The sequence below is a fragment of the Methylobacterium segetis genome, from assembly GCF_004348265.1.
In the GTDB taxonomy this organism is placed as follows: domain Bacteria; phylum Pseudomonadota; class Alphaproteobacteria; order Rhizobiales; family Beijerinckiaceae; genus Methylobacterium; species Methylobacterium segetis.
In genome coordinates this window covers 1-45078 of the sequence record NZ_SMNT01000031.1, presented here as the reverse complement: position 1 = coordinate 45078, position 45078 = coordinate 1, and the positions used below count along the sequence as shown (strand labels likewise).

The following is a 45078-nucleotide window of genomic DNA, read 5'->3' as shown; positions in this document are numbered from 1 at the left end:
TCGGCCCGGGGCGGCGTCCGCGAGACGCGCCCTAGAACGGGTAGCGGATGCCGCCGTTGATCGAGTAGCCGTCCAGCCGCTCGCCGAACCGCACGTCGCCGCGCACGTAGCCCAGAAGGTCCGTGCCCAGAAGCTGGCCCGTGATGCCTACCCCCACCTGGCCGAACGTCCCGATCCGGTTCGTCAGGATCGGCACGAAGAACGCCGAACTGCCCTGCTGAACCGCCGCCAGGCTCGCCGTCGGGATGAAGCGCGAGGCCGCGTTGCCCGCAAACTCGTTCCACACGCTCGCCGTCGCAAACGGCTGCAGCGCCAGCGCCTCGCCCGCCACCAGCGTCGTGCCCACCCGGAACCCGACCCGGCCCAGGATGCTCTCGATCGGCTGGAAGCCCAGCACGCCCCCCGTCACCGCCAGGCTCCCCACCCGCGTCTCGGTGTAGCTGATCGAGCCCGACGGCTCCAGGAAGTAGGCCTGCTCGCCCCCGAACAGGCCCGGCAGGTCGAACCGGTAGCCCGCCGAGGCCGCGATCGTGTCCGACCCGATCGGCAGGCGCCCCTGCGGCGCCGTCACCGCCACGTCGCTGATCCGCGCCTCGTAGAAGTCGTGCCGCCACGACACGTCCGAGGTGAACGGGCCGCTCGTCACCGCCGCGTAGGCCCCGAAGAACGGCACCCGGAACTGGCCCGAGGCCTGCGAGGACACCAGCTCGCGCCCGTCCGCGTAGACTTCGCCGCCCGTCAGGCCCAGATGCAGGTTGTAGCCGCTGTTGGCGATGTTGAAGACCGCCACGTCGCCCCCGAGCTGGAACCCGGCAAACCCGATCCGGGTCCGGTTCTGCCCCGTCAGCGTCGCCCCGCCGCCGAAATCCGCCGTGCTGGCGCTGCGGATCGTGGTCTCGCCGCCCGAGCCGCGCGCCCACAGGCCGAGCCCGTAGGTGTCGGGCAGGATGCCCGAGACCTCCGCCTCCGCCGCCACCGGCGCGGCCGCCGCCTGCCGGTTGAGCTGCGCCCAGCTCTTGTCGCTGCTCGTCACCCCGACGCTGCCGGTGGCCTGCTGCTCGCACAGCTTGGCCTCCCGGAACGCCTCCGTGCAGATCCGGTGCTCGGCCGGGCCGCTGATGAAGGCGCTGATCGACTGGAAGAAGCCCACGTTCAGCGAGGTGATCATCCCGGTGATGCCCGAGACCGAGGCCGCCGCCTGGCCCGGGTTGATCCGCGAGACGATCTCGTAGGAGCCGGCCGAGCCGGGGCTCGCCTGCAGGGCGTAGGTGATGAACCCGCTCGTCGGCAGCGGCGTGGCCGGGTCGACCTGCAGCTGGCCCGCCCCGCCGCCCGCCTGCACCACCGGGATCGGCGTGGTGAAGAAGGCCAGCCGCGGGCTGACGTAGTTCAGGCTGAGCAGGCTGGCGCCGCCGTTCGCGCCCGCGATCGCCAGCACGTCGCCGCGCTGGCCGGCATCGGTGCGCGACAGGTCGACGTCGATGGCGATCCGCGAGCCGGCGCTGCCGGCATAGCTTCCCGTCAGCGCCAGCCGGTCCGTGGTCAGCCCGTTCTGAAGGCTGATCCGGCCCGTCCCCAGGTTGTTGAAGGTGGAGGCCCCGAGCGAGCCGTTGAAGCCGCCCGTGCCCGGGATGCCCACCGTCCCGGCGTTGTTGAAGCTGCTGATCGGGCCGCCGAGGCTGGCGTTGAGCAGCACCGAGCCGCCGGCCTGGTTGTTGAACGCCTCGAGCCCGTTCAGCGTGCCGCCGGCCGCGCTCACCTCGAACAGGCCGGCATTGTTGATCGTGTCGGTGCCCAGGAGGTTGCCGGTGCCCTGGTAGGTCCAGCGCCCGGTCGCGGTGTTGTTGAAGGTCGCCGTCGTGCCCGCCGCGGAGGAGACGTAGCCGTTGAAGGTCCGGCCCGAGGTGTTGTTGGCGGTGAGGCTGCCCGCGGCGACGTCGATGACGAGGCCGCCGGAGCCGATCGTGCCGGCATTGTCGAGGGTGGCGCCGCCCGCCGCCGTGCGCAGGCTGACGCCGTCGCGCAGGACGGCGCCGGCGGTGTTGGTGATCTGCGCCACGCCCGCGAGGGTGAGCAGGCCGGTGACGGTGCCGGTGTTGACGAAGGTCGGCGTGGTCAGCGTGCCCGTGGCCGTGAGCGCCGCGTTGTTGGTGAAGGAGGTCGTCGCCGCGACCGGGCCGGCCGCGGTGAAGCTGCCGTTGTTCACCGTGGTCGCGGTGTTCAGCGCGCCGGCGCTCTGCGTGAAGGTGGCGGTGGCCGCGTTGGTGAAGGTCCCGGCGCCGATCGTGCCGCCGGTCTGGGTGAGCGTCGCGGCGGCCGCGTTGGTCAGGCTCGGCGTGTTGAGCGTGCCGTCCGAGACCGTGAAGCGGCCGTTGTTGGTGATGGCGCTGGAGGCGGTGAGCGCCCCGGCGCTGGTGAGGCTGGCGTTGTTGGTCAGGGTCGCGGTGGTCACCTGGCCGCCGGCCGCGATCTGGAAGCCGGCGTCGTTGAGGATCGCCGACGAGCCGTTGATGAGGCCGGTTGCCGAGACCGCGAGCGTGCCGGCCTGGATCTGCGTGGCGCCGCCGTAGGTGTTGTTGCCCGACAGCGTGAAGGTGCCGGCGCCCTGCTTCGTCAGGGCGGTGCCGCCGCCGGCGATCTGGCCGGCATAGTCCGAGCTCGTGCCGTCGCCGCCGGTGCTCAGGGTTCTGCCGTTGCGGATCAGGGCCGCGGCGGTGCTGCCGGCGAGCGAGCCGATCGTCAGGCTGTTGGTGCCCAGATCGACGGTGCCGTCGTTGGTGAGCCGGGTGAGGCCGGTGAGCCCGCCGGTGAGGGTGAGGGTGCCGGTATTGGCGAAGCTGCCGTTGGCCTGGCCGCGGGCGTTGACGGTGCCGGCATTGCTGATGCCGCCGTCGATGCGGCTGTTGGTGGTCAGGGTGCTGCCGGCCGCGACCGTGGCGCCGCCGACGATCAGGCCGTCGTTCGTGGTGGTGCCGGCATTGTTGATCAGGCCGCCGGCGACGGTGCCGGCAGCGGTGTTGGCGAAGGTGCCGGTGTTCGTCACGCCGCCGTTGATGGCGCCATTGTTGGTGGCGCCGCCGGCATTGGTGAGCCGCCCGGCCACGCTGCCGGTGTTGGTGAAGGTGCCGGTGTTGCCGACGTTGCCGTTGATGGCGCCATTGTTGGTCGAGGTGCCGGCGTTGGCGTGGTCGGCGTTCACCGTGCCGTTGTTGAGGAAGGTCGCGCCCGCATTGTTGGTGACGCCCGAGGCGAGGCTTCCACCCGCGGCCAGGACGAGGGTGCCGGCTTGGTTGAGGGTGCCGCCGGTGAAGGTGTTGGCGGCGCTGAGGGTGAAGGTGCCGGTGCCGGTCTTGGCGAGGCCGCCCGCGCCGCCGATGACGCCGGCGAAGGTGGTGCTGGAATTGTCGGCGCCGGTGGTCAGGACCTGACCGGCCGCGATCGCCACCGTGCCGCCCGCCGCGCCGCCCCCGGCCAGCGAGCCGATCGTCTCGGAATTCGTGACGAGCAGACGCGCGCCGGCGACGTTGTCGAGCAGGACGGCGCTCTGATTGGCGATGGCTTGCCCGCCCTGCACCTCAAGCGTGCCGGCGCTGATGCGGGTCTGCCCGGTGAAGGTGTTGTTGCCCGCGAGCACGAGCGTGCCCGCCCCGATCTTGCGCAGGCCGATCGTCGCGGCGGTGCCGCCGAGCTGCGTCTCGATCCGGGAGCTCACGCCGCCATCGACGTTGATGAAGCTCTGGGTCGGCGTCGAGACGGGATCGCCGGCGAGGTTGATCGTGCCGCCGGTCAGCCTGTAGCCGTCGACGGTGAATTGCAGGCCCTGGACGTTCTGCGTGCCCGCCACGGTGACGGTGCCGGCCGTGCCGCCGAAGATGCCGACGCCCGAGCGCCACTGGTCGTTGATCTGCCCGCCCGGCAGCGTCGTCCAGTTGGTGTTGGTCGCGTTCCAGGTGCCGGTGCCGCCCTGGCCGCCGGCGGCCGCGCCGGTGGTGTCGGCGCCGTCCCAGAACTGCACGGACTGGCCGCCATTGCTGAGGAGCACGTTCACCTGGGTCGGGATGGTCGTGTAGACGAGGGCCGTCGAGCCCGGGGCGGCGTTCACCGTGGCGAAGCTGCCGCTCACCGTGCCGGCCGGATTGACCTGCGCGTAGTTGAACAGGCGGTAGGAGCCGGAGACGAGGGGGTTGGCCGGCGTGCTGGTATCGACGAGGGTGAGGGTGCCGCCGAGGGTGAGGTTGCCGCCCACGTTGATGAGGTCGTTGCTGGCGCCGCCGACGACACCACTGGCGCCGAGCTCGAACAGCGAGGTCGATCCGGCGTTGAGGGTGTAGTTGCCGGCGACCGTGAGCGTGCCGGGCGAGTTGCCGGCCGAGACGGTGCCGCCGTTGTTGACGACGACCGAGCCGGCAACGGTGCCCGAGCCGTGCAGGGTGCCGCCGGTGTTGACGGTGACGGTGGCGCTGTTCGTCGCCGTGTCGCCGAACACGCCGTTGATGGCGAGCGTGCCGCCATTCACGTTGGCCGTCATGCCGGCAAGCGGCGCCACCGTCTGCCCGGTGAGCGTCCAGGTGCCGGTGTCGAGCTTGTTGAACGTGCCCGCGCCGCTCACCGTCCCGAGAGCCAGCGTGCCGGCCACGCCGTTGGCCGCCGTGCCGTCACCGGTGCCGCGCAGGGACAGCGTGTTGCTGCCACCGCCGAGGCTGATCGCGCCGAAGCTCGCCGCGCCGAAGGTTCCGGCCGCGCGCAGGGTGATCGTGTTCGCCCCGCCGAGGACCGGGTCGGCCAAAGTCACCGCGTTCGTGTTGGCCGTGCCCGTGCCGGTGTAGAGCGCGACGGTGTCGTTGCCGCCGCCGAGCGCGATGCCGCCCGTCACCGTCGACCCGGCGTAGAGGTTGATCGTTGAGGCGTTGTTCGTGCTGTTGATGGCGTTCGGCGTGCCGGAGCCGGCCGCGATCGTCCCGTAATTGTCGACCGTCGAACCGGCGGCCCCGTTGAGCTGGATGCCCTGCGCGAAGGCAGTGTTGCCGCCGCCCTGGATCGTCGCGCCGTTGGCGTTGACGATGGTGAACAGGCCCGAGCCTCCGGCGCCGCCCACGCCGACGCCGCTCGTCGCGGAGATCGAGCCGGCATTGACGAGGCTGATCGTGTTCCCCTGGTTGGCGCCGGTGCCGGCATAGAGGCCGGCACCGCCACCCGTCACCGATCCACCCGCGCGGTTGACGAGAGTCGTGGCGATCCCCGTCCCGACCGACTGACTGCCGTTCGTGCCGCCCGCGATCGTTCCCGCATTGTCGACCGTCAGCGTGCCGCTGGTGACCTGGACGCCGCCGAGCCCGCTCCGGATCACGCCGCCGGCCTGGTTGGTCACCGCGCCGCCGGCCCTGAGCTGGATGCCCGCGACGCCGCCCGGCGTGACCACGCCGGTCGCTTCATCGTAGGAGCCCGAGGCGATCGTGCCCGCGTTGGTGATCCGGTCGCCCGCATTCGAGCCCACCGCGCCGTACTGGCCGACGATCTTGCCGCCCGCGGCGTTGGTCAGGGTCAGCACGCCGCCGCCGTCGCTGCCGACGCCGTAGCCGTTGCCGGAATTGAGGGCGTTCTGCCCGTAGATGACGCCGGTTCCGGCATTCGTGACGGTGAGCGCGCCCGTGCCGTGCTGGGTCACGCCATCGAAATTGTCGCCCTTGATCAGGCCGGCATTGTCGACCGTGAGCGCCCCTGCGACTCCGCTGGTGTTCTGGATGACGGCGCTGCCGAGACCCTCGATCCTCGCTCCCGCGGCGTTGACGACCGTCGTGGCCACATTCGTGCTGGTCAGGATGGCGTTGGAACCCGGGCCGCCGGTGACGGTGACGGTGCCCTGGTTGGTGAACCGGCCGCCGTTCAGGAGGATGCCGTCGCCTGCGACGGCGGCGACGTAGCTGCCGCTGAGCGTCACGTTCGAGGCGTCCGCGACGGTGAATCCGCCGGTCTGCCGCAGCGCGCCCGACAGCGTGATCAGGTCGTTGGCGCCGGTTGCGCCGCGCACGGTGAGCGCGCCAGCGCCCGAGACGGCGTTGCCGAAGGTGAGCGTGCCGGAGCGGTTGAGCTCCAGGGTGGCGCCGCCCGCAACGCTCACAGGCGAGGCCGCGGCGAGCGCGCCGGTGGTGCCGCCATTGCCGATCCGAAGCGTGCCGGCCGAGATCGTGGTCGCGCCGGTGTAGGTGCTGGCGCCGGTCAGCGTCAGCGTGCCCGCCCCGAGCTTGGTGAGGCTGCCCCCCGGCGAAGTCAGGCCGGTGGCGTAGGTGACGGCCTGCCCGTTCGTGTCGATCCGGTAGGCTTGGTTGGCCGCCGTCGAGAAGCGGGCGGAATAGTCGGTGGTGTTGACCGCGCTGTATTGCAGCGTGCCGCCCGTGAAGGCGAGCGGACCGGTCGTGCCGATCGCGTTGGCGCTGCCGACGTTGAGCGTGCCGGCGGAGAAGACGGTGCCGCCGCTGTAGCCGTTGTTGCCGGTGAGAACCAGCGTACCGTCCCCGAGCTTGGTCAGCCCCACCGTCGCGGAGCCCACCAACGTGCTGGCGATAGTCGTGCTCACGCCCGCGTCGACGGTGATGAAGCTGTTGGGGTCCGAAGCGTTGAAGGGGTTGCCCGTCAGGTTGAGCGAGCCGCCGGCGACCTGATAGCCGGTCGTGCCGAATTGCAGGCCCTCAACGCTCTGCGTGCCCGTCACGGTGACGGTGCCGGCCGTGCCGCCAAAGATGCCGACGCCCGAGCGCCACTGGTCGTTGATCTCCCCGCCCGGCCGCGTCGTCCAGTTGGTAGCGTTGGAGGTCCAGGTGCCGGTGCCGCCCCCGTCACCGGTGGTCCCGCCGGTGGCGTCGCCGCCGTCCCAGAATTGCGTGACCTGAGTGCCGTTGCGCACCAGCACGTTCACTTGATTCGGGATCGTCGCGTAGACCTCCGCGTTCGAGCCGCTGGCCACCGTGACGGTGTCGAAGGCACCGGTGAGGGTGCCGCCGGCATTGTTCTGGTTGTAGTTGAACAGTCGGTAATAGCCCGTGACGATGGGCGTGGCGGGGCTGGCGGTGTTGACGAGTTGCAGCGTGCCGCCGAGCGTGAGGTTGCCGCCGACATTGATCAGGTCGTTGCTGGTCGAGGCACCGTTCGGGCCGCCGACCACGCCCGACGAGCCCATCTCGAACAGCGAGGTCGAATTCATACCGAGCGTGTAGTTGCCGGCAACGTTCATGGTGCCGGGCGAGTTGCCGGCCGAGACGATGCCGCCGCTGCCGACGACCACTGACCCGGCGATGGTGCCCGAGCCGTGCAGGGTGCCGGCCGTATTGACATTGATGGTGGCGGTGCGGCCGACGGTGTCGCCGAACACGCCGTTCACGGCGAGCGTGCCGGCGGTGACGTTGGCGGTGCCCGTGAACTGGCCGTTGCCGGCGCTGTTCGTGCCCGTCAGCGTCGTGGTGCCGGTGCCGATCTGGTTGACGATGCCCGAACCGGTGATCGTGCCGCCGAAGGTGTAATTGGCCGCAATGGTCCGGTTGAAGGCGAGCGTCCCGCCCGTCGTCGCGACGGTGCTGAAGACGGTGCCGGCCGCGTCCTGGCCGATCCGGCCGGCATCGCCACCGGCCGTGCCGTCGCCGATCTGGAGGGTGCCGCCCGAGATCGTGGTCGCGCCCGTGTAGGTGTTGGCGCCCGTCAGCGTCAGCGTGCCAACCCCGGTCTTCGTCAGCGCGGTGGTGCCGGCGCCGTTCCGGATGATGCCGGAGAAGGTCGGCGACTGATTCAAGCCGCCGGTGCTCAGCGTGGCGGCGGCGCCCGAGTTGGTCACCGTGCCCGCGCCCGCGAGCGATCCGATCGCCTCGTTGAACCCGCCCAGATCGAGCGTCCCGTTGGTGTTCACCGTCACGGCGCTATTCGCGCTGAAGCTGTTGGGGGCTCCGCCCCGCAGCGTGCCCCCGCTGATCGTGGTGGCGCCCGAGTAGGTGCTCGTGCCGGAGAGCGTCTGCGTGCCGGTTCCGAGCTTGGTCAATGCCAGGACGCCGACCTGATTGTCGTCGCTTGAGCGGGAGGCGAGCGGCGCGTTCTGGATGATGCCGCCGAACGAGGCGTCGCTGTTGCCGGTGCCGATCGTCGTGGTGCGCGCGACGCCACCGAAGCCGCCCTGCAGGGTGCCGTTGCCGGTCAGCCCGTCGACGAAGATGGCCCCCTCGATGCCGTCGAAGATGGCGCCCGTGGCGATGTTCAGGCTGCCTTGGTTGTTGGTCCAGATGCCGTTGCCGCTGCTGCTGCCGCGGAGCAGGCCGGCCTGCACATCGATCACGCCACCGACCGACTGCTGGATGACGGTCTGGCCAGCCCCGCTGCCGAACCGGACCTCGCCCGCGCCGGTCTTCTCGATCCGGCCCGCGCCGGTGAAGGTGTTGACACCCTGAAGGAAGCCGCCGTTGAGCTCGACCACCGCGCCCGAGGCGATGTCGACCGTGCCGGTGCCGAACACCGTGCTGGTGACGCCGCCGGTGACCCGCTCGATCAACCGGCCGGCGAGGACGTTGGTGGTGAGCGCGCCGCCGTAGCCGCCCGTCAGCACGAAGGTGCCGGAATCCTGCTTGTTGAGTGTCGTGGCGCTCGCCACTGCCGACATGTTCAGCGCGCCCGCCGCGCCGTTGGCGGAGGTGTTGTCGCCGGTGCCACGCAGGGCGATGACGCCGCCAGCGCCAAGCGAGATCCCGCCCACCGTGGCCGCCGGATTCGCGCCGGCGTTCTGCAGGATGACGGTCGCGCCGGTCACCGGATCGGTGGTCGTGACCCCCGCCACGTTGGTCGTGCCGGTGCCCGTGTAGAGCGACAGCGTCGAACCGGCGCCGAGCAGCACCGTGCCGGTGCTGGAGCCCGCATAGAGGTTGGCCGTGATGCCGGTGCTGCCGCTGAGCGTGCCACCGCCGCCCGCCAGCGTGGCGCCGCCGGAGATCGTACCGTAATTGTCGATCGTTCCGCCGGCACCGAGATTGGCGCCGATGCCATATTGCGTACTGGAGCCGCCGGTCAGGCTTCCGCCCTGCGCATTGACGATACGGCTGCCCGCGCCGTTGGCGTTAGCGGCGACGAATGCGGTGTTCGTGACCGCTCCCGTGTTCAGGAGCGTCACCCGGGCGCCGGTGTTGATCACGTCGGAGCCGTCGCCGGTGTTGCGGATCGTGCCGGCATTCACGATCGTGAAGGCGCCGCTGCCGTTGATCGTGATACCGGACGTGTTGGTGATGAGGCCGCCCGGAGCGACCCGCAGGATCGTCCCGTTGGAGGCTGAAACGGCCACGCCGGAAGTCGAGAGCGTGCCCGCCACGTTGAGCGCCCCGCCCTGAATGTCCCAGCGGACGTTCGACGGGTTGATGCCGGTCAGCGTCAGCGTGCCCGATTGCTGCGCATAGCTCTCGAAATTCGTCAGATTGGCTTGGTTGAGCGTCGCCATGCCACCGGCGCCGAGCGCGCTGACGAACGCATCGGTGCCAGTGCCCGCATCGACCACGCCGCCGACGGTGCCGCCCTGATAAGTGAAGGTGTCGTTCGCATCGCCGAAGGTTGCGCGCTGCATGGCGCCGGCGGCGCCGAGGGTGAAGTTGACGACGCCGGTGCCGGTGCCGCCGTTGAAGTCGCCGTTCAGCGCGCCGGCGACCGTCACCGTCCGTGCGCCCGCCCCCGATGACGCGATCACGCCGTTCGTGGCGGAACCGGCATTCAGAGCAATGGTCGCGGCATTGGCAGAGGAAACGTCGATCGCCGTCGCGCCATTGATCACCGAAGCCGCGTTCTGCGCGGCGCTGAACGCGGCCGAGCCATTGGTGATCGTGCCGCCGTTGGACAGGACGATCGCGGTACCGGTGCCGCTGCTCGTGTAGGTCTGTCCGTCGGCCGAGAGCGTGCCGGTGCCGATCGTGCCGAGGTTGGTGATCGTCGCCGCACCGGTGCCGCCTGCGTTGATGGCGTTCGACGTGCCGACGAGGTTGCCGGCGTTCGTGACGGCCAGCGCCGTGCCCGCGCCCGTCGTGCGGACGCCCGTGGCGCCGGAAATTCCCGCACCCGCGTTGTTGTCGACGGTCGCCGTCCCGCTCGATGCGCTGACACCGCCCTGGGTTCCGGTGATCACGCCGCCGCCCTGGTTGGTGATCGTCCCGCCGACGAAGGCGACGCCGTATCCGAAGCTCGGGCTGGTGCCGCCCTGGATCACGCCGCTGTTGGTGATGCTGCTGCCCGCCCCGGTGATCGCGATGCCGCTGGCATTCGCTGCCTGGATGAGACCCCCGGTCAGGGTGCCGGCGTTGCGCGTCCCGGTATTGGTGATGGTGGCGGTTCCGAGCACGGTCACGCCGTCGCTCGCTCCGGTGCTCGTCGTGGTGATGAAGCCGCCGTTGGTCAGCGTCAGGTTGCCGATGGAGTAGACCGCGGCGTCGTTGCCGACACCGTTGTCCGCTGTACCGGTGTGGCGGATCGTGCCGCCGAGCTGGTTGTCGATCGTGCCGCCGGCTCCGAGGCTGACGCCCCGCCCGTCAACCGAACTGATCAGGCCACCGTTCTGGTTCGTGAAGGTGCCGCCCGTGACGGCGATCGTGACGGCGTTACCGGTGGCCGGGTCGATCTGACCGCTCAACGCCACGTTCGCCGCGTTGGCGACGGTGAATCCGCCGGTCTGCGTCAGAGCACCGGACAGAGTGATCAGGTCGCCCATGGCCGTGCCGCCGAGTACGGTCACCGCGCCCGCGCCGGACACGTTGTTGCCGAAGGCGAGCGTACCGGTGCGGGCGAGCGCCAGGGTAGCGCCGCCCGCCACGCTGACGTTCGAGCCCGCGGCGAGCGAGCCCGTGGCGCCCCCGACCGTCCCACCCACCGTGCCGCCGACCTGAAGCGTGCCGCCCGAGACGGTGGTACCGCCGCCATAGGTGTTGTCGCCGGTCAGAACCAGCGTGCCGACGCCGACCTTGGTCAGGCCGGCCGTGGCCGCCCCGGCGCCCGTGCCGATCACGCCGGAATAGACGGTGCTCAGATTCAGGCCGCCTACCGACAAGGTCTGATTGCCCGATTCGAACCGGACGGTTCCGGAGCCCGCGAGCGACCCGACATTCAGCGTCGTACTCGCGCCGGTGTTGACGGTCAGGGGACCGCCTTCAGCGAAACGGATCTGCGCCTGCCCGGCCTGCCCGTTCGTGTCGAACCGGAAGCCACCGCCGGGCGTCCCGACGACACTGGTGCCGCCAGGCGTACTGGTCGAGATCAGCGTGATGTTGCCGGCATTGGCCGAGAAGGCGACGTCCACGCCACCCTTGTTGGAGTAGATGAACTGCTCGCCGGAATTGCTGACGATGTCCGACGTGAACGTGACGGCGAAACCGTTGTTCGAGATGAAGTACTGGCTTCCCCCGGCGGCGAAGGTGATGCCGTCGACGGTCGTGGCCCGGGTGAAGAACGGACTCCGGTTGCCGGCCGATCCGAAGATGGCCTGCTCGCCGGCCGTATCCGGCACGTCGCCCCCGATCCAATTGGCGGGCTCGTTCCAGTCGTTGCCCGCATTGCCTGACCAAGAGATGCTCTGGGCCGCGGCGCCCGACGCGCCGCCGATCAAGGCCGCGGTCGCGAGCAGCACACGCTGCCACTTCCTGCGCCCGATCCGCGCCGCGGGCCGCACCCCGCTCCTGCGCGGCGGGGCCAGGGCGCCCAGCCGGGCGAGAAGCGAGCCGGGCGCCTCGACGGCCAGCGTCAGGAGGCGGGCCATCCGCGCGCGAAGCATCCCGGGCGACGCGGCGGCGTGAAGGACGGTCGGTCCCTGCAAGGGCTGAACAATGATCCCGACGAGCGCCGTGGACGCATCGAGCGCGCGCCGCAGGGGGCGCAGCGCAGGACGAACCTGCGGACGATCAGTACGGCTGGCCACGATCATAAATCCCCCGACTGCCTGCGCGCACGGAGCGCGGCGGCCTCCTTTTTTAAACCCGGAGGCCGGCAAGACTGATTAGGTCCCGGAGGATAAGGCGGCAACAACAGCTCTGAGCCTTCAACAGGCAATCTGTGATTGAAATTCGCCCGGAAAGCCGTCGGAAAAATGGCCGAAATGTCCAATCTTTCAGATAGATGGGCTGTTATATCAGAGTCCGGCTTTCGGTCATATCCGGATTGAATCCAGCGATCACAACATTCGAATCCGGATGAGTGTAGCAGTCCGGCAACAGATCTGATGAAGAATGAAGGAATTCAATCTACTTAAGTATTCAACGCAGCAAAGACGAAGCAACGTATCGCGACGGGTGTGGGGAGCTCGGCGAGCGATCGCAAACCCGGGCACCGCGCGAGATCGACCGAAGCATGCGATCCGAATACTGGCCCTCGGCAGGGATGAGGCCGCGGCGTTACTGGAACGCCGCGGCGCGCAACCTCGTCCGCCGCTCGGCGGGTGTCGCGGAGGGTCGATGCGCCGGAGAGGCGCGCTACTCGCGCGCCAGCGCGTCCAGCGCCTGCGCGAGGCCGCGGAAGGAGAGCGGGATCGCGACGTCGTGGTTGCCCGCGTCCTTGAACGTGATCCGGCCCGACTCGGGGGCCGAGCGCCAGCGCTTCAGCGTGTCGTCGCGGACCGTCGCGTCGGCGACGCAGCGGCCCGGCAGGCAGCGCCGCCAGGGCAGGTCGAAGCCCTGGCTGTCCTTCTCGTCCAGCGTCGCGCGGACGCTGCTCGGGAAGGCGACGTTGTTCGGCAGGATCGCCGTCATGGTGAGCGGGTCGCCCGGCGCGACGCGGCCGATCGCGACCTGGGCGATCGGCGCGGACTGGCCCTGCACCTGCATCGACTGCGCGATCTCGCAGACCTTGCGGGATTTCTCGGCCTCCGCCGTGCGCTGGCAGCGCAGGACCCAGTCGCCGAAGGTCGCGGTGGTGAGGCCGGGCTCGGTGGGGACGGCCGGGGCTGCGGGCTGCGGCGCGGCCTTGGCGGCGCCCCCCTGCTGCGCGGCGGCGGGGCCGGCCAGAAGAACGGTGCCGAGCAGCAGCGCCGCCAGCGAATGTTGATGTTTCCACCGATGGATACGTGCGCGTCGCATTCGCCGAGGTCTCCGTGGGGGCGATGATCTGACCAAGCGCCGTCTCTAGACCACGTTCGGGGGATCCGACACCGGGCGCCGCCCCTTCCGCACGCGCGAAAACTGGTTTGCCCAGGCCTGACGCAAGCGGGAGACACTTGAGGCCGCCTTTCGGCCGCGGCGGATCAGAATCCGACGCCCATCAGCGGTCGTTGCATCGGCCGGGCGGCCGTCGAGACCGGGGCCTGGGGCGGCGCCGGGCGCGGGGCGGCGACGGGCGCCGGCCGGGGCTTCGGCTGGGCGATCTCCCGCGCCGGCTTCGGCCGCTCCTGCACCACCGGCTTCGGCTCAGGCTTCGGCTTGCGCGCGACGGGCTTCGGCTCAGGCTCGGGCTTCGGCTTGCGGGCCACCGGCTTCGGCTCCGGCTCGGGCTTCGCCTTCTCCGGCTTGGCCACGGCGACGCATCGGTCGCCCTCCGCCTTCTGCCCCGCGCCGCACGCGATCGGGCAGAAATGCTCCGGGCGCCTGCGCATCTCCTCCAAGAGGGCGGCGTTCGGCTCCGTCGGCACGGGCTTCAGCTTCGCCTGCTTGGCATAGCGGGCGAGCGCGCGCCGGGAGGCATCGTTCCAATCCGTGTCCGCGCCCTCGACGGCGCAGCCGATCCGGCCGAGTTCGGCCTCGGCGTCGCGGTGCAGCCGGTCGCGCAGGATCGCCTCGCTCGGGAACGGCTCGGCGGGCTTCACCGAGGGCAGAGCGGCCTGCGGATCGTTGTAGGCCATCCGGGACTCGCCGAGCGCGGGGCGCGACGGGCCGCCCGAAGCCTCGGGCGCCGCGCCCGGCGCATCGAGGTAGGCGAGGCGGCCGATCGGGCGGTCCGGTTCGGGCGCAGCACCCGGGGCGAGGGCCACCGCGGCACCGGTGACGGGCTCCGCCGCCCGGCGCTCCTCGCGGGCGCGGCTCTCGACCTCGGCAAGGCGGGCCTGCTCGGCCAAGCGAGCCTGCTCGGCCAAGCGGGCCTGCTCGGCGAGCCGCGCCTCCTCCGCCACGCGGGCTTCCTCGACCCGGCGGGCGGCCTCGGCCCGCTCCTCGGCAAGACGCTGCTGACGCGCCTCCTCGGCGGCCCGTTCGGCGACGCGACGCGCTTCCGCGGCCTGCTCGTCCGCGCGCTTCCGGCGGCTCTTCTCGTCGGCCGCCGCCTCCGCCTGGCGCCGCTCCTCGGCGGCCCTGCGCTCCTCAACCAGCCGGCGCTCCTCCGCCAGCCGGCGCTCCTCGGCGATCCGCTTCTCCGCGGCGTTGCGGCGTTCCTCGGCCGCCCGCTCCTCCGCGAGCTTCCGGCGCTGCGCCTCCTCGGCGTGACGGGTCTCCTCGGCGACACGCCGGGCCTCGGCGGCACGTTCCTCGGCGAGCTTCTTCTGCCGCGCCTCCTCGGCGAGGCGCGCCTGCTCCGCGGCGCGGCGGGCCTCCGCCTCGCGCTGCTCCGAGAGCTTCCTCTGGCGCGCCTCCTCGGCGGCGCGGGCGAGGTCGGCGACCCGGCGCGCTTCCGCCTCCCGCTCCTCCGCGAGCCTGCGCTGGCGCAGCTCCTCCGCGACGCGTCTGGCCTCCGCCGCCCGCTCCTCGGCGGCCTTCTCCTCCGCGACCTTCCGGGCCCGCGCCTCCTCGTCCGCGCGCTCCTGCTCCTCCCGGCGGCGCCGGGCCGCGTCCGCGCGGCGGGCCTGCTGCTCCTTCAGGGCGCTCCAATCGTCGAGCTTGGCCAGCCGCGCATTGGCCGCGTCGGCGAGGTCGCTCTGCGGATATTTCTGCACGAAGCCGCGGAACGCGGCCGGGTCGTTGCTGTCCCGGATCTTGCGCCAGGCGTCGCGGTCGGTCTCGCTGCGATTGAAGTAGAACTGGCCGGGATAGGAGAGCGACAATTCGGGCGTCTGCCGCCCGCCGCTCTGCCGGTCCACCGCGATGCTCACCCGCTGGAAGAATTGCGGCAGGTCGAGGCCCGGTTCGTCGATCGCCTTCAGGAAGGCGTCCGTGAAGATGCTGTTGCGGCCGACGCCGTCGAAGGCCAGCGCGTTCGCCTGCGTCGCGTAGGCGACCACGAGGCCGCGGCCGCTGATCTTGGCGAGGCCGGTCTCCGTGAAGGGGTTGCGGTCGCTCTTCTCCTTGAGCGGCAGGTTGCGGCAGGCGTCGAGGATGAGGATGCGGGCGCCGTCCGCCCGGTTCAGCTCGCCGACCACGTCGTCGATGCGGACGGTCTCGTATTCCAGGTCGAACTCGTCCTGCAGCTTGGCATCCACGGGAACGATGTAGTTGCGGCCTTTGTACTGGAGACCGTGGCCCGCGTAATAGGCGAGCGCAGCGTCCGCGCCCTGGGCGGCGCGGGCGAACTGGCGCAGATGATCGCGGATCGTCTCCCGCCGCAGGTCGGTGCCGCCGAACACCTCGAAGCCCGCCCGCTTCAGCGCGGCCGTCACGTCGTCCGCGTCGTTGCGGGGGTTCGGCAGCGAGGGAAACTTCTGGTAGGCGGCGTTGCCGATCACCAGCGCGACGCGGCGCTCCGCCGCGAGCGCGCACTCCGCCGCGAGCGTCAGCGCGAGACCGAGGATGAGGGCGAGGAGCGCGCGCACGGCCTAGCCCGCCCCGCCCGGCTGGTGGATCCGATCCGGCACGGTCCGACGGGCCGGCATCAATCCTCCGAGGTCTCGTCAGCGGGAGGCGCGCCGCTCCCGATCTCGGCGGAGTGTGCCCTGTCGAACAGCTCGGCGCCAGCCTTCAGGAATCGCAGCGGATCGACTGCGGCGCTGTGGACACGGGTCTCGTAATGGAGGTGCGGCCCGGTGGAGCGCCCGGTCGAGCCGACGAGGCCGACGACGGTCTCCGCCTGGACCACCTGCCCGACCGAGGCGACGTAGGCGGAAAGATGCCCGTAGCGCGTGACCACCCCGTTGCCGTGGTCGATCTCGATCAGGTTGCCGTAGCCGCCCGTCACGCCCGCGGTGATCACCCGCCCGGCCGCGGCGGCGCGCACCTCGGTGCCCACGGGGGCGCGGAAATCCATGCCCGCATGCATCGTGGCCGCCCCGGTGAACGGGTCCTTGCGCAGGCCGAAATTGCTGGTCAGGTTGCGCTCCGCGGCCGCGATGGGGCGGCGGAGGGGCACGGCGTCGGCCGCGCTGCGCCAGCGGCGGCTCTCGTCGAAGGCGGCTTCGAGATTGCGGACCCCGTCCTCGAACGGGTCGCGCAGGGCAGCGGGCCGCCCGGCCGGTTGAGCCGGTGCCGGAACCGCCAGCGCCACGCCAAGGCTTCCAAGGACGGCGCGGAGCGCCCCGATCCCGCCGCGCACACCGCGCGCGAGACCGTCGAGGATGCTGCCCTGACGACGCTCGGCGCCCGCGAGGGAGGCTTCGAGCGCGTCGAACTGGACCCGGGTCGGCTGGGCGAGGATGGCCCGGACCCGCCCATCCCTGTCGGTACCCTGTGGCGGCTCCAGGTCCGGGCGCGGCTCCAGGACCGAGCGCGGCGCGAGGTTCGGCGCGGGCGGGGGCGTGTCGGCCGCGCGGGGGCCGCCGAGCCGCAGCACGTTCGGCTCCGCCGCGGGCCTTCCGCGAGCGGGCGCAGGCTCGCGGGGCGCGGCCTCCTCGACCGGGCGCGCTGCCGCCTCCTGCGTCGGCGCGGGCGCCCCGCCCCGGGCCGGATCGGCGACGCGTTCGGCATAGGCGGACAGGGTGGCGACGCGGTTCTCCAGCTCGACCTGCCGGGTGACGATGTCGGCCATGCGACCGGCGAGCCCGTCCTGCTCCAGCATCTGGTGGCTCGCCACGCCGACGAGGCGCCGGGTCAGGGCCTTCACCTTGTCCTCGTAGGCCGCCTTCTGCGCGACCTGCTCGGCGGCGAGGCGCTTGGCCTCCTCGCTGCCGGAATAGGCGAACCAGGACGCCACCCCCGCCCAGAGCAGTACAGGCCAGATCAGCAGGGCCGCCACGCGACGGCGCGGGCGGCGCGGGGCGGCGCGGTGCGCCCCGACCGATGTCCGCCCGATTCTCGTCGACGACTGCTTCACGAACGACCTTCTTCCGGCGAACACAATCGAACGAACGGGCCCGCTGCCGGAAACACAGAGTTTAGCCGAACGGGGCCCTCCTGTGGATGGCGATCATGGCATTTCCGCGCCGCTATGGCCGCCAGAGCACGGTCGACGCCCGGACGCCTCGCACGATCCACAGTCCCGTCCCAGCTCATCCGAGGCGCGGAAGCGTGGGCGGGCCGGACCGATACTCGCGGAAACGGCCATCATCGTGTATTCGCAATGTTGGCCGTTGCCCGGCCGGGCGGGCGATCCACCCGCTTCGGCAGGCGTGGTCAGGGGCTTGAGGGGGAGACATGGGTCAGCCGGCCGCGCGCATCACCGACATGCACACCTGCCCGATGGTGACCGGCGTCGTCCCGCATGTGGGCGGACCGATCCTGCCGCCCTGCTGCCCGACGGTCCTGATCGGCTCGATCCCGGCCGCGCGCGTCGGCGACATGGCCCTGTGCACCGGCCCGACCGACGTGATCGTCAAGGGCTCGGCGACCGTGCTGATCGGCGGAAAGCCCGCGGCGCGCATCGGGGACACCACCGCGCATGGCGGGGTGATCGTCTCGGGACTGCCGACGGTGCTGATCGGGGGGTAGCGCGACCCGTCCTCGACACAGGCGGGCCGGCCTCGCCCTACGAAGCCGAAAGCTCGGCGTCGTCCTCGTCGTCGCGGTAGAGCGTGCCCCATTCCGGCTGCCAGAGCCCGTCCGGATCCACGACGACCATCGGGACCTTGAAGTCGTTCGCGAACTTGATGGCGGCTCGGAACGCTTCCTTGAGCGGCATCTCCGCGCTGCGGAAATCCTTCGGCAGGCGTCCGCCGCTGGCGGAGGCGGGGCAGAAGCTCTGGCCCGACAGCCTGTCGCCGTCGCGCCGGAGCATCAGGCTCAGAGCGTCCGGCGGCGGCTCGTCGACCTGCTCGAATTGGTTGGCCATGACCACTCCCTGCATGTGGACCCGAGGCCGATGCCCCGGGCTTCGTCGTTCGAACCCGCGGGCGCGCTAATCCTCGTCCCCGCTCTCCCGGTCGGGCAGGCTTCTCGTCAGATTGGGAAAGCGCAACGGGTCGGCGATGAACTGCTTCGCCTCCTGCAGGCGTGGCACCCACGCTTTCACATCCTTGCGCGGCTCGATGCCGATCCGGATGACGGGAGAGGAATCGACCTTCTCGATGTAGAGGTGGCCGTCGCTCTCGTAGAACAGCCACGGCTCGTTGAGATTGAAGGAGAAGTAGAACTCCTCCCCCAACTCGCATTGTTCGGCGACCGCTGCCGATGCTGCCTTGGAGATGTCCTGACGCAGATCGCCGTTGCCGAAGGTTCGCCTGGCGAGGAGCATGGCGCCGTCGAAGAAGCCGATGGTCACGACGGTCTTTCCTGCACTTGCGCCCATCTCGCTTCCCCCTTCGATCGATGACGATGTTGCCGCCGGGACGGCCCGTCGCGCCGCCCGCGCGGCACCGCGGGCGTCCGAGACCGCGTGGAGAGCCTTGCCCAGGGCCGGCGGTCAGGCCGGATTGCCCGCCGCGTCGAAGGCGTAGGTGAAGGCGCCGGATTCGGAGCCGACCCGGACGGCCGTGACGACCTGCTTGTTGACGATGCGCCTCAGGAATTCGCGCGAGAGTTCCGGCAGCAGCGTGTTGGTGATCACGTTGTCGATCATGCGGCCGCCCGAATCCGGATCGTTGCAGAGCGAGACGATGTGCTCGACCACCGCGTCCTCGTACGAGAAGGCGGCGTCGTGGTTCTCGCGGATGCGGCGGCCGATCCGGTCGAGCTGGAGGCGCACGATACCGCCGAGCATGGCGGGCGAGAGCGGGAAGTAGGGGATCGTCACGATCCGCCCGAGGAGTGCGGCCGGGAAGACCTTAAGGAGTTGCGGGCGCAGCGCGACCGCCAGCGCCTCCGGGTCGCTCGCGTAGGACGGGTCCTGCGAGAGCTGCATGATCAGGTCCGTCCCGACGTTCGAGGTCAGGATGATGAGCGTGTTCTTGAAGTCGATCCGGCGGCCGGTGCCGTCCTCCATCACGCCCTTGTCGAAGACCTGGAAGAAGATCTCGTGCACGTCCCCGTGCGCCTTCTCGACCTCATCGAGGAGGATCACGCTGTAGGGCCGCCGCCGCACCGCCTCCGTCAGCCGCCCGCCCTCGCCGTAGCCGACATAGCCGGGGGGCGCGCCCTTGAGCGTGGAGACGGTGTGCGCCTCCTGGAACTCGCTCATGTTGATCGTGATCATGTTCTGCTCGCCCCCGTAGAGGGACTCGGCCAGGGCCAGCGCCGTCTCGGTCTTGCCGACGCCGGAGGGGCCGCAGAGCATGAACACGCCGATCGGCTTGTTCGGATTCTCGAGCTTCGCGCGGTTCGTCTCGATGCGTTTGGCGATCATCGCGAGGCCGTGCGACTGGCCCACCACCCGCCGGTTCAGGATCTCGGGCAGGCGCAGCACGGTCTCGATCTCGTCGCGGACCATCCGACCGACCGGGATGCCGGTCCAGTCGGACACGACGGAGGCCACCGCCTGCTCGTCCACGTGGGCGTAGATCATGCGCCCCTCGGCATCGATCGCGTCGAGGGCGCCAGACCGCTCGCGCAGGGTTGCGCGCTGGCTCTCCGGGTCCGATCCGGGCTCGGAACGGCCGAGGCTCTCGCGAAGCGCCCGGATCTCGTCGACGAGGGCGCGCTCGGAGGACCATTCCGCCTCGAGGCGTGCGAGCCGGTCCCGGAGATCCGCGAGTTCGGCGTCGATCTCGACGACGCGCTCCTCGTCGGGCGCGCCGAGGTCGCGGTCGGAGACGAGGGCGGCGCGCTCCGATTCCCGCGAGGCGATGGCGACCCGCGTGTCCTCGATCGCCGCGGGCGTCGCGCTCTGGCTGATCGCGACGCGCGCGCAGGCCGTGTCGAGCAGGCTCACCGCCTTGTCCGGAAGCTGACGGGCCGGGATGTAGCGGTGCGAGAACTCGACCGCCGCGACGACGGCCCGGTCCGAGATGCGCACGCCGTGATGCTTCTCCATCGGCCCGAGCAGGCCCCGCAGCATGTCGCAGGCGCGCGCCACGTCCGGCTCGCCGATCTGGATTGGCTGGAAGCGGCGGGTGAGAGCGGGGTCCTTCTCGAAATATTGCCGGTACTCGGCCCAGGTCGTGGCCGCGATCGTCTTGAGGGTGCCGCGGGCAAGCGCCGGCTTGAGGAGGTTGGCCGCGTCGCCCGTCCCCGCCTGCCCGCCGGCGCCGATGAGGGTGTGGGCCTCGTCGATGAAGAGGATGATGGGCTTGGGCGAGGATTGCACCTCGTCGATCACCGAGCGCAGCCGCTGCTCGAACTCGCCCTTCATCGAGGCGCCGGCCTGCATAAGGCCGATATCGAGGGCGCAGAGGCGCACGCCCTTGAGCGGGGGCGGCACGTCGCCCGAAGCGATGCGCTGAGCGAAGCCCTCCACCACCGCGGTCTTGCCGACGCCGGCCTCGCCGGTCAGGATCGGGTTGTTCTGGCGCCGGCGCATCAGCACGTCGATGAGCTGGCGGATCTCGTCGTCGCGCCCGCGGATCGGGTCCATCTCGCCGCCCGCCGCCTTGGCGGTGAGATCCTGCGAGAACCGGTCGAGGGCGGTCTGGCCCTTCGGCGCGGCCTCGGCCCCGGGCGTCCCGGCGGCGATGGCGCCGGACCCGTCCATCGGACGCAGGCTCTCCTCCTCGGACCGGCCCCAGAGGGTGCGGTGCTCGGTCGAGAGCGCCTCGACGGGGATCTTGGCGAATTCCTGGGACAGGCTGAGGAAGGCGCGCCGCAACTCGCCCCCCTTCAGCCCGGCGAGCAGGACGTGACCGGTGCGGATCTGGGTCTCCCCGAAGAACAGCGTCGCGTAGTGCCAGCCGCGGTCGAGCAGGTCGACGATCGTGTTCGAGACGCCGGGCATCTCGGTCTCGTTGCGCCGGAAGCCCGAGATCGCGCGCTCGAGATCCATCAGGAGCTTGGCGCGGTCGAGTTTGTAGGCGTCGGCCGAGAGCGCAATGTCGGTCGCGTTGCGCTGGAGGAGGTGGGACAGCCAGTGCGCGAGCTCGACGTTGCGGTTGCCCGCGCCCTTCGCTTGGCGCAGCGCCTGGAAGAAGCCCTCGTAGCCGACCCGGTTGAGCTTGCCCGTGACGGTCTCAAGACTGATGTCGGCCATGATTCTCCCCCTGTCGCCCTTCGCTCTTCGGCGCCTGACGGCGGGCGCGCTCCGCCGGATTGAGCCGGGCGTCGAAGCGGTACCCCTTCGCCGCCGGATCCTGCGACTTCACCATCCAGGTCGTGTAGCCGAGCGCGCAGCCCGCCTCGCCGAGGCGGAGCGGGCGCACGGACCGGCGCGGCAGCGCGATCTCGACTTCGCAATCGAGCTCGCTGCCGAGATAGAAGAACAGCAGGTCGGCGAGCGGCGTGCAGAGCGAGCCGTTCGGCAGGAACCGGCCGAACTCCTCGAGATCGCGCGCGAACAGGCGCAGGCGGATCTTGTCCTCGACGCTGAACACGCTCGCGCCGATCAGGCAGTCGACGCCGAGCCCGCAATAGCTGCGCCCGAGCCGGCTCTGCTCTCCCTTCTCGAAGGGCAGGAAGGTGCCGACGAATTCCTCGACCTCGCACCGGATCCCGAACAGGCCCTCGACGGCTTGGCAGAGCCGCGAACCGGAGCGGGCCTTGTCCCCGAGCAGGCCGGCATAGACGAGGCGACCGGCATCCGAGACGGTGTCGCGCTTCTGGTAGGGCGCGCTCCCGAGGCCGATCGTGCTGCCGATATAGGCGACGAACCGGTCCTGCCCCGGCCGGTCGGCCTGGGCGGCGGGCCGCGCATCCGCCCAGGCGCGGAAGTAGAGCTGCAGGAACCGGTGGTTCAGCAGGTCGAGGAAACGGGAGAAGCCCTCGTGACCGTTGCTCCACCAGCCGTAGACCTCGTCCGTGGTCTGCAGGGGCAGCGGCCCCTGCGGGCCGAGCAACCCGAGGAAGCGCACGAACAGGCGCAGGCGCTTGCGCGCGTCCTCGTCCGCCGCCTCGATGCTCGAGGCCGGGAATTCGAGGAAGGGGTTCTCGCCGAGCGCGACGTAATCGTCGGCCCGGCTGGCGCTGTCGCCGATCCGCGGCTGCGTGTCGTGGCTGCGCTCGATCAGCCGCAGGGTCCACAGGAGGTCGAACTCCCAGGGCCGCTCGCGCAGGTCGTCGATCGTGCTCATGCCGGCACCCTGTGCCGGGTGCCCGCATGCGGGCGGAGGGGCGCGTCGTCGAGGCGGGCGCTCGCCCGCAGCGGGCCGGTCACAACGGCCTCCGCGCGCCCGAGCGGGGCGGCCATCGCATGATGTCGCCGCGCTCCACCGTCCGGATCACGGTCTGGGTGAAGTGGTTGAGGCCGGCATATTCGGCGAAGAAGCGGTCGAGCACGGCGCCGAGCAGGAACACGCCCGTCCCCTCGAAGGCCTTCTCCTCCAGGAGCACCGTGATCTCGGTGCCCCGCGCCGTTCCGGTGCCGGTCCGGCGGCGCAGGCGGCGCACGACGGGCCGGCTGCCGATCGACCGGACGCCGCGGATCCGCCGCTCGATCGAGCCCTGGCTGAGATCGGCGAAGAGCATCAGGACCTCGCGCAGCGCCTCCGCGCCGCTCGGCGTGCCGCGCAGGGTGCGATCGACGAGCCCGAGATGATTGAGGCTCAGGATGTTGAGGAGCCGCCACGCGACCGAACCGGTGAAAGCCGTCTCGGTCCGGCTGCGCAGGGCCGAGACGACCGCCTCGCGCGGGCGCGTGGGTCCGTGGAGGCAGACGATCTGCAACTCGCTGTCGTCGAGGAAATGGAAGTCGACGGAGCGCTCGCCCACGGGCAGCTGCTCCGGCAGGTGCCGGTTCGAGCAGAGGGCGCGGATGCTCAGCTCGGACAGGCCCCGCTCCTCGTCGATCCGCGTCGGCTCGACAAGGGTGAGGAACACGTCCGTGCCGACATAGTCCGAGACGGTGCCGTAGGTCCGCTCGGAGCTCGTCCGGCGGCGCGGCAGGCGCCGGACCGTGTAGGCGAGCGCCGGCTGCCGGGTGGCCTCGCCGCGCGCCGAGTAGAGGGGCGGCACCGCGACCTTGTTCGCGCTGCCGGCCTCGTGCGCGTTGACCTCCAGCACCTGATGCACCTCGAAGTCGAGGGTCCGGCTGCGGTCCGGGACGAGGTGGAACTCGTGCTGGCGGTGGCTCACCGGGACGCGGTCGAGGGACCTCCGGAAGAGGTTGACGGCGGGCACCGCGTAGAGGGCGAAGGCGTCCGGCTTCACGGCGGCGGGCAGGCGCGCGCTCGCCTCGTCGAAGGTGAAGACGATGTCGAAGGCGCGCGCCTCGAGCCGTCCGACGAGCGCGTCGAGGCCGGTCAGCGCGAAGCCGACGAACTTGCGCGGGAAAAGGAAGTAGTCGCGCAGGAGGTTGAAGCCCTCGAACACCCTCAGGTCGTTCGGGATCAGGGCATCCTCCGGCTCGAAGCCGAGGGGGGCGATGCAATCGTCCCCGGCGCGGCGGACGATCGCCTCGCCCTGTTTGTCGAGGTGGCGGATGTAGGTGGCCGTGCGGTCGGCGAAGATCTGCTCCAGGATCGCCACCGCGTCGGCCTCCGGCCCGACGAGGTGGATCGGCAACTCGCGCACGGCGCAGCCGGCGATCCAGGAGGCGGGGCTGCGCGCGATCTCCGCGTGATCGGTGATCTCGTCGCCGCGCTCCTTCGCCGTGCGGTGGAGGACCTCGATGCGAAGGCCCGCGACGTCCTCCCGCCCGGTCGGGATGCCGAGCGCCTGGATCGGGCCCGGCGACGCGAAATACTCGACGCGCCCGATCTCGAAGGGCCAGATCGTGAGGTCGGACGTCGTCCGGAACCGGCAGGAGATCTGCCGCTGCATCTCCTTGTAGGTCGAATCGAGGAGGGCGCCGCGCGGAATGCGGCGGCCCTCGCGCAGGGCGGGATCGCCGTAGACGGGCACCACCTTCGCCAGCAGGGCGGAGGGCGTCGGGGCGAGGTAGTTCGGAACGAGCTGCTCGAGCAGGCTCGCGGTGAATTCGGGAAATTCGTGCTTGAGCTTCAGCTGGACGCGGGCGGCGAGGAAGGCCGCGCCCTCCAGCATCCCGAGGATCATCGGGTCCGAGCGCTCCTCCAGGAGGCCCCCGAGCCGCTCCGCGAGGCTCGGGAACTCCTCGGCGAACTCCTTCGCCTGGTCTCGCAGGACCGCGAGCTCCCGATTGTAGAGATCGAGGAATTCCTGGTTCATCGGCGCTGGATCACGATCCGGCCGGTATCGCGCTCGAGATCGGCGAAGAACTGCACCGGCAGGCTGAGCGGCTCGATGTCGAGGGCGGCGGAGACGACGAAGCGGATGCGCAGCGTTTCGGTGCCGATGAAGCGGTCGCGGTCGACGCGGACGGAGCCCGGAACGAGCCTCGGCTCGAAGTTCGAGAGCGCCCAGACGATCTCGTCGGCGATGTCGTTGACCGAGTGCTCGTCGATCGAGCGGTGCATCGTGTCGGGGAAGCCGAAATTCAGGATCGAGCGGCGCACCTCCGGATGGTCCGAGAGGTCGGTGCCCGCGGCGAAGTTCACGGTGTTGAGGAGCGATCCGAGATCGAACTGGACGATCTCCTGCAGCTCGTTCTCCGAGATCGACCCTGCGACGACGGAGCGGCGGCCGACGATCGCGCGCGGCTGTTGGGCGCCTTCCGGCGCCGTGTCGGCAGGGCGCCCCTGCCCACGGTCACGCTGCCGGGCCGCAAGACGAAACGCCTCCGTGATCGGAGTCCGGACCCGCTTGGTCATCTGAGGGCTTCGCTTCTGCGACAGGCTGATCCTGCGGAATGCGGCGGAGGCGATGCGGCGGCCCGCGGGGCGCGGCCCCGATCGGCCTCAAGCCGTCGGGGCCGCGAGAGCCGTATCGGAGCGCTCTCAGGACGAGACGTTCTTCGCGATGTCCCAGGAGATATCGACCGCTTGACCAGGAGCGCCATTCTTCTCCTGGGGCGTGTAGACGTATTTGATCTTGCTGAAATTGAGCGTCACGTTCTCGGTGAGGCGATCCTCGCCGCCCGACCCGCCCAGCGACACGTTGGCAACGATGATGTTTTCGAGATCGATCTTGATGTACTCGAGCGGATTCTCGCCGGCCTTGCGGACGACGAGCTGGCCCTTCGCGATATGCTTACCGTTGCAGCAGAACTGAAACAGCGTCGGCGAAGATTTGTCGATGTACTTCGTGAGGCTGAGATCCTGAACCGCGACTTTGCCCGAGCCCGAGCCCGAGCCCATATGCGTGGTTCCCGATTGCGAGGCACCCCAGGACCAAGCCAGGATGTCGATCTCGTTGCTGTGCTTCGCGTCCTGGGCCTCGCCCTTCACGCCATCAAGCTTGAGGAAAATATCGACGGCCATCGTCACACTACTCCATCTGCCCGCAGAGATGCGCGGGTCCGTTCGGGATGTCCGCTCGATCTGACCTCAGCCGATGCTGAAGAGGACGCCGCGCCCCGCGAGCGTCGGTTCGGGGCGCGGGCGGAGGGGCTATTTCGCCGGTGCGGGCAGGCGTGACACCAAGCTCATCCCAATATCCATGCCCTCGAGCTGGTAATGCGGCCGAAGGTAGAAGCGGGCTGAGTAGTATCCAGGATTTTCTTCATTCTCGAACACGTCGACGCGCGCATCGGCGAGGGGTCGGCGGGCTTTCGTCTGCTCGGAGGAATTGACCGGATCACCGTCCACGTACTGGTTGATCCATTCCTGCAGCCATCGCGTCAGCTGATCCTTCTCCTTGGTGGAGCCGACCTTGTCGCGGACCATGCACTTCAGGTAGTGCGCGAACCGGGAGACCGCGAACATGTAGGGAAGTCGGGAGGAGAGATTGTCGGACGCCGTCTGCTCGACGCCCTTCTCACCGAAATAGGTCTTCGGCTTGTAGAGCGACTGGGCGCCGATGAAGGCGGCCTTGTCCGTGTTCTTGCGGTGGATCAGCGGGATCAGGCCGGCCTTGGCGAGCTCCGCCTCGCGCCGGTCGCTGATCGCGATCTCGGTCGGGCACTTGAGGTCGACGCCGCCGTCATCGGTCGGGAAGGTGTGGCTCGGCAGGTTGACGACCTCGCCGCCCGACTGGACGCCGCGGATGCGCACCGTCCAGCCGCATTCCTTGTAGGCGCGGTTGATGTTCACGGCCATCGCGTAGGCCGCGTTCATCCAGGCGTACTTGTCGCCCGTATGGCCGTCGGTCTCCTCCTCGAAGGCGAATTCCTCCACCGGCTCCGTCCGTGCGCCGTAGGGCACGCGGGCCAGGACGCGGGGCAGGCACAGGCCCATGTAGCGGGAATCGATCGAGTCCCGCAGCGACTTCCAGGCCGCGTAGTCGGGCGTGTCGAAGATCTTGCCGATGTCGCGCGGGTTCGACAGCTCGGTGTAGCTGTCCATGCCGAGGAGCGTCGGGTCGGCGGCGGCGAAGAACGGGGCGTGGGCGGCGCTCGCCACCTTGCTCAGGTCGCGCATCAGCGCCACGTCGGTCGGCTGGTGGCTGAAATAGTAGTCGCCGATCAGGCAGCCGAACGGCTCGCCGCCGAGCTGGCCGAACTCCGCCTCGTAGACCTGCTTGAACAGCGGGCTCTGGTCCCAGCGGGCGCCGGGATATTGTCGCAGCTCGCGGTACAGTTCTGTCTTCGAGGCGTTCAGCACCCGGATCTTCAGCGTCGCGTCCGTCTCCGAGTTGAAGACGAGGTAGTTCAGGCCCCGCCACGCGCTCTCGATCTGCTGGAACGGCTCCGCGTGGAGGATCGCGTTGACCTGATCGGTCAGCTTCCGGTCGAGCTGCGCGATCATCGCCTCGATCGTGTCGAGGACGTCCGTCTTCACGACGTCGCCATGCGCGAGCGCCTGGTTGATGAGCGTGACGACCGCGCTCTCGACCTCGGTCTGCGCGTCCTTGCTGCGCGGCTTGAAGCTCTGCTTCAGGAGATCCGCGAACTCGCCGAGCTCGCTGGTTTGTACAGCGGCGTCGTCCCGCTGCGGCTCGAAGCCTGCCATTCCTGCCGACATGGTCGCCCCTCGAAACCCCTCACCGCCGCGGCGTCGAGGGGCCGCCTCCCGGCCCCGCGCCCGCCACGCGCCTCACCCCGTCACCGAACCCGCCCGGCTCGCCGGGCGGGCTCTCTCGCCCCGCCTCAGGCCCCGTCCGCCGGGGCGGCCCCGTTCTCCTGCGCCCCGCCTTCGGCCTTGGCCGCGCGGGTGCGCTCCACGAGCTCCTTGAGCGCCGCCATCTGGTCGCGATTGCCGAGGAGAGCCTGGATCTGGTCGCTGGCCGCAGCCTTGCCGTCCATGTAGCGGAGCAGGTTGGCGAGCTGCTCGCGCGCCTTCAGGATCTCGGCGAGCGGCTCGACCTGGCGCGCGACGGCGGCGGGACTGAAATCCTCCATCCGCTCGAAGCGCAGGTTCACCGAGAGCTTCTCGTCGGGATTGTCCGACAGGCGGTTCGCCACGCGGAACGCCACGCCCGGATTGATCGCCTTCATCCGGCGATCGAAATTGTCCATGTCGAACTCGGTGAACTTGCGGTCCCCGACCTTCTCCTTGGCGGTGCCGGGATCGTTGCCCGAGAGATCGGCCATCACCCCCATCACGAACGGAAGCTCGACGTTCTTCTCCGCGTCGTAGGGATCTTCGTAAGTGATGTGCACGCGCGGCGGGCGATTCCGCTTGATGAATTTCTGACTCGAGTCGGACATCCGGGACTCCTGCAGGTGCGACGACTGCCGAGCGCGAAAAAGGGGAGCATCATTCGTGCGAGGAATGCTTCGGATGGAATCCGCCGCGACTCTTCCTCAGATTCTGACCCACGATTGCATAGACGATAAAATCCACACGCCGGCCAATGTCAAGCTTCCAGTCTCACCATCAAGCTTTAATCCGTATCGCGTGAGAGACGAATACCCGGTAGAACGTCGGTCAGGATGCTGAGGAAGTCCTGGTTGACGAGGCTACACGCACGATCGGTGAAGAGGGGTATCGGACTCGAGGGTTCGTAGGTCCGGTAATAGGCGGCGACCTCCCGGAGGAGAGCGACGGCCGCGGCGCGGGAGGCCACGTCGAAGACGGGCACCGGCGCGTCCTCGAGATCGAGGAAGAGCTCGTCCTCGCCGATGAGCTCGGCGATCCGGTCGATGCGCAGCTCGAACGAGGATCCGGGCTTGGGGCCGATATAGAGGCTCGCCTCGCCCGCGTGGTTCGGCACCAGCGCGCGCAGCATCTCGTGGAAGGGCAGGCCGATGAGCCTTTGGGCCTGACGCACGAGCAGCGCGGCAGGGCTCGACCGTTCGTGCCGCTGGAAATAGTCGCTCACCGCCGCAAGGGCGGCAGCCGCGGCGGCACGCCCCGTGATGGCGCCCGTGGGCAGGGCCGCCGCGGGAGCCGGACCGACTGACGGCGCGGCCGCCCCCTCCTCTGCCGGAGCCGGCATCGCCGGGGCCGGGGCCGGAGAGACATCCGCGAAGGCGCGCAGCATCCCTTCGGCCAACTCGACCAGCCGGTCGAGCCGGGCCGCTCCCGAGCCGCCGGCCCGCTCGGCGCTGATGCGCCCGATCTCCGCGGCGGTCTCGCCGAGACGCCGCGCGCTCTCCCGGGCGGCCGCAACATCGTCCGGATCGGCCTCGCGGAGGGCGCGTTCCAGGTCGGAGCGATCGAGGGTCGCCTCGTCCTCGCGCGCCGACGCGGCGGCGGTGGCCACCATCATCGTCCGGCCGCTGATCCCGCCGAAGCGCCGGTGCGAGACGAGCGGCAGGTATTGGAGCGGCAGGACCATCGTCGGCATGTCGTCGAGAGCCTGCAGGACCGCCATCCGATAGCCGAAATCCCCTTCCTCGCCCCGCGGATGCACGGTGTCCCACTGGTCGCGGAGCAGGGTCGCGATCAGGTCGAGGCAGCGCACGCAATCGGCGAGGTTCCGGTCGAGGGCGAGGAGGCGGCCCGCGAAGGTCAGCAGGCGCAGGTCGCGCGTGCGCTTGAGGAGCCCGTTCAGGGCAGCGAACTCGGCCTTGAAATCGATGCTGGAGCGGTCGAATTGCTCGACCATGCCCTCCTCGTTCCGTTTCAGGAACGCGGCCGGCAGGACGTACTCCACGCGCGCCATCAGCTGCATGAAATCCGCGTCGCCCTCGAGGTCGAGGTCCGGCCCGCAGGGCGCGTCGGCCGAGAGCGGTCGCTCGAACTCGGCGAAGTTCAGGGAAGCCATGGCAGGGGTGCCGGATCAGACTCGCGCTCGGTCGAGAGGTCGCGCCGACGGACGGTGGCTGCCATCGGCCGTTCGCCGCAGGGCGGCCGAACGGCCCGGACGTGCGTTCCGGCCTAGTCCTCGCGGATGCGCGCCTCGACCCGGCGATTGACGGGATCCGAGGGGTCGGACGCGCGGGGCTTGGACTTACCGAAGGCCTTGGCCTCGAGCCGCCCGGCATCGACGCCGCGCTCGGCGAGGTAGCGCGTCACGGCCTGCGCCCGGCGGGACGACAGGTCCATGTTGAAGGCCTCGCCGCCCTTGGCGTCGGTATGGCCCTCGATCATGAAGCCGGAATGGCCGAGCTGCGCGCCGCGCAGAGCCTTGGCGAACTCGTCGAGATTGGCTCGCGCGCCCGGCGTCAGCGTATCCGAGTTGTAGTCGAAGTTGACGATCAGGTCGAAGCCGCTGCTGATCTTCGGGCGGGAGGGCGCCGACTTCGCGCACTCGCTGTCGGCACCGATGCAGAGCGCCCGCGACGGGCCGAGATCCTTCGCTTCGGAGAAATGCCGCTCGATGTCGGAGGCGCTGTAGGCCGGCTTAGTCTGTGCAGACGCAACAGATGCGAGAACGCAGCAGGCGAAGCCAAGACTCCAGCCCAATCCAGAAACCAGCCGCGACATCGTCATTCCCCATAGCAGCGAGTCGACTATGCGGCCCGGTTCCGGTACTGTCAAGTCTGCGTGATCGCCTGTTCATCGAAAACCGGAAAACGCTCGAATGCAATCAACGCCGTCACAGGAAACGCGGATCGCGCGCCTGAAGACTCCGGTATCCGGTGACAAACTTGTCTTGTCGCGGATGGAAGCGGACGAGGGCCTGAGCGAGGCGTTCGAGTACAGGATCGAGGCTCTCAGCCCACAGCGAAATATTGACTTCTCGCAATCCATTGGAAAACTCTGTACCGCCAGCCTGCAAAGCTACGAAGGCGCCGTCCGGCACTTCAACGGCGTTCTCGTCGAGGCGCAGTGGATCGGCGTGCAGCAGGACCTGTTCGCCTACCGTCTCGTGCTGCGGCCCTGGTTCTGGCTGCTCGGGCGCAAGGCGAATTGCCGGATCTTCAACGAGAAGAACGTCCTCGACATCATCGAGGAAGTCTTCGCCGATTGCAGCTTCAGCAAATACAAGATCAAGGCCAATCGCGGCGATTACCCCAAGATCGAATATTGCGTGCAATACCGCGAAACCGATCTCGCCTTCGTCTCACGCCTGATGGAAGAGTTCGGCCTCTACACCTTCTACATGCATTCGGAGAGCCAGCACCTGCTCGTCATCGCCGATTCGAAATCGTGCCACGAGAAGGTGGCGGCCGCGGGCGGCAGGCTCCCCTTCATCGCCCATCACGGGCAGAACCAGCGCAGCGGGGAGCACATCTACCACTGGGTCTCGGAGCGGCGGTTCCGCACCGGCAAGTACACGCTCAACGACTTCGACTACATGAAGCCGACCGCCGACCTCAAGGCGGATGCGCAGGGTTCGGAGGCGTACGCCGAAGCGAGCCTCGAATCCTACGATTACCCCGGCCGCTACACCGAGCGCGGGCGCGGCAAGAGCTTCGCGCAGGTGCGGCTCGAGGCGGAGCAGGCCCTGGACCATCGCCGCCACGCCGCGGGCGACGCCGTCAGCCTCTATCCGGGGGGCCTGTTCAGTCTGAACCAGCATCCGACCGACGACGACGAGTATCTCGTCGTGCGCGCCACGCACGCCTTCGTCGCCGAGCAGTTCAGTTCGACGGGCGCGGCCTCGCCCGAAGAGGTCTATCACGGCCATTACGAGCTTCTGAAGAGTTCACGCCCCTTCCGCGCGCCGATCGTCACCCCCAAGCCCCATATCCGCGGCCCGCAGACCGCGATCGTCGTGGCGCGCGAGAAGTTCAAGAGCGAGGAGATCGACGTCGACGAGGAGGGCCGGATCTTCGTCCAGTTCCACTGGAACCGGGACAAGAAGCGCATCTCGCGCCCGGTCCGGGTGGCGCAGATGTGGGCGGGCAAGGCCTGGGGCTGGCAGTTCATACCCCGCGTCGGCCAGGAGGTCGTCGTGGAGTTCCTCGAGGGCGACCCGGACCAGCCGCTCGTCGTCGGCACGGTCTACAACAAGGACTACGCGTTCCCCTACGCGCTGCCGGCCAACAAGACGATCTCCGGCGTGAAGTCGGACTCGACCAAGGGCCACAACGGCTACAACGAGTTCCTGTTCGAGGACAAGAAGGGCCAGGAGAACGTCAAGTTCCGGGCCGAGAAAGACCACGACTCGGTCGTCCGGCACGCCGAGACGCGGGTGATCGGCGAGACCTTCGAGACCCCGGTGGGCTCGCCCGCCCGCGCGACCACCCTGAAGAACGGTGACGAGAAGCTGAAGGTCGAGAGCGGCAACTGGAACGCCGACATCGCCCAGAAGATCCACTTCAAGGCCGGCCTGCAGATCACCTTCGAAGTCGGCGCGAGCAAGATCACCATGACGCCCGCCACGATCAAGATCGAGTCCGGCGAGATCAAGCTCGAGGGCGCGGCCGACATCGTTCAGACCGCCCCGCTGATCAAGATCAATTGAGGGGTCCATGACGAGGCTGCGCTTCAGCACCGCCCAGGAAGTCTTCGACGCGCTCCCGACCCTTCGGGACGACATGGAGGCGGCTCCGACGAGCGAGCCGCCCCACACCTACCTGCGTGCCCTCGGCACCAGCGAGACGCCCGAGGACGGCGTCGCCTTCTGCGCCTACGTGCTCGGGCGCCGCGAGGCGGTCTGGTGGGCCTGCCAATGCGTCCGGCTGCTGATCCCCGGGCCGGAAACCTCGGATGCGGCCCTGCAGGCCGCGGAGGCCTGGGTGCACGAGCCGGAGGAGGAGCGCCGCCTCGCCGCCCTCACCCTCGGCGCCGAGGCGGACCGGCGCCTGCCGACGACCTGGCTCGCCCTGGCGGCCGGGTGGTCCGGGGGCAACATCGCGCGGCCCGGCCAGGCCGCCGTGCTCGCCGCGCCGCACTACACCGCCAAGGCGGTCCGGGTGGCGATCCTGAGCGCTCTCGCGCGCGTCACGGCCCGGGAGCGCGCCGACCGGCTGCGGCGCTGCCTCGAGGGCGGCCTCCGCCTGATGCAGGTGCCCCAGGAGGCCTGAATGCGGCGCGCCGGATCACGCCCGGCCGCGCGGCGCCGGTGGGTGCGCCGCGCGACGTCTTCCTGTAGCGCTGACACGAGTTCCGGAGCAGGTTCGGCCCGATGCCGCTGAGTCTCATCATCGAGAATGTCACGAGCCTGCCCGACGGCGGTCCCCTTGCCTACACGGTGAACGGGACGCGGGGCATCGACATCGGCCGCGACCAGTATCTCGACTGGCCCCTGCCCGACCCGGGCCGGGCGATCTCGGGCAAGCATTGCGAGGTGCGGTGGCGCGAGGGCGCCTACTGGCTGCACGACGTGTCGCGCAACGGCACCTTCGTGAACCAGACCGCCCAGCGCCTGCAGGAGCCCTACCGCCTGAGGGGCGGCGACCGCCTCTATATCGGGCATTACATCATCCGCGTGGAGATCGACGGCGAGAGTGGCCTGTCCTCGGCGCCCGCCCCGGTCCCGGTCGCTCACCCGACCGATCATCGAACGGGCGATCTCTGGGGCGGCGCGGGCGATGCCGCCCCGGGTGAGGACCCGCGCAAGTTCATGCCGAAGGAGCGCAACGGGCCGGCCCAGGTCGATTTCGCCGAATGGTCCGTCCATATCCCGGCGCCCGAGACGGAGGGGGCCGATTTCGCGCCCGTTCCCTCCGTCCAGACGCCCGCTTCGTCCCTCTCCGGCGGCTGGCCGCCTGCCGGGGCGCCGGATTCCGGCAGGCCCCGGCCGATGCCGGGAGGCTCCCTCTGGGCGGAGGAGGCGCCGGGCGGTCCCGTCACGCCGCCGCCGACGCCGGACCGGCCCTGGGGTGAGCCCTCCCTCGGGATCTCCAGCGGGCGCGAGCCCGCACATCCCGCGGAGTCACGGGCCCCCGCCCCGGCGCAGGAGCCGGCCTTCACCCCGCCGCCGCGATCGGCTCCGGCCTCCGGCGCCCGACCTGCGCCGGCGGGCGGCGCGGACGATTTCGTCGCGCGCTTCGCCAAGGGTGCGGGCGTCTCGCCCGAGATCTTCGACTGGCGCGATGCCGGCGACCTCGCGGAGGAGCTCGGCGCCCTCACCCGGCTCTCGGTCGAGAACCTGAAGCAGCTTCTCGCCGCCCGCGCCGAGGCGAAGCGCGTGGCGCGCGCCTCCAGCCAGACCATGATCCAGGCCCTCGACAACAACCCGCTGAAGTTCACGCCGACGACCGAGGACGCCCTGCGCATCCTTTTCGGGCGCCCGACGAGCGGCTACCTGCCCGCCCGCCGGGCGATGGAGGAGGGCTTCCGCGACCTCAAGACCCATCAGGTCAAGGTCTACTCGGCCATGCAGCACGCGCTGCGCCTCCTGCTGCAGGACCTCGATCCCGAGGCGGTGGAGGCGTCGATGGGCGACGACAAGGGTCTCGGCGCCCTGCTCGGCTCGCGCAAGGCGCGCCTGTGGGACCTCTACGCCACGCGCTGGGACGCGATGACCGCCGCCCACGAGGACGGGATGGTCGACGCGTTCATGGTCTTCTTCGCCGAATGCTACGACCGGGGCGGCAAGGGCTGAACGCCCGCCCCGAACAGGCCGGCCCGGCCCCGAAAGGCCCGGGGGGGGCTGGCGGCAAAGCGATTCGTGATCCGCATTTGAATCGCGGCGCGCGCCTGAGCGCGCCTGAGGCGGCCCGCTCCGGACCGTCCCGATCCCGGCGCGAAGCGTAAACAGATCCTCTCAAAACTGCACTGGCGGCCGATTCGGGAAGGATTCGCTCGCCGATACCCTTTTCGCGGGAGTGATGCGCGTCCATGACAGTGGCTTGGAATATGCGGAAAACCGGTGTGTTTGGCTGACAGGCGGTGGCCGCACGGTTATACAACATCGCCGGAAGGGGCCGCGGCGAATGTCCTGGAACAGTAAGGTTGTCTGGTCGGAGGGTTTGTTTCTCCGTCCGCACCACCTGCAGCAGAACGATCGATATCTCGAAAGTCTAGTCGAGAGCCGCGTGCGGTATCTCGCCCCTTATCCTTGGGGTTTCTCTCAACTCGAGATCGACCGCGACCTCGCGCAGCAGAGTCGCTTCTCCGTGCGCCGCGCCGTCGGCATCCTGCCGGACGGGACGCCCTTCGACATACCCGGGCAATCGCCCCTGCCGCCGCCGATCGACGTGCCGGAGGACGCGGCCAAGCAGATGCTCTGGCTGATGATGCCGGTGGCCGCGCCGAACAGCCGCGAGGTCGAGGCCGCCGACGCCGAGAGCGCGAGCCGCTGGTATCCCGGGCAGGAGACCCTGATCGACTCGACCTCGGCGCTCCGATCCGAGGAGGAGATCGACGTGGCGCATCCGCGCCTGTCCTTCGAGCTGCGGCGCAGCGCGAAGCCCGGCTATGTCGGCCTGCCGATCGCCCGCGTGGTCGAGGTCCGCGACCGGGCCGTGGTGTTCGACGAGCGCTTCGCGCCCCCGCTCCTCACCTGCGCCGCGCACCCCGTGGCGACGGGCTGGATCGAGCGGGTGATCGGCTGGATCGACAACAAGCTCGAGGAACTCGCCCGCTACGCGGCGGACCCGACCGCCGGCGGCGGCCTGCAGAGCGCCGACTACTTCATGCTGCAGGTCCTGAACCGGCACATCCCGGTGCTGAAGCACTTCCGGGAATCCCGCTACGTGCATCCGGAACGGCTCTTCGAGGAGTTGCTGCGGATCGCGGGCGAGCTCGCGACCTTCGCCACGGCGGGTCGGCGCGCCCAGACCTACCCGGCCTACGACCACGACGCCCTGGAGATGGTGTTCGAACCGGTCCTGCGCGACATCCAGCACTTCCTGAGCGCGCATCTCGGCCGCCGCGCCATCCGCCTCGAACTGCTCGAACGGGCGCCGAACGCCTTCATCTCGACGATCCGCGACCGGAACCTGTTCCGCAACGCGACCCTCATCATCGAGGTCTCCGCGCGCCGGCCCCTCACCGAGATCCAGAACCAGTTCCCGAACCTCTTCAAGGTCGGCCCGAACACGAAGATGAACGAGATCGTGCACGCCCACCTCCCGGGCGTGCCGCTCGTCCACCTGCCGACGCCGCCGCCGCAGATCCGCGCGATCACCGATCACGTCTATTTCCGGCTCGACCGGCACTCGCCGCTCTGGCCGGAATTCAGCGTCGCGAGCTCGATCGGCCTCCACTTCGCCGGCGAGTGGCCGGACCTCCAGCTCGAGCTCTGGGCCGTCCAGGAGGGGCGGCAATGACCGCGCCGGCCCGGCCCGGATCGCGGCATCGCGGGCGGGGTGAGCGATGAGCAGCCCCTCCGACCCGTTCGGGCGCGGAGACCGGACGATCATCGTCCCGAACCCGGCCGGGCGGCGGCCGGGGCCGGACACGCTCTCCCCGCAGGCGCCGCAGGCCTCGTCCCCGGCCTATCCGCCGCCGGGATACGGCGCCCCGCCGGAGCCGGGCCGGCAGGGCCAGCCGAGCGCCGCCGACGCGTGGTCCTCGACGGCCGCCCCTCCCCCTCCGCCACCGCCGGCCGAGCGCGGGCGGGCGCTCGTGCTCAAGCGGGACATCGTCGTCGCGCCGAACCAGAACCCGTACCTGAAGGCGGCCGGCCCCCTCCTGCTGCTGTTCGGCCGCCTGCGCGTGCAGCTCTCGCGTGCCTCCTTCGCGAACCTGATGGAGCAGGTCGCGTCGGCGATCGAGGATTTCGAAGCCGATGCCCGCGCCGCAGGCGCGCCGGCCGAGCAGACCCGGACCGCCAAGTACATCGTCTGCGCCACGGCCGACGACGTCGTGCAGAACATCCCCACCGACGAGCGCCACGTCTGGACGCAGTACAGCATGCTGAGCCGCTTCTTCGGCGAGCGGACGGGCGGCGTGCGCTTCTTCGAGGAGCTCGACCGGGCCAAAGTCGACCCGCACGGGACCTACAACCTGCTGGAGCTGCAATACGCCTGCCTGGCGATGGGCTTCCAGGGGATCCACCGCACCTCTGCGGGCGGCGCAGCGACCCTGCAGCAGATCCAGCGCAACCTCTACGAGATGCTCCGGCGGACGCGGCCCGCGAACCGGGAGGTCTCCCCGCGCTGGCAGGGCCGCAGTCTCGCGGCGGCCATCGCGCAGTTCCAGGTGCCGCTCTGGGCGATCGGCTCCGTCGTGGCCGTCCTGCTCCTCGGCTTCTACATCCTGCTCCGCTTCATGCTGGCCGGCAGCACCGAGGCGGCGGCGACCGCCCTCGTCTCCGTGCATCCGGCGACCGAGCTCGGCATCCAGCGCCGCATCTACACGCCGCCCCCGCCCCCTCCCCCTCCGCCGCCGACGAGCCCCACCGCGAAGCTGCGCAGCGCCCTCCAGGACGAGATCGCGAGCCAGAAGATCTCGGTGAGCGAGGCGGGCAACACCATCGTGGTGCGCATCGCCGCGGCGCTCTTCCCGCCGGGCGACGCCGCCGTGAAGCCCGAGTTCCGCACCCTGATCGAGCGTCTGGCGAAGCTCCTCGACGGGCAGCCGGGCGGCATCAAGGTCGTCGGGCACACGGACAGCGCGCCGATCAAGAACGTCCGCTTCCCCTCGAACTTCCACCTCTCGCTGGAGCGCGCCAAGGCGGTCGGACAGGTCATGAAGGCGGGCCTCGCCCGGCCCGAGCGGGTCGAGGTCGAGGGCAAGGGCGCCGACGTCCCGATCGCCCCGAACGATTCGCCGGACGGGCGGGCGCGCAACCGCCGGGTCGAGATCCTGATCCCCCGCGGCGGCTGATTGCCGGTCCGAGAGCCCCTGCCGAGATCCCCCGCCGAGAGCCCCTGTCATGAGCGCCCGAGAGCCGTCCCGCCCGAGCCGTCCGTCGTGAGCCGTCCGTCATGAGCCGTCCGTCATGAGTCTTGCCGCCTGGCTTCGTCTGGCCGCCACCGCGATCGGCGCCCTCGCCCTCTGCGCGCTGTTCTGGTGGGCCGGGCCCCTCGTCGCGGTGGGGGATGTGCGCCCGCTCGAGCCGGTCTGGGCGCGCGCGATCCTGTGCCTCGCGATCCTCCTCGGGGCGGGAGGCTATGTCGGCTGGGAATTCTACAAGCGGCGCAAGGCGATCCGGGCCCTCGAATCGGAGGTCGCCGCCGGCGACGAGGCCGAGACCGACGGCACGGTCCTCCAGGCCTCGATGCGGGACGCGCTCGCCACCCTGCGCAAGGTGCGGGGCGCCAAGGGCGACCACCTCTACGAGCTGCCCTGGTACGTGATCATCGGCCCTCCCGGCTCGGGCAAGACCACGGCGCTCGTCAATTCCGGCCTCAAGTTCCCCCTGAGCCGCGGCGCCACGCCCGAGGCGGTGGCCGGCGCGGGCGGCACGCGCTACTGCGACTGGTGGTTCACGGACGACGCGGTGCTCATCGACACCGCCGGCCGCTACACGACGCAGGATTCCGACCCGCGCTCGGACCGCCAGAGCTGGACCGCCTTCCTCGACATCCTGAAGAAGTACCGGCCGCGCCAGCCGGTGAACGGCGTCATCGTCGCGATCAGCCTGGAGGATCTCCTCCGCGGCGGGGAGGCGGAGGTCGTCGCCCACGCCAACGCCGTCCGCAAGCGGCTCCTCGAGCTGAACGAGCGCCTGGGCATCGATTTCCCGGTCTACGTCGTCTTCACGAAGGCCGACCTCCTGGCGGGCTTCACGGATTTCTTCGCCCACCTGCCCGAAATCGACCGCCGCATGGTCTGGGGCCACACCTTCCAGACCGACGAGAAGACCCGCAACATGATCGGCGACGTGCCGGCCGAGTTCGACGCGCTGGTCGAGCGCCTGAACGAGTGGCTGCCCGACCGCCTGCAGGAGGAGCCGAACCCCACCGCCCGCGTGGTCCTGTTCGGCTTCCCCTCCCAGCTCGCCTCGACCAAGGCGCACGTGGTCGATTTCCTGAACCGCGTGTTCGAGCCCTCGCGCTACCACGTCAACGCGACCCTGCGCGGCTTCTACTTCACCTCCGGCACGCAGAACGGCACCCCGATCGACCAGCTGATCGGCTCGCTCTCGCGCAGCTTCGGCTCCGAGGATGTCGGGGCCGGCGCCTATTCGGGCCAGGGCAGGAGCTACTTCCTCACCGACCTCCTCAGGACCGTGATCATCGGCGAGGCGGGCTGGGTCTCGACCGACCGGGCCGCCGTGCGCCGCTCGAACCTGACCCGGCTCGCCGCCTATGGCGGGCTCGCCCTCGCCTCGGCGCTCCTCGTCGGCCTGTGGTGGACGAGCTACCTGCGCAACAGCCAGCTCGTGCAGCAGAGCAACGTCCTGCTCGCCAAGTACCAGGGCGAGGCGGCCGAGATCCTGCGCGAGCCCGTGGTCGCGGACCGCAACCTCGCCCGCGTGGTGCCGCTCCTCAACACGCTCCGCTACATGCCCGCGGGCTACGCCTTCCGCGAGGAATCCGCGCCGACGCTCGCCACCTTCGGACTGAGCCAGCGCGAGCGCCTCAACTCCGCGGCGCTGACCGCCTACCACACCGGGCTGGAGCGCCTCCTGCGGCCGCGCCTGATCTTCCGCCTGGAGGAGCAGCTGGAGGCGAACCGCAACAATCCCGGCTTCCTCTACGAGGCGCTCAAGGTCTACCTCATGGTCGGCGGGCGCCCCGAGGCGCCGCCCGACCGCGACCTCGTGCTCGCCTGGATGCGGCGGGACTGGGCGGAGAACCTCTTCCCCGGCGCCGGCTACGCGAAGGGGCGCGAACTCCTCGAGGAGCACCTGCGGGCGATGCTCGACCTCGAGGACGGCACGCCGCTGCTCGTCTCGGTCAACCAATCCCTCGTCGACGATTGCCAGCGGGCGCTCGCCCGCCTCAGCATCGCCGAGCGCGCCTACGAGCTCCTGAAATCGGACGCCCGCGCCGCCTCCCAGCGCGACTGGACGGCGCTGAGGGCCGGCGGGCCGGACACCTCCCTCGTCTTCGAGGTGGTGGGCGGCGGCGACCTCGACCGGGTCCGGGTGCCGTTCTTCTTCACCTATGACGGGTTCTTCGAGGCGTTCATCGACCGCTTCGGAGACGTGGCCGAGGCCGCCGACCGCGACCGCTGGGTGCTCGGCCCCTCGGGCGAGCAGCAGGCCTACACGGCGCAGTACGGCTCGCTCTTCGCCGACCTCCTCAAGCTCTACGCCCGCGACTTCGTGCCCGCCTGGAAGCAGGCGCTCGCCAAGCTGAAGATGCGCGCGCTCCTCAGCGACAAGCCGCGCTACCTCGCGCTGCAGGCGGTCGCGGCGCCGACCTCGCCGCTGCGCCAGATGCTCGAATCGCTGCGCGACGAGACGCAGCTCACCCGCGAGCGCCCGGCCGACAAGGGCAAGGACGGCGACGGGCGGGCGGGCCGGGCCAAGGCCATCGCCGGCAAGGCGGCGGCGGATGCCGCCGAGCGCGCGGTCACGGACCGGCTCCCGTCCGGCCTCGCCTCGACAGCGACCGCCCTCGGCCGCCTCGGGATGGAGGGGCGCGGCGGCGGCCGCGACCGTTTCGCCGTGCCCACGAACGAGGCCCCCGGCGCCAATATCGAGGCGGCCTTCCGGCCCTTCCACGTCCTCCTCGACGGCGAGGCCGGCCGCCGGGCCACGGACCAGCTCATCGCCAACCTCAACGAGATCAAGAACGCGGCGCTCTCCGCCCTCAACCCGGCCGAGGCGGCGCAGGCCAACATCGCCCTGGTCACGCAGGCCCGCTCCCTGCGGGCGCTCGCCGCTCGCTTCCCCCCGCCCTTCGAGCCGATGATCCGCGGCATCGCCAACGAGTTCGAGGGCAGCGCCACGGGTGCGGCCGTCTCGCAGGTGGCGCAGTCGCTCGGCGATCAGGTGATCCGCGACTGCCAGCAGATCGTGACGAACCGCTACCCCTTCGTCCGGACGAGCGACCGCGAGACGCCGATCGCCGATTTCGCGCGGCTGTTCGGCCCCGGCGGCATCCTCGACCGCTTCTTCACCCAGAACCTCGCGGCCCGGGCGGACCGCTCGCGCCCGCAATGGGTCTGGCGGCAGGACGATCAGGTCGCCCGCTCCTTCTCGGCCGCGACCCTCAGGGAGTTCCAGCGCGCCGCGGAGATCCGCGACGCCTTCTTCCCCACCGGCGGCAACATGCCGGCCTTCGCCTTCGCCGTGACGCCGCTGACGCTCAGCGCCGACGTCCAGAAGGCGCGGCTCGACGTGAACGGCACGGCGCTCGAGACGCAGCAGGGCGTCAACGCCCCCGTCACCATGCAATGGCCCGGCCCGGCGGGGCTCGGCCGGACCGCGATCACCCTCGATTTCGGCTACAACACGCAGCCGATCGTCATGGAGAAGACGGGGGCGTGGTCCCTCTTCCGGACCCTCGACACGGGCTCGGTGCTGAAGCAGGGCGACAACATCGTCGCCACCTTCGTGATCGGCGGGCGCCAGCTCTCCTACCAGATCAACGTCAGCTCGCTCCTGAACCCCTTCGCGCTGCCGGCCCTGCGCGAATTCCGCTGCCCCTCCGGCATCTGACCGCCATGCGCTGCGGCCTCTATGGGAAGCTCCCCGCCAAGCGCGACTTCATCGCCCTCGGGACGTCGCGCGAGTTCCTCGCGACCGTCGAGCCCTGGCTCCAGCAGGGCGTGGCGGCGAGCCGGGCGAGCCTCGGGGCCATGTGGCAGCCCGCCTTCCTGCGGGCGCCGATCTGGCGCTTCTGGCTCGGGCACGAGGTCTGCGGGGCGACGACGCTCGGCGCCCTGATGCCCTCGGTGGACGGGGTCGGGCGCTACTTCCCCCTGGCGGCCTTCGCCTGCACCGAGGCCGACGAGCATTGGGCGCCCCCGGACATTGACCCGCAGGATGCCTGGATGGGCGCCGTCGAGGACATCCTCCTGTCCGCGCTCGCCCCCGGCACCGGCCTCGAGAGCGTCAGCGAGGCGCTGCAGGCGCTCGGCGGCCCGGCCGCGGCGGCGCCGCCGGCCCTGCCCGAGGGCATCGCCGAATGGCCCCGCGCCGCCCTCTCCGGCCCGCTCGCCGAGGGCGATGCGAGGGGGGCCTTCGCGGCCTTGCGCGCGGCCGGGATCGCGCGCTCCAGCGCCGGCGCGACCTACTGGTGGACGCTGGGCGGCGAGGAGGTGGCGCCGCGCACGCTGGCGAGCCGCGGCCTGCCCGATCCGGCCTGTTTCGCCGCGATGCTCACGGGGTCATTCGGGAGGGTTAGCCGCGCATGATGCAGGACGCCAACGATCCCCTCGGCCTGCCCCTGCCGGGCGCCCCCGGCCTGCCGGGACCCTCCCCCTTCCGCTGCGCAGCCCTGAGCGACACGGGCCGGGTCCGCCAGCTGAATGAGGACCGCTATCTCCTGGCGCCCGAGATCGGCGTCTTCGCCGTGGCCGACGGGATGGGCGGGCACGAGGCCGGCGAGGTCGCGAGCACGACGGTGGTCGAGAGCCTCGCCTCGATCGGCGCCGCGGTCTCCCCGAACGACCTCCTGGCGCGGCTGGAGGATCGGATCCTGCGCGCCAACATGGCCATCCAGGAGATCGGGCAGGCGCGGGACCGGGTCATCGGCACCACCGTCGCCGTGCTCCTCGCCTTCGAGCGCAACTTCGCCTGCGTCTGGTCCGGCGACAGCCGCATCTACCGGCTGCGCGGCGGCGACCTCCTCCAGCTCTCGCGCGACCATACGGAAGTCCAGCAGCTCATCGACGCGGGCACCCTCACCTCCGAGGAGGCGAGGACCTGGCCGCGGCGCAACGTCATCACCCGCGCGGTCGGCGTGCGGCCGGAGCCGGAGATCGAGCTGTCGAGCGGCGTGCTGGAGCCGGGCGACACCTTCCTGATCTGCTCGGACGGGCTGACCGGCCACGCCGAGCCCGAGGACATCCGCGCGCGCCTCGACGGTGCCGAGCCGCAGGCGGCCTGCGACGCCCTCGTCGCCCTCGCCCTGGAGCGGGGCGGCACCGACAACGTGACGGTGGTGGTCGTCCGCTACGATCCCGCGCCCGGACCCGACGGCCCCGGCGCTCCCGACGAGGTATCCGCGTGAGCGACGAGACTGTCATCTCCCCAGGGCCCTATTTCCGGCTGACGCCGGGGACGCGCCTGAACGGGATCTACGAGATCGACCGGTACATCACGTCCGGCGGGATGGGGGAGATCTACCGGGGCCGCGCCGTCGTCACCGGCGACGTCGTGGCGATCAAGACCGTGCGGCCGGACCTCGCCCAGAACGACACCGCGCTCGCCCTGTTCCGCAAGGAAGCGGCCTCGCTGCACAACCTCTACAACGAGGCGATCGTCCGCTACTTCGTCTTCACGATCGACCCCGTCCTCGGCATCCCCTACCTCGCGATGGAGTTCGTGGAGGGCGAGTCGCTCTCCGACATCCTCCGCCGCGGCGCCCTCGGCACACCGGACATCTGCGTCCTGATGCGCCGCCTGGCGCTGGGGCTGCAGGCCGCCCACCAGCTCGGCATCGTCCACCGCGACCTCTCGCCCGACAACGTCCTGGTGCCCGGCGGCGACGTCTCCCGCGCCAAGATCATCGATTTCGGCATCGCGCGCTCGCCGCTCGGCGAGGGAACCCTGATCGGCAGCGGCTTCGCGGGCAAGATGAACTACGTCTCGCCCGAGCAGCTCGGCCTGTTCGGCGGCGAGGTCGGCCCGCCATCGGACATCTACAGCCTCGGCCTCGTCATGGCCGAGGCGGCGCGGGGCAAGATCCTCGACATGGGCCACAGCCATGTCGAGGTGATCGACCGCCGCCGTCGCGTGCCGGACCTCGCCGGGATCGATCCCGATCTGCGCACGATCCTGCAGCGGATGCTGCAGCCGAATCCGAAGGACCGGCCGCAGAGCATGGCCGAGATCGCCGCCTGGGTGCCGAAGGTGGCGCCGAGCGGCGGCCGGCGCTGGCTCGTCGCGGGCGCCGCCGCGATCGTGCTGATCGCCGGCGGGCTCGGGACCGCACTCCTCACCGGCACGCTCGATCTCGGCGGGCTCTGGCCCCGCACCGGGGGCGAGCCCGGCCAGAGGGCCGCCGAGCCGGCGAACCCGAACCGGGCGAACGAGGCCGCGCGGCTCGCCCCGGAGCCACCCGCCTTCCCGCCGGAACTTCCCCCGGCGCGCCCCGAGCCGCGCCAAGAGCCACTCCAAGGGCCACGCCAAGAGCCGCGCCAAGAGCCGCGCCAAGAGCCGCGCCAAGGGCCGCGCCAAGAGCCCCGGACCGAGACGGCGCGCCGCGAGAGCCCGCCCGTCGACGGCCCGCGGCAGGATGCGCCGAGGCAGGATGCTTCGAGGCAGGATGCTCCGAGACAGGACCCGCAGAGGCAGGAGGAGTCGCGGCTGGAGGAGCCGCCGCCCGAGCGCCCCCGCAACGATCCCGCCCTCGCCCACCTGCCGCCTCCGAGCGGGTCGCCGGAGGCGCCTCCGTCCCAGGGCCGGCAGCGGCGGGAGACGAGCCTCGACCAGGTGCGCGACTTCCTGCGCGGCTACAGCGGCGGGCAGTGCTTCTTCATCACGCCCGTGACGCTGGCGATGAACGAGGCGACGATCGAGGCTTTCGGCTCGACCCCCGCCCCCTTCATGGCCTTCGACGAGGCGTTCCAGCGCACGCTCGGCTTCGAGCCGGAGATCAACCTGCGCCAGATCACGGCGGCGCAATGCCCCCTCGTCGACTACCTCGCCCGGCAGGGCGCGCAGCGCGGCGCGGCCAAGCCCGCGCTCTCGCTCAAGGCGGATACGCTGCGCAGCGGCGACGAACTCGTCGTGACCAGCGACACCAAGGCCGACCGCACCGTCGAGCTCCTGCTGATCTCGGACGAGGGGACCGTCCACAGCCTCGCCGCCTACGCCAAGAAGGCCGGCGACGCCCTCACCGCCAAGCTGCGCGTCGTCGGCAACGAGCGCAGCGCCGACGCGCAGCCGCAACTCGTCGTCGCGCTGGCGAGCCACCGCCCGCTCGCCGGCGCGATGGCGGCCGTGAAGGCCGGCGGGATCAGCGCCGACCGCTTCTTCAAGCTCGTCTCCGAAGACGCCGCGAAGAGCGGTCCGATCGGCATCAGCGTCAAGTACTTCAAGCTCAGCAACGGGGCCTGACGCGCGTGAAGACCGGCGTATCACCGCCCGTACCGTACTCGATCCGATTTTCGATTGCCTTCCGGGCGAAAACAACAGATCGTCCGCGCATGACCAGGGCAGAACGATTGATGTCGCGCCGGGGGAGCTGACGTGACGGCGTTCGAGACCTTTGCAGGCAGCGTTTCGGAAGAAGCCTGCCTGGCGGAGGTGATGCGGCTGCGGCACGGGGAGCGCGCCTGCGAGGCCTGCGGCCGCGAGGCGGGCTTCGAGGCGACGCGCAAGCACCGCGCCTTCGCCTGCCGGAGCTGCGGCTTCAAGCTCTATCCCTGCCAGGGGACCCCCTTCTCCAAGCCGCAACCGCCGCTGCAGCACTGGTTCTACGCGATCGACGCCCGGGCCCGGGGGCGGTCGGCGAAGCCCGCCGACCTCGCCCGCGCCCTGAAGACCTCGCGGCTCCTCGCCGAGCACCTCGACGAGCGCGTGGCGCAGCTCGAGGGCGAGGGCGCGCAGGGGCAGCCCGCGATCGACTGGTTCGAGGCCGTGTCCGCGTTCACCGCGGAGAGGCTGCACGCCGAGCGGGCGACGCGGGTGATTCCCCGCCGGGACGAGGCCG

General features: G+C 70.5%; 25 protein-coding genes and 1 pseudogene. 11 read left to right on the top strand and 15 right to left on the bottom strand.

Translation table 11 applies throughout. The features are described 5' to 3' along the window. Window positions 1-31 precede the first annotated feature (31 nt). The 4 genes from E1J50_RS10360 to E1J50_RS27800 form a co-directional block, all read right to left on the bottom strand. On the bottom strand, window positions 32-11755 hold the full coding sequence (locus E1J50_RS10360; RefSeq protein ID WP_165937826.1) for an autotransporter-associated beta strand repeat-containing protein: 11724 nt from the start codon (window positions 11753-11755) through the stop codon (window positions 32-34). A 709-nt stretch (window positions 11756-12464) separates the two neighbouring features. Then, complete coding sequence (locus tag E1J50_RS10355) at window positions 12465-13067, bottom strand: invasion associated locus B family protein (protein WP_132253169.1); 603 nt, start codon at window positions 13065-13067, stop codon at window positions 12465-12467. Window positions 13068-13231: 164 nt separating this feature from the next. Next, the gene (locus E1J50_RS10350) at window positions 13232-15661 is read right to left on the bottom strand and encodes a caspase family protein (RefSeq protein WP_132253167.1); all 2430 of its coding nucleotides are present in this window, start codon (window positions 15659-15661) and stop codon (window positions 13232-13234) included. A gap of 59 nt (window positions 15662-15720) precedes the next feature. Further along, window positions 15721-17016 (bottom strand): peptidoglycan DD-metalloendopeptidase family protein, encoded by a 1296-nt coding sequence (locus E1J50_RS27800; protein ID WP_132253164.1) that lies wholly within the window; start codon window positions 17014-17016, stop codon window positions 15721-15723. 398 nt (window positions 17017-17414) lie between these two features. Between E1J50_RS27800 and E1J50_RS10340 the strand changes: the two genes are divergently transcribed. After that, window positions 17415-17708, top strand: a complete 294-nt coding sequence (locus E1J50_RS10340; RefSeq protein ID WP_132253161.1) for a PAAR domain-containing protein — start codon at window positions 17415-17417, stop codon at window positions 17706-17708. A gap of 37 nt (window positions 17709-17745) precedes the next feature. Here the strand turns inward: E1J50_RS10340 and E1J50_RS10335 are convergent, their stop codons facing one another. From E1J50_RS10335 to E1J50_RS10285, 11 genes are all read right to left on the bottom strand, one after another. Next, the gene (locus E1J50_RS10335; protein ID WP_245516511.1) at window positions 17746-18048 is read right to left on the bottom strand and encodes a hypothetical protein; all 303 of its coding nucleotides are present in this window, start codon (window positions 18046-18048) and stop codon (window positions 17746-17748) included. Window positions 18049-18114: 66 nt separating this feature from the next. Next, window positions 18115-18477 (bottom strand): hypothetical protein, encoded by a 363-nt coding sequence (locus E1J50_RS10330; protein ID WP_132253155.1) that lies wholly within the window; start codon window positions 18475-18477, stop codon window positions 18115-18117. A gap of 141 nt (window positions 18478-18618) precedes the next feature. Beyond that, window positions 18619-21273, bottom strand: coding sequence for a type VI secretion system ATPase TssH (gene tssH, locus E1J50_RS10325; RefSeq protein WP_132253153.1), 2655 nt, complete (start codon window positions 21271-21273; stop codon window positions 18619-18621). Beyond that, complete coding sequence (gene tssG / locus E1J50_RS10320) at window positions 21254-22309, bottom strand: type VI secretion system baseplate subunit TssG (protein ID WP_132253150.1); 1056 nt, start codon at window positions 22307-22309, stop codon at window positions 21254-21256. Before tssG ends, tssH begins: the two co-directional genes overlap by 20 nt. Window positions 22310-22388: 79 nt before the next feature. Then, window positions 22389-24362 carry a type VI secretion system baseplate subunit TssF gene (tssF, locus tag E1J50_RS10315; RefSeq protein WP_132253148.1) on the bottom strand — a complete coding sequence of 658 codons (1974 nt, stop codon included), beginning with the start codon at window positions 24360-24362 and terminating at the stop codon, window positions 22389-22391. After that, window positions 24359-24904 (bottom strand): type VI secretion system baseplate subunit TssE, encoded by a 546-nt coding sequence (locus E1J50_RS10310; protein ID WP_132253146.1) that lies wholly within the window; start codon window positions 24902-24904, stop codon window positions 24359-24361. The genes tssF and E1J50_RS10310 overlap by 4 nt, the downstream gene beginning before the upstream one ends. A gap of 126 nt (window positions 24905-25030) precedes the next feature. Beyond that, window positions 25031-25513: an Hcp family type VI secretion system effector gene (locus tag E1J50_RS10305; RefSeq protein WP_132253144.1), complete on the bottom strand. Its 483-nt coding sequence runs from the start codon at window positions 25511-25513 to the stop codon at window positions 25031-25033. Window positions 25514-25642: 129 nt separating this feature from the next. Beyond that, complete coding sequence (tssC, locus tag E1J50_RS10300; protein ID WP_132253142.1) at window positions 25643-27154, bottom strand: type VI secretion system contractile sheath large subunit; 1512 nt, start codon at window positions 27152-27154, stop codon at window positions 25643-25645. Window positions 27155-27279: 125 nt separating this feature from the next. Further along, complete coding sequence (tssB, locus tag E1J50_RS10295; protein WP_132253140.1) at window positions 27280-27840, bottom strand: type VI secretion system contractile sheath small subunit; 561 nt, start codon at window positions 27838-27840, stop codon at window positions 27280-27282. A gap of 176 nt (window positions 27841-28016) precedes the next feature. Beyond that, the gene (locus tag E1J50_RS10290) at window positions 28017-29342 is read right to left on the bottom strand and encodes a type VI secretion system protein TssA (RefSeq protein WP_132253138.1); all 1326 of its coding nucleotides are present in this window, start codon (window positions 29340-29342) and stop codon (window positions 28017-28019) included. A gap of 113 nt (window positions 29343-29455) precedes the next feature. Then, window positions 29456-30004 (bottom strand): OmpA family protein, encoded by a 549-nt coding sequence (locus tag E1J50_RS10285; RefSeq protein WP_245516510.1) that lies wholly within the window; start codon window positions 30002-30004, stop codon window positions 29456-29458. Window positions 30005-30101: 97 nt separating this feature from the next. Between E1J50_RS10285 and E1J50_RS10280 the strand changes: the two genes are divergently transcribed. The 10 genes and pseudogenes from E1J50_RS10280 to E1J50_RS10235 form a co-directional block, all read left to right on the top strand. Then, a complete protein-coding gene (locus tag E1J50_RS10280) occupies window positions 30102-31931 on the top strand; it encodes a type VI secretion system Vgr family protein (RefSeq protein ID WP_132253133.1) in 1830 nt (609 codons plus the stop codon). Between the two features lie 7 nt (window positions 31932-31938). After that, on the top strand, window positions 31939-32493 hold the full coding sequence (locus E1J50_RS10275; RefSeq protein WP_132253131.1) for a DUF6931 family protein: 555 nt from the start codon (window positions 31939-31941) through the stop codon (window positions 32491-32493). A 101-nt stretch (window positions 32494-32594) separates the two neighbouring features. Further along, complete coding sequence (tagH, locus tag E1J50_RS10270; RefSeq protein ID WP_132253129.1) at window positions 32595-34016, top strand: type VI secretion system-associated FHA domain protein TagH; 1422 nt, start codon at window positions 32595-32597, stop codon at window positions 34014-34016. Between the two features lie 331 nt (window positions 34017-34347). Then, window positions 34348-35685 (top strand): type VI secretion system baseplate subunit TssK, encoded by a 1338-nt coding sequence (tssK, locus tag E1J50_RS10265; protein WP_132253127.1) that lies wholly within the window; start codon window positions 34348-34350, stop codon window positions 35683-35685. 46 nt (window positions 35686-35731) lie between these two features. Continuing rightward, window positions 35732-37186: a type VI secretion system protein TssL, long form gene (gene tssL, locus E1J50_RS10260; protein WP_132253125.1), complete on the top strand. Its 1455-nt coding sequence runs from the start codon at window positions 35732-35734 to the stop codon at window positions 37184-37186. A gap of 115 nt (window positions 37187-37301) precedes the next feature. Further along, on the top strand, window positions 37302-40916 hold the full coding sequence (gene tssM, locus E1J50_RS10255; protein WP_132253123.1) for a type VI secretion system membrane subunit TssM: 3615 nt from the start codon (window positions 37302-37304) through the stop codon (window positions 40914-40916). 5 nt (window positions 40917-40921) lie between these two features. After that, window positions 40922-41614 (top strand): type VI secretion system-associated protein TagF, encoded by a 693-nt coding sequence (gene tagF, locus E1J50_RS10250; protein WP_132253121.1) that lies wholly within the window; start codon window positions 40922-40924, stop codon window positions 41612-41614. Beyond that, window positions 41611-42432 carry a PP2C family protein-serine/threonine phosphatase gene (locus E1J50_RS10245; protein WP_245516508.1) on the top strand — a complete coding sequence of 274 codons (822 nt, stop codon included), beginning with the start codon at window positions 41611-41613 and terminating at the stop codon, window positions 42430-42432. The genes tagF and E1J50_RS10245 overlap by 4 nt, the downstream gene beginning before the upstream one ends. Further along, window positions 42429-44483: a protein kinase domain-containing protein gene (locus E1J50_RS27795; RefSeq protein WP_207919179.1), complete on the top strand. Its 2055-nt coding sequence runs from the start codon at window positions 42429-42431 to the stop codon at window positions 44481-44483. Before E1J50_RS10245 ends, E1J50_RS27795 begins: the two co-directional genes overlap by 4 nt. A 132-nt stretch (window positions 44484-44615) precedes the next feature. After that, window positions 44616-45078, top strand: a pseudogene (locus E1J50_RS10235) (hypothetical protein); the annotation flags it as partial.

Coding starts and splice junctions, on each gene's coding strand:
- E1J50_RS10310 (WP_132253146.1), bottom strand. CDS start 24,904: ATGACCAAGCGGGTCCGGACTCCGATCACGGAGGCGTTTCGTCTTGCG.
- E1J50_RS10355 (WP_132253169.1), bottom strand. CDS start 13,067: ATGCGACGCGCACGTATCCATCGGTGGAAACATCAACATTCGCTGGCG.
- E1J50_RS10285 (WP_245516510.1), bottom strand. CDS start 30,004: ATGTCGCGGCTGGTTTCTGGATTGGGCTGGAGTCTTGGCTTCGCCTGC.
- tssG (WP_132253150.1), bottom strand. CDS start 22,309: ATGAGCACGATCGACGACCTGCGCGAGCGGCCCTGGGAGTTCGACCTC.
- tssL (WP_132253125.1), top strand. CDS start 35,732: ATGAGCAGCCCCTCCGACCCGTTCGGGCGCGGAGACCGGACGATCATC.
- tssC (WP_132253142.1), bottom strand. CDS start 27,154: ATGTCGGCAGGAATGGCAGGCTTCGAGCCGCAGCGGGACGACGCCGCT.
- tssK (WP_132253127.1), top strand. CDS start 34,348: ATGTCCTGGAACAGTAAGGTTGTCTGGTCGGAGGGTTTGTTTCTCCGT.
- E1J50_RS10305 (WP_132253144.1), bottom strand. CDS start 25,513: ATGGCCGTCGATATTTTCCTCAAGCTTGATGGCGTGAAGGGCGAGGCC.
- tssH (WP_132253153.1), bottom strand. CDS start 21,273: ATGGCCGACATCAGTCTTGAGACCGTCACGGGCAAGCTCAACCGGGTC.
- E1J50_RS10280 (WP_132253133.1), top strand. CDS start 30,102: ATGCAATCAACGCCGTCACAGGAAACGCGGATCGCGCGCCTGAAGACT.
- E1J50_RS10245 (WP_245516508.1), top strand. CDS start 41,611: ATGATGCAGGACGCCAACGATCCCCTCGGCCTGCCCCTGCCGGGCGCC.
- tssB (WP_132253140.1), bottom strand. CDS start 27,840: ATGTCCGACTCGAGTCAGAAATTCATCAAGCGGAATCGCCCGCCGCGC.
- tssF (WP_132253148.1), bottom strand. CDS start 24,362: ATGAACCAGGAATTCCTCGATCTCTACAATCGGGAGCTCGCGGTCCTG.
- tssM (WP_132253123.1), top strand. CDS start 37,302: ATGAGTCTTGCCGCCTGGCTTCGTCTGGCCGCCACCGCGATCGGCGCC.
- tagF (WP_132253121.1), top strand. CDS start 40,922: ATGCGCTGCGGCCTCTATGGGAAGCTCCCCGCCAAGCGCGACTTCATC.
- E1J50_RS10275 (WP_132253131.1), top strand. CDS start 31,939: ATGACGAGGCTGCGCTTCAGCACCGCCCAGGAAGTCTTCGACGCGCTC.
- E1J50_RS10340 (WP_132253161.1), top strand. CDS start 17,415: ATGGGTCAGCCGGCCGCGCGCATCACCGACATGCACACCTGCCCGATG.
- E1J50_RS10290 (WP_132253138.1), bottom strand. CDS start 29,342: ATGGCTTCCCTGAACTTCGCCGAGTTCGAGCGACCGCTCTCGGCCGAC.
- E1J50_RS10360 (WP_165937826.1), bottom strand. CDS start 11,755: ATGGCCCGCCTCCTGACGCTGGCCGTCGAGGCGCCCGGCTCGCTTCTC.
- tagH (WP_132253129.1), top strand. CDS start 32,595: ATGCCGCTGAGTCTCATCATCGAGAATGTCACGAGCCTGCCCGACGGC.
- E1J50_RS10335 (WP_245516511.1), bottom strand. CDS start 18,048: ATGGCCAACCAATTCGAGCAGGTCGACGAGCCGCCGCCGGACGCTCTG.